Origin of the sequence: uncultured Rummeliibacillus sp. (assembly GCF_934216135.1) — a bacterium.
GTDB lineage: Bacteria > Bacillota > Bacilli > Bacillales_A > Planococcaceae > Rummeliibacillus.
In genome coordinates, this window is sequence record NZ_CAKQBI010000011.1 from 57,672 (window position 1) to 115,342 (window position 57,671).

A 57,671-nucleotide genomic window follows, 5' to 3' on the forward strand; every position below is an offset into this window, starting at 1 on the left:
TTCGGAGTACCTACTCAGAAGTGGAACTTACCGTTGAAATCACTGATTTACACCAACCATCAGCTCGCTGTGGGATTTTCAAATCGTTAAGTATGTCTTCGTCGTCGTATTTTTTCGTCGTATTGAATTTAATCCAATATTAAAACCATTAACATCGAATGTCAACATTATTTTTGAAATTTCTTAAAATTATTGTTTTGAAACATTGATTAATGAGCCTTAACACGAACAATAAAAATGTTTTATATATTTATCGTACGTCTTTTTAGAAAAGACAATATTATATGACATAAAGAAAAAACAACATTACTTATAAATATTTTAGAATAATAAATACAACCCATAGGAAAGTTTTTATCCGGAAAATAAAAAAGTTGATAATTCAATAAAACATTATCAATAGCACATATATATAACACCCTGAAATTAAGTACATAATGATAACGAAATAATATATTTGAAAGAAATTTGTATATTTAAGTGAAATGATAATTATAAAAGGTGACAAATATAATTTTATTTAAATACTTTTTTAAAATAGTTAAATATTCCGCTATTCATTAAAATACATAGTCAGAAAATAGAATTTTTATGATGTTTTGATTTTTGTAAATCTACTCAAATAATAAAATAATATTAGAATTTTCAAAATAAAGGTTTTTATAATAAAACATAGAATATCTTTAAGTAAGGTAGCATTATGTAATTTATTATGAACACAGAGGGGTGCACCAAAATGGGATATGAAACAATTACTATTGAAAGAAACGGTAGATTAGCGATTGTTAGTTTAAATCAACCGCAAAAAATGAATGCGATGGATGATGTAATGCTCCATGAGTTAGCAAATTGTTTTGAAGCATTGCATAAAGATCCTACGATACAAGTGTTGATATTAAAAGGTGAGGGAAAAGTATTCTCCGCCGGTGGAGATATTAAAGCGATGTTAACTGAGAGCTTTGATATTGCTGATGTTATGATAGATATCTCTAGATTGGTGAAGGCATTTTACACCTTACCTATGGTAACTATTGCAGCAGTTCATGGTGCAGCTGCTGGACTTGGTTTTAGTTTAGCATTAGCAGCGGATATTATAATTGGGGAAGAAGATAGTAAATTTGCGATGAATTTTATAGGAATTGGTCTTATCCCTGATGGAGCAGGGCATTTCTTTATGAAAGAAAGATTAGGTGTTCCAAAAGCTCAGCAAATGATTTGGGCTGGAGATGTTTTAAATGGTTTTGCGGCGAAAAAAGTAGGATTAGTCGACGAAGTTGTAGAAAATGGAACAGCAATCGAACAAGCAGGACAATTAGCGCAAAAATTGCTACATTCTCCACTATTATCTATGATTGAGACGAAAAAAATATTGCATGCACAGAAAGTTGCTGAACTGAATAGTATTTTAGAAATGGAGTCAGTGGGGCAGACAACAATGCGTAGTACAAAAGATCATCTAGAAGGTATTAAAGCATTTGTAGAAAAAAGAACGCCGAATTTTGAAGGAAAATAAATCAAATCTAATAAATGTCAATAAAAGGAGTTGTCCAAAATTACAGGACAACTCCTTTTTACTCACACATGAAATAATATTAATTTACCGCTTGAGTTAACAAGACGATGAGTCTCTTCGGATAAACCAAGTTGTTCAATTTTTTCTGCCCCTTGTTTTTTTGCTGTATCTTCATCTGAGAATTCCCATGCTTCATCTTTAATGATTTCACCAGATTTTTTAAAAGCTGTAAAACGAAACGTTAGCATCATCCTCACCCCTTATAATGAATGTACATTCATTATACTAAAATGGATTAAATCTTGTACATTAAAATGTGTAAGACTTAAGTAGAAAACGCTATAAATAATTGGAAGTTCATGTTAAAATAAGAACAAATATTCGCTTTACTGAAAGAGGGATAGTATGTCTTCGATTCGATTTTTCCACACTGCTGACTTGCATTTGGATAGCCCATTTAAAGGAATGTCTAATTTACCTGAGCAGGCATTTGAACAGCTACGTAACAGTACATTCGATGCTTTTTCAAATTTAATAGAAAAGGCGATTAAAGAAAAACCTGATTTTATCCTGATTGTAGGTGATATTTATGATGGGGAAGATCGCAGTTTAAGGGCACAACAAATTTTTCAAAAAGGTATGGAGAAGTTATCGGAATATCAAATTCCCATTATTATTAGTTATGGAAATCATGATCATTTGAAGGGGAAATGGACACGCTTTTCATTGCCGGAAAATGTTTATGTAATGCCAAAAGAGACGACTAAATTGACATTGAATGTTCGTGATTCCCAGGTGAATCTATATGGATTTAGCTATCCAGAACGGCATGTACTAAAATCTATGATTGACACATACCCAATTGCCACAGAACAAGATGCCGTACATATTGGGATGTTACATGGAAGTTTACAGGGGAATACAACGCATGATGTTTATGCACCGTTTACAATTGAAGAATTGCTTTCCAAAAATTATGATTATTGGGCTCTTGGACATATCCATAAGCGTCAAGTTTTGCATACTGATCCACCCATTATTTATCCGGGGAATATACAAAGTAGACATCGAAAGGAACAAGGCGTAAAAGGGTTTTATGATGTTACAATTACAAATTTCGCTTCAGATTGTACATTTATTCCGACTTCCGCTATTGTGTATGACAAAATAGAAATCGATTGTGCCAACTTAATACATGCCAATGAAGTTCTTAGGGCTTGTGGACAAGCTTTGGAAAACTTCAGAGAACAATTTGGGGCTGGAGTTGTCTGGCTTTATCTAAAAAATATAGATGAACAAGGAAAGTCTCTATTTGAAGAGACGCCACTTGCAGATTGGCTCGAAGTGATTCGTGATCAAGAGGAAGAAAAGACCCCATTTGTATGGATACAATCATTAGAAATAGACGATTCTGCTGTTAATAGATATGAGCCAACATTAGCATCTGAATCAGTCTTAAAAGTGTTAAGTGAATGGGATGAAAAGCATTTAAAAGAGGTTATAAAGGATCTGTATCAACATCCAAAAGGAAGTCGCTACTTAGAAACGTTAACATCAGAAGATTTAGAATCTCTTGTATCTGAGGCAAAACAACAATTTCTAAAGAACATTAGTATGACCAAAGGGTAGGGGGAGAGTAGATGTGCATTTAAAAAAGCTATTGATATATGGATTTGGACAACATGAAGATATTACAGTTGAATTATCAAAAGGTATCAATGTTTTTTATGGGTTAAATGAAGCAGGCAAAACGACAATTCAACAATTTATCTTGCAAATTCTCTTCGGATTTCCTCAAAAAAACCACCAACAACTACGATATGAACCTAAAAAAGGTGGTAAGTTTGGTGGACAAGTGCATCTATACGATCATGAATATGGTGAGTGTATTATAGAGCGAGTGAAAGGAAAAGCAAGTGGAGATGTTACAGTATATCTTGCTAATGGTGAAAAAGGGCATGAAGAGTTATTAGCTAAGATTATGAGAGGGTATAACCGACATAGTTTTGAAGCAGTATTTTCCTTTTCAGTGCATCAATTACAACAGATGGAGAATTTATCTGAGGAAGAGTTAAGTGGTGTATTATTAGCCTCAGGTACGACTGGTGCAGATCAACTTGCCAATGTAAAACAAGAATTAGAAAAAAGGCAACAGGAATTGTTCAAAAAATCAGGAAGAGTGCCTCTTTTAAATCAGAATATTATCGATTTAGTAAAACAAGATCAAAAGATTAAAGAAGAACGAAAAAGAATAGATGAATATGAGCCTTCTATGAAAAGGATAGAAGCGATTCAAAAAGAGATGAAAGATCTCGATAAGCAAGAACAACTGATTAAACAAGATATACAAAACTTAAATGAGTTACGGCAAGTTTCACCATTATTAGAAGAAAAACAAAGATTAGAATCCGTAATAGCTGGTCTTGAATATACCTCATTTCCAAACAACGGTATCAATCGATTTGAGCAATTGCGAGAACTTCAGTTAACAAACAAAGCTTCTTTAAATAAAGTACAACAAAATTACGATTTCTTAATAGAACAGTTACAGGAAGAGTTTGATATTGAACAATTACATTCATTAAAAGAACTTGTCGATCGTGATAGTGAATGGAGGGAATGGCAAACTCAACTTCGCCAGTTTGAAAGGGATATTCAAACAGTGAAACAAGAGATGAATAGTCAATTTCAACTTTTAGGTATTACGAGTTCTGAACAACAACAAGCAGTATTACAATCAGAAGTTTCTATACAACAGGAAGATCAATTTCAACGTTTGATCCGACAAATGGAAGAACAAGATGAGCAATTACGATTTCAACAGAGAATATCAAATCGTTTAGAAGAGGAAATCCGAACTCTATCGCAAAAACTGGACGAATTGTATGAAAGTATGCCAACTGAGGATGAAAAGGAACGTTTAAAAAAGTGGCAGAAAGAAAAAGAAGAAGCTACTGAAGCAAAAGTATTACTACAACATCATGGATCATCAAAAACCGAACAGTTAGTAAAGGTATTAAGTATTTTTCTAGCAGTTATCTCGATTATCTTGGGTATCGCTCAAGAGAAAATGATTTTAGGTATAGTTGGGGTAGTGTTGGCAATTGCAATTTATGTATTATTCAATCATAAGGCAAATACTTCAAACCAAGACAAACAGTTGGAACAATCTATAAGAAAATTAGATAAAGTCCGCAAAATGACACAAGAGATGGAACAACTTGAACAATCAATCCGGCTCTATAATGATCGTGTTTCTTTAGTTGAGCAACAATTAGAAGATAAAGAAATAGAACAAAAACAAGTTTTAAAAACATTAAGTAAGTTAACTATTCTTGCAGAACAAAACAAAGAACAACTGAAATTATTTTTAGCTAAATTCCAAATTACAGGGGATATTCAGCCTAAATTAGTTAACGAGTTATTTAGAAATGTTCGTCAATTACAGTTATCGAATAATCGTTTGATGATGATGAATGATCAGAAAGAACAATTGATAAGATTAACAGAACAAAGGTTACAACAAGCTTCAATTATTTGTAATACTACTTGTACTGTTGAAAATTTATCCACAGTTGTGCACAGTAGTTATCAACAAATGCTTGAATTACAACATTCTATAGAGAGCTCACTTGAAAAGAAAAAGGAGCTACAACAGCAATTAGAAGAGTTAAGCATGTTGCATGATACGTATGAAGAAGAGATTCTCAAATTATTGCAGGATGCAAATGTTACAACAGTAGACGAATATTATAAAGCTGCAGAGCAATACCATCAGTTTGAGAAAATGCAATTTTCACTTCAACAAACTGAGGCACAGCTTCAAATGTTCGATAAAACAATACAGACAACAGATTTATCTATAGAAGACATCAATCATCGTATCACGCAGTATAATGAGCATGAAAAACAGCTTCAGTTACAAAAGAGCCTCTTATTGAAAGAACAGGCTACTCTCAATGCACAAGCTGAACATTTGTTAGAGGATCGTCAATATGGTAACCACCTCCAACAGTTTGAACAACATAAGGCAGCATTCAATACCAACGCAAAAGAATGGGTAGTATCTAAACTTATATCTACAGCTATTCAAGAAACTTTACATCAGTTAAAAGAAGAAAAGCTCCCTGCAGTTTTACAACATGCAGAGCAGTACTTTAAATTATTAACCAATAATCGATATGAATCACTTTATCTGAATACTGAGGGAAAATTTGAAGTATTATCAGTGGAAGGGATTCGTTACTCAGTTGCAGAGTTATCACAAGCAACCAAAGAACAAGCATATATCGCACTGCGATTTGCTCTTGCTGGTTCACTTAAACAATCAGCACCATTTCCGATTATTATGGATGATCCGTTTGTCCATTTTGATCGTTTAAGAATAATTTACATGGTACAATTAATACAAAGAATTTCAAGTGAACATCAGATTCTTTACTTTACATGTCATGATGGAATGCTGGAACAATGGGAGAAAGCTAATATCATCCAAGTAGCAAATCTTAATAATGAAAGGGGATTGACTTCGGTATGAATGGAGTAGCAACATTACAAGCAGGAGCACCAGTCGATCAATATTTACTTATTAAACAAGCAACAAAAGGTGTTACAACAATGGGAAAACCATTTATGACACTTATTTTACAAGATAAAAGTGGAAGCATAGAAGCAAAGCTTTGGGATACTGGAGAAGATCAAGAAAAATTGTATCAGGCGGGTGGAATTGTTCGAATCGGTGGAGAAATTCACGATTATCGTGGAAAACTACAATTGCGTATTAAAACGATTCGTCCTATAAATGAGGATGAGAATATTTCAGTAACTGATTTAGTTCAATCAGCAGAAACTCCTAAAGAAGAATTATTCGATCAGCTTATGAATTTTTTCTTTGAGATAAAGAACCCTAACATTTCTCGTCTTACAAGATACTTAATCATGGAAAATCAACAATCTCTAATGACTTTTCCTGCAGCCACAAAAAATCATCATGATTATGCATCCGGATTATTAGATCATGTTGTATCTATGCTAAAGCTAGGGAAAGCTATAGCAGATTTGTATCCAACTTTAAATAGAGATCTACTTTATGCGGGAATAATCTTACATGATATTGGTAAGGTAGTAGAATTATCAGGACCAATTTCAACAAGCTATACAGTCACTGGGAATATGTTAGGACATATCTCTATTATGGTAAGTGAAATTGCTCTTGCTGCAAATGAGTTAAATATTGAAGGAGAAGAAGTAATGCTTCTTCAACATATGGTTTTATCACATCACGGTAAAGAAGAATGGGGAAGTCCTAAAAAGCCAATGCTTCAAGAAGCTGAGATACTGCACTATATTGATAATATTGATGCGAAGATGAATACATTAAAACGTGCTTTAGGCAAGACAAGACCTGGTGAATTTACTGAGCGCCTATTCCCGTTGGATAACCGTTCATTCTATAAACCAACAATCGAATAATAATTAATGGGCAAAGCAAAAAGACTGTCAGCTTAAGAAGATACTGAAAGTCTATTGCGAGTATGAGAATGACCCATTCGTTCTCATATTCGCTTTTTTTATTTGAAATTGACTTACATAAAGAAACAGGCGACTTTCTGTTCGATTTAACGGAAAGTCGCCTGTTTTTTTGAAAACTGACTTATTCATTGTCCTAGCTTGTCCTGGACTTTAGAAAGATTATTTAGATGAGCTTTTGAATTGAGCTAATGCATCTTTTAAATCGTCATCTTTAATTTTTACGTCTGCATCTTTGATCAATTTGGATACTTTTGTTAGTAATTGAGATTGATCAGCTTCTTGAAGTTGTAATTTTTTCTTGATTTCAGCTTTATTATCTTCGTATGAACCTTTTACTTTTGCGTCACGTTCATCTTCTAATTTGATGATATGGTAACCGTAAGAAGATTTTACAGGTTCGCTAATTTCACCTTTTTTAAGTGCATATGCAGCTTTTGTGAATTCAGGAACCATTTTATCTGGACCAAACCAACCAAGTTCTCCACCTTGAGCTTGTGAACCTGTATCAGTTGAATATTTTTTAGCTAATTTAGCGAAATCTTCGCCTTTATCTAATTTAGCTTTCACTTCTTTAGCTGTTTTTTCATCAGCCACAAGAATATGACTAGCTTTTACTTCTTTTTTCATTTCTTCATAATAAGCTTTCATGTCAGCTTCAGATACTTTAACACCATCAGCTAATGCAGCTTCTTGTAAAAGATTTAGTTTAACACTACGTTTAAATGATTTTTCAGTCATATTTTGAGCTGCTAAAGCTTGTTTAAAGTCTTGACCTTGGCTTTCCATTTGTTCTTTTTGCTTTTTGTATTCAGCACTTACTGCTTTATCAGATACTTTATATTTATCGCTCAATACTTTTTCGATGATGATTAGTTGTAATGCAGAGTCACCAACTGAGTCTTTCATTTCTTTGTAAAGTTGATCTTTTGTTACGTCGCCAACCTTTGAAGTAGCAACTTTTTCGTCACTCGCGTTACCACAAGCTGACAATGCAAGTACGGATGCTGCAAGTGTTAATGATAAAACTGTTTTTTTCATCTTCCTTATCTCTCCCAACTTAAGTCACTTGAATATATGCAAATGTAACTATACCATAGAACGAAAAAAAATGGAAAAGGTTGCTGTAAAAAGTGCCTAGAAATGAAATAAACAAATGCATAGGATAGGTAAGAAAGGGGGTGACAAACATGAGTGGAGGTTACCAAAATAACTACGGTTCTAACTCCTTTGCCCTTGTGGTGGTACTATTCATCTTGTTGATCATTGTAGGTGCAGCATTTTTGGGTTACGGAGGTTACTAATCAATAAAAGACCATTTACGAAAGTAAATGGTCTTTTCTATAGTTTCACAGGGCACGAGAAGCATCATGACCATGCGTAGCCTATTCTATATAGTAAACATCATTTCTAAGTAAAATGAAATTAATAAAATGGTAATAAGCACATTAATGGTGCGATAAATTTTAGGTTGCTTTTCCTCGGGAATTTCTTTCTGTGCGCATAAAGCGTACGTCATCCGATTAATTTGGAATAGATAGAACACCGAGAATAGGACGACAATGGCAATGATCAAGTCTTTTCCTCCCCTCTATATACCCTTTTAGCATATCAAAAAAAAGACAGAAAATACAAGTTTGGTATCATTAGTTATTTGTAGGTGAAATTAGAATTTCAAAACCTTTATCTGTCTCTTCTATTAACGCTTGTTTGGGTGAACGTATTAAATGTTTTACATAAAGCAAATCCATTACACATAATCCGCAATGATAAGCTAATAAAATAGCAAAGTAATGTCTGAATGTCGGGAAAATAATTGCCCCAACTATGAGTATACTATTTAATGCCATGAACGGTACTATTAAAGCGACAATATACCGTGATTTTAAAATAGGCTCATGAATGCGCATAGCTAATACAGGAATAATATTAAAATGTTTTTCTATAGAAAAGCGTAATCTTGAACGAAAACGCATCAATGGCAAAAAATGCAAAAGCTTATGAATCGGGTAGATCATTAAAAACACTAAAACAAATAGTGGAAATAATTGATCAGAGACTGGATTGTCTTTATAAGCCGTTATTAAAATGTAAAAAACAGAAAAGACCATCATTACAAATATCGCTGATATTAAGAAAATACGATGATGTCCGTATTGTTTTTGTACATTAATGGTTTTCCAACAATGCAACTTGTAGCATCTCCAATTTTTTTAATTTAATCAAATCATCGATACATAACATTAAAGCTTTTTAGAAGGAAAATCAAGCTAAATTTTTTAAACAAGTTGCTATCTTTACAAAGAACTAAGCTTAATTTAATATCTAATACTTGTTCTGAATGCACAAACAAATAATCGGTAAAAAAAACCAACATCAAATTTTAAATGCACATTTATTGATGTTGGAACGATTATTTAATCTTCTATATTTTTTAAAGAATCTTCAAATATATCCATAAAGTCATCCCCATAAATGTTACGGATAAGGGCGACTAATTCTAAAAATTGCGGAAATTTACCGTACATTCCTTTTAAAGGAAGAGAACCTTCAATAACACTATGTCTAGAATGATTGAAGTTTTCGTATAGCTCTAAAAGCAATGATTGACCTTTCTCGGTGAGCTCAACATATGTATTTCTTTTATCATCATCACGTTTAGAGAATGATAGCAAGCCACGTTCTTCTAAATTTTTTGAAAAATTAAAAGCTGTCGATACATGCATTACACCGAATTTAGCAATATCAGATATGGAAGCACCTTTCAAATTGTTAGCAATAAGTAATACATGGTGTTCATTAATATTCAAATCATAAGGTTTGATCCATGCTTGCCAATCTTTTTCTACGGCTTTCCAAAGGGCTTTTGATAATTGTGCAACACGTTGTGAGTAGAGCATGGCTTCTTTAGCCGTAAGTAATTCTTCAGACATAGCTATCACCACTTTCGTAATTTCTTAATATTATATCATTCTCTTACAAAAATATACAATAGAATAAAGAAATGTTATGCGAAGAAAATTTATCGTTATAATATTTTGTTTATTATTTAGCTAATTATTACTCTCTTTTTTGGCTTTTCTATTTTGAAACGCATTTATTTGCTGTTGAATTTCTTCAACAGAGCTTTGCAATGAAGAAATTTCTTGTTGAAGATGTTGTTGAATAGGAGCAGTTTCTTCTTGCCATACAGAAATAGATGATTTCGTATCCTCTAAAACAGCTGGAACAGCAACTTTTACTTCACTTTTAATATTATTAATGGAATTTTTGATATTCGTAACATGATGGCTTAAATCTTTTACTTGTTCATTTACAATATTTTTACCCGTTTTTAAAGTAGAGCGTAATTCTTTTCCGGATTGTGGTGTAGTTAGTAATACCGCTGCAGCACTACCCAATAGACCAGTTGTAAGTCCGAATAAAAAAGTTGAGGCTTTCATAAAATTCAGTCTCCTTTTTTCTTATAGTTATTTCCTCTTAATACTATATTAAAACAAGATATTAAAAAAATAAAATGGGGATAACTCGTGAGCTAAGTAAATACTTAAGAGTTATCCCATTTATCATATAAATAGAAGGAGTTGACCTATATAATACTGAAGGTCAACTCCTTCTTTTTGTTAGGCTTGATGTAAAGCTGTTGTAAATTTTGAACGTTTTACGAGATTCATAATAATTGGGTAAATTATTACGAAAGCTACAATATTAATAGCTACAGCGGGTAAGACCACTGTTAAGAATAGTGCTCCAAAAGGAATGTTAGCACCAGTAACTACAATTGCAGAACCTAAAAATACACTACCTGAGATAATTGTACCAATACCGGCAAGAATAGCTGATACAACAATTTTTTGAGCCATTTTTTTCAACAAAACAACAATGACATAAAAGATAAATGCTGTAACAAATTTGTCGATTATATTTGGTACAAATCCACCTGGGAATGTAGAAAATAGTCCTGAAATAATGCCGGTAGTCACAGCAAGAAGAAATACCTCTTTTACTCTAGGGAATAGTAGAATTCCGATGAACATCATTGTTAACATGAAGTCAGGTTTCATCCCACCATTAAACCCAGGAATAACAACATATAATGCTGCTCCCACACCAACGAGTAGTGCCATTAATACTAAATTTTTTGTATTCATTTCTCATCTCTCCTATTCAGTTGCCTAAGCTAAGCTAATGTTCTCCTTCCGTATCCTCTTGTTCGAAAGCGAAAACTTATAATGATTTTACAATTTAATTGTTTGAAAGGCAATAGCGTATTCGGGTCATAAAGCAGAAAAAGCACAGAACAATTTCTGTGCTTTTAATACTCTCTATTCAATAGATAGAATTCTATTATTTGTTCAAGTTAGCTTTAATTTCTTCAGCTAGTTTTTGTAGGATTTCAGGAGTATATTCGTCTTCTTTTGTATTCCACGTAGGTTTAAAACCATCAGTTGCATCATATCTTGGTATAAAGTGTAAATGGAAGTGGAATACGCTTTGACCAGCGGGAGCACCATTATTATTTAATAGATTCATGCCAGCTGGCTTGAAAGTATCTTTAATCGCATTTGCGATACGAGGTGCAACCTTGAAAAGATTAGCAGCTGTTTCTTCGGACATTTCAAAAACGTTTGCCACATGCTCTTTTGGAATTAGTAAAGTATGTCCTTTTGTTAATGGACCGATATCCATAAACGCATAGACATACTCATCTTCATAGATTTTAGTACTTGGAATAGACCCATCGATAATTTTGCAAAATAAACAATCGCTCATGTAAAAACACACCTTTCACTATTTTGCTATTCATTTTACCACATAGGAACTGCTAGAAAGAGGAATTTTTGATAAACTGTAAATAAGAATGGGAGTGACTTTGAATGACGGTATTAGAATTACAATCTGTAACAGGTGGTTATACACGAAAACCTGTTATTCATGACTTGTCTTTTACTATTGAACCAGGGGAGCTGGTAGGATTAATAGGCTTAAACGGTGCTGGTAAAAGTACTACGATCAAACATATTATTGGCATAATGACACCACAAAAAGGAGAAATTTTGTTAAACGGTGTATCCATTAAAGACAATATGGATCAATATCGTTCTTCTTTCTCTTATATTCCAGAAACCCCGGTTCTTTACGATGAACTGACATTAAAAGAGCATCTTGAGTTGACTGCTATGGCTTATGGAATTGAATTAGAAACTATGGAAGAAAGAGTAGCACCCTTACTAAAAGAATTTAGAATGGAAAAAAGATTGAATTGGTTTCCTTCTCATTTCTCTAAAGGGATGCGCCAAAAAGTAATGATTATGTGTGCCTTTTTAGTCAATCCTTCTTTATATATTATTGATGAGCCATTTTTAGGTCTAGATCCATTAGCAATCCAATCATTATTAGACCAAATGGATGAAAAGAAAAAAGAAGGGGCATCTATTTTAATGTCAACGCATGTATTGGCTACCGCAGAAAAGCATTGCGATAAAATCCTATTATTGCATAACGGTCGTTTGCGTGCATTTGGTACAATGGATGACTTACGCCAAACATTCAATATGCCGAACGCAACATTAGATGATTTATATATCGCGATGACAAAGGAGCAAGATGATGAATAGCTTGCATGATGTTTGGCGTGCGCGGTTTACCCATTATATGGGGGAAGTTCAAAAGTATTTGCGATTCGTCTTTACTGGTCATTTAGCTATTGTTATTATGTTCGTTCTTGGAGCAGCGGGCTATAAATACAGTGAATGGCTAAAAACAGCATCCAGTGATTTTCCTTCAATATTATTAGCGACAGTAATTCTGGGAATTGTATTGGGAATTAGTAGACCTATTACGTTAATTCGAAAACCAGACGAGGTATATTTACTCCCTCTGGAGACAAAATTACCTCTATATTTTAGCAAGGCTTTAAGATATACATTTGGCTCACAAATTATCCTTGTTGCTCTTCTTTATATTGTGACATGGCCGATGCTTCGACAAGTTGCGGGTCTAGAACCGTTAACGATATTCATCGGATTAGTTGTAGCACTTCTATTGAAGTGGTGGAATATTTATAGTGAGTTCAGTTACAGATGGGCTTATAAGGGTCACAATGTTTGGATGGATCGGATTGTTCGGATGGTGTGCTCATTTGCCATGCTTTTCTCTGTTTTGAACGTTCAATTTATTCCGATGATTGTTCTGATCTTAATCATCGTATCTTATCCGATGTCATGGAAAAAGAAAGTTCAACAAACACCATTCCCATATGAACATTTTGTTAGATTAGAAGAAAATCGTATGATGGGGATTTACCGATTTGCAAATTATTTTACAGATGTACCTAATATACATGGAAGTATAAGACGTCGTGCATGGTTAGATGGAGTTTATAAACTTATACCATATGCAAAACAAAATACGCAGGAATATTTAATATTCCGTTCATTTATACGGACAGATGATCATTTCTTTTTATGGCTTCGTTTAACGGTGATTTCTGCATTAGCTGCAGCCTTTGTTAACATTCCTATTGCCATTGGCGTAGTCGTGGCAGCATTATCATTTGCAACTGCTATTCAGTTGAAACAAGCATTAATAACATCAAATGATTTCAGAATGGACATGTTGTATCCTTTACCAAAGAATGCGCGTGAAAAAGCAGCGGTTAAAATAGTGCGGTATACTATTATTGTACAAGCAATTGTTGTGTTACTTGCAGGATTAGGAATACCATATTTCTATGTACAAGGATTAATCGTACTAGTAGTTGGTGAACTTACACTTCGTTTAAGTAAATAACGAATTATAAAAGGGTGCCCTTAAGGAGTTTTTATTCTTTAAAGAGCATCCTTTTTTATGATTGTTCTCAAATGATATATATTGATTGTGAGAGATTAAAGTTTAACCTCATGAAAGGGGATTGAAATAAGTGACGGAAAAGCAAAAGAAATTAAAGGATATTGAGCTTTCTGTGTTAGATTTAGTATCTGTATTAAAAGATCATGATGCATCATATTCTTTCCAACATAGTTTGGAGTTAGCGCAAAATGTAGAAAAGTTAGGGTACAAACGTTATTGGTTTGCAGAACATCATAATAGTCCGAGTATCGCTAGTTCCGCAACATCATTGTTAATCGGTTATGTTGCACAAGGAACGAAAACAATTCGAGTGGGATCAGGAGGTATAATGCTTCCTAATCATGTCCCTTTAGTAATTGCAGAACAATTCGGTACGTTAGATGCATTATATCCAGACCGCATTGACTTAGGTCTAGGAAGAGCACCAGGTACAGATCCAATAACAGCTCAAGCACTTCGTAGGAATTTGCAAAGTTCGGGTGAAGATTTCCCAGAGAATGTACTAGAATTACAACGTTATTTAAGCAATAATCCAGATGGTCATGTACATGCATATCCTGGTGAAGGTTCAAACGTACCATTATATTTACTAGGATCAAGCCTTTTCAGTGCACGCCTTGCTGGAATGTTAGGATTGCCATATGCATTTGCTAGCCATTTTGCACCGACATATTTAATGGAAGCACTTCGAATGTATAGAGAATCATTCCAACCATCCGAGCAATTAAAAGAACCATACACGATTGCTTGTGTCAATGTAATTGCGGCCGATACAAATGAGGAAGCAAGAAAAATGTCGACGAGTCTATATTTGCATTTTTTGAACATTGTTCGTAATACAAAAAATAAATTACTACCACCAGTAGATGATATGGAAAATTATTGGTCAGAATCCGAAAAGAATATGGTTATGCAGTCATTGTATTATTCATTTATCGGAGACCAAGAAACGATTGAACATGATCTTGGAGCTTTTGTTGAAAGAACAGGCGTGGATGAAATAATGGCTGTTTCACATATTTATGATCCAGCCTCACGTATACGTTCATATGAAATATTAGCTTCGGCAGTAAAAGAGTAGAAATAACAATATCTATGGGTAAGTTGAGAGCCTCCTAACGTGAAGGAGGCTCTTTTCATCCGTATAAAGAGTGATTCAGTAGTGAAAATCAACCACAAATTCGGAGAAGATAAATTCCTTTTAGCCGAGCGAATCACTCAACTTTTAATGATTTATAGCTCCTCTTCATCAGGGCGCTTTGTCACATATATTTTTACATAAGGAGCACTTGTGAAAATATTTCCACGATCTACTCCATTTACATCTTCATGGGTTTCTTTATAGGAACTGGATGCCTTCCATGCTTCAAATGAATGTGGACCAGTCCATTCAGTAAGAGAAATATATGTTTCGTCATGCAAAGGTCTTAGTAAACGAAATGCGATTAAACCGGGTTCGTTTTCAATCGCTTTAATCGTGTCTAAGAAACGATCTTCAAATATTTTTCGACTTTCACTTTTAACAGGAATATGGTTCATAACAAAATAGCCATGTTCGTCTAAGGTATTGATATTACCTATAACTTCATAGCTTCTCGGGGTAGCAAACACACTTTTTTTATCAGATTCATGAAGTAGAACTGTATTTCCTTCACCATATAAAACAATCATATCTTCTTTCGAAAACTTCTTTTTTAGACTTTCCATAAATTCTGGTGTTCCAGAAGTTAAATATAAATACATAGAAATTCCACCTTTGTAAGCTAATTTGAATTCTTGCAACAGTACAAGAAAATTTAATACATTATATTAGAGAAGTATGAACGAGTAATCCTATCAAGAAAAATCAATGTCTATCTCGGAAATCATCCCTCTAAATCGACAAAAAATGGTATAAACATTATGAAAGAAAGTTAATAATAGTATATCCTTTAAATTAGAAAATATCATAAGTAGACACTTTGTCAAAAAGATGTCATCAATTTATACATTTTTTTGACAATCAGCTCGTTGAACTATACAACGCTTGAAGAAACGTCTATTATGAACAATGGATATGAATGTCGAATTAAATAATTACTGAATTGATGAAAGGACGGTTTACTGTTCATGGGAACATTTAATGATACGCTTTTACGCGCAGCACGAGGTGAAAGGACAGCCTATACACCAGTTTGGTACATGCGACAAGCAGGTCGTTCACAACCTGAATATCGCAAGATTAAAGAAAAATATTCACTAGAAGAAATAACGCACCAACCAGAATTATGTGCTTATGTAACGCACTTACCAGTACAAAATTATGATGTGGATGCAGCGATTTTATACAAAGACATCGTTACTCCTTTACCTGGTATGGGAATAGATGTGAAGATTAAAGGCGGAGTAGGCCCTGTTATTTCCAATCCTATTCGCTCGGCGCAAGATGTAAAGAATCTTAGAGAATTTAATCCTGAGGAGCATGTTCCGTTCGTCCTTGATACGATAAAGTTATTGACTAAAGAACAACTTAATGTACCTTTAATCGGCTTTGCCGGAGCACCATTTACATTGGCAAGTTATTTAATAGAAGGCGGTCCCTCTAAAAACTATGCGTTGACAAAATCATTTATGGTGTCACAACCAGAAGCATGGTTCCTTTTGATGGAGAAACTTGGAGATATGGTGATTACAGATTTAAAAGCACAGATTAAAGCAGGTGCTAAAGCATTCCAAATCTTCGACTCATGGGTGGGTGCTTTAAGTCATCGAGACTATAGCATTTTCATCAAACCGGTTATGGAACGTATTTTTAATGAGCTAAAAGCCGAAGGTGTACCGATGATCTTATTTGGTGTAGGTGCAAGTCACTTAGCACTAGATTGGCAAGATCTACCGTTAGATGTAGTTGGATTAGATTGGCGTTTACCTATTAGAGAAGCGCGTGAAATGGGTATTACAAAACCTGTTCAAGGAAATCTTGATCCAACATTATTATTAGCTGATTGGTCAATTCTTGAAGCTCGTACAAAAGAGATTATTGATCAAGGGTTAGAAGTACCAGGTCATATCTTCAATTTGGGCCATGGAGTATTTCCATCAGTAAATCCAGATGTTTTAAAACGATTAACAACTTTAATACATGAATATAGTGCGCAAAAAATAAAAGCGCATTCATTATAATCTTGAGGTGATTAGAAATGAAAAAACAAATCGGACTATTAGTAATGGCTTATGGAACGCCAAAAAACGATGATGATTTAATTCCTTATTATACACATATTCGCCACGGACACCGTCCTAGTGATGAACATATTGAAGATTTACGCAGCCGTTATAAAGCAATCGGTGGAATTTCACCACTTGCTGAAACAACTGAAAAACAAGGAAAAGCATTAGAAAAACGTTTAAATGAAGTACAAGATGAAGTTGAGTACAAATTATATATTGGCTTAAAACATATTGCGCCTTTTATCGAAGATGCAGTTGAAAAAATGCATAATGATGGTATTACTGAAGCAGTCTCACTAGTTTTAGCACCACATTTTTCTTCATTCTCAACAAAATCATATAATACTCGTGCAACAGATAAAGCAAAGGAACTTGGCAATTTAACTATTTATACTATTGATAGCTGGTATAAAGAAGAAAAATATCTTCAATATTGGACAGAAAAAATCAATGCAGAATTTGCTGCAATGTCTGATGAAGAACGTGAAAAGGCTTGCTTAATCGTTTGTGCTCATTCTCTACCAGAAAAAATTATCGCTATGGGTGATCCATATGCAGATCAACTACATGAAACAGCAGAAATTCTTCAACAACGTACAGGCGTGAAAAATATGGAATTTGGTTGGCAATCTGCCGGTCAAACAAAAGATCCATGGCTTGGACCAGATGTACAAGATTTAACACGTGAGTTATATAACAAGAAAGGCTATCGTTCATTTGTATATACACCAGTTGGTTTTGTAGCTGAGCACTTAGAAGTTCTTTATGATAATGACTATGAATGTAAAACTGTTTGTGAAGAACTAGGAGCAAACTACCATCGTCCAGCAATGCCAAATGACAATCCATTATTTATAGATGCATTAGTTGATGTAGTACAAAAAACATTAGTAGCTCATGCTTAATAGAAAGTGATGATTGATGTGACTGAACAAAAGCGAAGGGTTGCCGTTATCGGAGGGGGGATTACGGGCTTAACAGCTGCGTTCTTTTTGCAACAAGAAGCAAGAAAACAGAAGCTACCGCTTGAGATTGTCCTTATAGAAGCAAGTCACAGATTAGGTGGCAGTATTCAAACAGTAAAAAAGGATGACTTTATCATTGAAAGAGGTCCAGATTCTTTTTTTGAGAAAGATCAAGTAGTTGTAGATTTATCAAAACAGTTAGGGATTGAAGACCAGCTAATCAGTAATTCCCCGGGAAAATCTTATGTAGCTATCAATAATCAACTTTCCCCCATTCCAAAAGGTTCTATTTTAGGAATACCAACTGAAATTTTGCCCTTTGCTAAGTCTGATGCGATTTCTTGGAGTGGAAAGTTAAGGACGGCTTGTGATTTATTATTACCTCCATCTGACATAAGTCAAGATCAATCATTAGGTAAGTTTTTACGTAAACGATTTGGAGAAGAGACTGTTGAAAATTTAATCGAACCTATATTATCGGGAGCGTATTCGGGTGATATCGATTTATTGAGTTTACATGAAACACTTCCGAATTTATCTAATGCTTGTAGAAAACATCGCAGTGTGATTAAAGGTATTCAAAAGGAAACATCTAAACTAAAAGAAGGTGCAAATGGATACTCTTATCTAACGTTAAAGGACGGTTTGGAGAGTTTAATCGATGCTTTAGAGCAAGCGTTAGAAATGGCTATTATTTATAAAAGTGTTCGGGTTCAAAGTATTACAAAATCGAAGGATAAAATAATACTGTCACTAAATAATCAGCATTCTATCTTTGTAGATGGTGTGATTGTTGCGACTTCACATCAAATGGCAACAAAGTTATTTGAGCGAGAAGGTATTTTGAAAAGTTTACTCGATATTCCAGTGAATTCATTTGCGACGGTTTCAATGATTTTTCCACACAACACCATCAAGAAAGCGTTTGATGGATATGGCTTTTTTGTCTCTAGAAGTAGTGAATATTCTATCACTGCATGTTCTCTTACTCATCGCAAATGGCCACACAAAGTCCCTGGAGATTATGAAGTGATTAAGAGCTATGTAGGACGAGCAGGTGATGAATCTATCGTTGAACTGTCTGATTCAGAAATTGAAAAAATTGTCTTACAAGATTTAAAAAGCACCCTTAAAGTTGCTGGAAAACCAATTCATACAGTAGTATCCCGTTTTAAAAAGGCAATGCCGATTTATACAATAGGACATCAAAAAAGAGTTGAACAGGCGAAAAAAGAATTGCATGAGTCATACCCGACTATTCGTCTTGCTGGAAATGCTTATGAAGGCTTCAGTTTAACCGATTGTATTTTACAAGGGGAAAATGCGGCAAAAGAAGTTATAGCATCAATATTCCAAAAAGAACTCTGTCTCTAGTAAGAGATGGAGTTCTTTTGTTTTAATAGTTACATTTAGCTTTGCGAACGTTATTATTTCTTCAAAAAATAGCTAAGAAGACTTCATTTATATTTCACATTTACAAAGTAAAATAGTATATAGAGGTGATGCTTGTGATTTGGAGAAAAATGTGGATTCTATGGATCGTCAGTTTTGCACTAATTCTTAGTGGATGCGGTGAGACTACATACCCTGCAATATCTAAAACAAAAAATTTTGTAGCATCTGTAAATTTACAAGCACCATCAATCAGTTTTATAAACGATAAAGGAAAAGTATTTACAACATGGAAACTAGATGAAGGATATACTGGTGCAACATTAATAGATCATGATTATATTTTGCTGTATGGATATCAGTTAAAAAAAGCAACTGTCTATAACTTGAGCACGGGTAAACAAGAATACACCATTGCTACTGGAATTGGTATAACAAATGCTATTTATGATAAAAAACATCAAAAAGTGTATCTAGCAAACGGGAAAACCAACCGTATTTCGGCATATTTTAGTAATGGAAAATTAGCCAAAACTCAAAAGGTAGGAAATTACCCTATGTCCATGATCATCCATGATCAGCAACTTTATATAGTAAATTACAAAGATACTACTTTATCAATATTGCAGACAAATACTTTAAAACCTTTAAAAGAGTGGACTATTGAGAAGTCATCAAATGGTATGCAGATTGTTAAGAATAAGGAATTATGGATTGGTGGTCATGGTGAGGGGATTAAACCAAACTCAACGGCCGATATTTATGACTTACAAACAGGTGAAAGAATATCACAGATTAAACTACCTTTAATGCCTGTTGGTTTTGCAAAGAGTCAAGATCGCGTCTATGTTATTAGTCATGGTGATAGTGCACTTTCTGAAGTGGATTTCAATGGTAAGGTAATTCGTAAAATGGAAGTTGGGGCGAATCCCTTTACTGTAACAATCTTTAAAGACAACATAGTGGTAGCTGGATATGATGATCATCACGTCTATTTTTTACAAAATGGGAAAATTGCTAAAACAATCAATGTAGGTAAAGGACCTTTCCAATTGCTTGTCAGGGGGAACGAAGAATGACGACAATATTAATTGTAGATGATGAACAAGATATGAGAAATTTAGTTGAAGTAATGTTAAGCCAGTCTGGTTTTCAATCTCTTCAAGCGAATGGAGGACAAGAAGCGTTTAAGCTGCTAAAAGAACATCATATAGACTTAGTTATTTTAGATGTAATGATGCCAGAGATGGACGGCTTTTCTGTTTGTGCTGAAATAAGAAAGGAATCTGATGTCCCCATTATTTTCTTGACAGCAAAGGATGCGAATGAGGATAAAGTAAAAGGACTAACAATTGGTGCTGATGATTATGTAGTAAAACCGTTTTCTGCATCAGAGCTAATAGCTAGGATACAAGCCGTATTAAGAAGAACTGAAGGAGAAGTTGTTGAAGATACCAATCATCTAATTGTTAAGGGAGAAATAGAATTAGATGATGTGTCAAGAAAAGTTAGTGTGAGTGGTAAAGTTGTTCCATTAACATTAAAGGAATTCGAAATCCTGCATTTGTTTATGAATAACGAAAGTGTAGTCTATACACGAGAACAACTTTTAGAAATTATATGGGATGCACATTATAGCGGTGGTACTAGAACGGTTGATACACATATTAAAACATTAAGATTAAAACTAGGAGCAAAGACCGGAAAATATATACAAACTGTATGGGGATTGGGGTATCGATTCGAGGTTGCAAAATGAAAAAATTATCCACGAAAATTTGGACAGTCATTGTAGCTTTTTTAGCCATTACAATATTATTTATGTATGTTCTTACGGATTTCTTATATGAAGGCCTTTATGTAAAAGACGCAGAAGATTCAATGGTTGAAGTTGGAGAAAAATTGTCAACAATCTATAATGGTGGAAAAGTAACTGATGAATTTATCCAAAAGATTGATGAATATAATGATTACTCGAATATAAATGTGTTTGCAGTTCGGAATCCTAGAGAACTAAGTGCATGTGTACCATTTGATATCGATTATGATACTTTAATCGGTGCAGATGAACGACAGCAGCTTCTTGAGGGGAAAACAATCACAAAAAAAGGCTATGAAAAGCGTTTTGATCGCCAAGTAATTTCAGCCATTATTCCATTAACTGATCAAAAACGTTTAGAGGGGATTATCTATATATACTTCCCGCTTGCTAAAATAACAGAAATGGCTTCAAAAGAAGTCTTTATCTTACTTGGCAGTGCAGCTATCTTTATAGTCTTAATTGGATTTGGTGTGTTTAAAGGTATCAAGCATATTATGAAACCATTAAAAGAGTTGCAAAATGCAGCTGAAAAGATGGCCGTGGGTAATTATGAAACTCGAGTTGAAGTAAAATCTAAAGATGAAATAGGAGAACTTGCACAAACCTTCAACAAAATGGCCACATCAATACAACGCGAGGATGAAGCTCAAAAGCAATTTCTAGCAACAGTTTCCCATGAATTGCGGACACCCATTAGTTATGTAAAAGGATATGGAGAAGCATTGCAGAATGGATATATAGAGGAATCACAAAGACAAGAGACGCTTTCTCTTATTGTTCGGGAAGCAAATCGCTTAGAAAAACTGACAAATGAATTATTGCAATTATCAAGAGCTGTTAACCAAACAGAATCCGGACCCTTATATCCTTTGCCGCTGGCGGAAACTTTACGTGAAGTTGTAACAATTACGGAGCAAAAAGCTTACTTAAAATCAATTAGTTTGAGAACAGACATTGATGAAGATATCATTATTAATGCAAACGAGGAAAAAATTAAGCAAATAATGATTAATCTTATAGAAAATGGACTGCGATATTCTAAAGAAGGAACAGAGATTATTCTAAGTTCAAAGAGAAAAGAGAATATGGCAATTATAACTGTACAAGATCATGGTATTGGAATACCTGCTGAAGACTTACCACATATAACTGAACGCTTTTATCGAGTCAATAAAGCACGAAGCAGAAGTGATGGAGGTAGTGGATTAGGTCTTTCTATTGTAGATCAGCTTGTAAAATATCATAAAGGAACTTGGCATATAGATAGTGAATTAGGTAATGGTACAAAAGTGACTATACAAATACCATTAATAAAGGAGATTTAAATGATGAAAAAACTACTAATAAGTTTAGCTGTAATAGCTGGTGTACTTGCTGGCTGTAACAATGCAAATAGTTCAAAGACAGATGATTCTACATCACATAACGAAGGAACAACAGTAGAAGTAAAAGTAGCTATTCAAACACCTGAAAAAGTAAAAGTTGGAAAGGATGTTGAATTAGCCGCTCATGTTACTCAAGGTGGAGAAAATGTAGACGATGCTGATGAAGTGAAATTTGAAGTTTGGGAATCAGGTAATAGAGATAATGGACAAATGCTTGAAGGTAAATTAGATAAAGACGGCATATACAAAGCAACGACAAAATTCGATCATGATGGTGTCTATTATATGTATGCTCACACCACAGCTCGCGGTTTACACACAATGCCTAAACAAAAAATTGTAGCTGGCAATCCTGATATGAGTAAAGTAAAAGAGGATAATGACGATGGAAGTATGAATATGGATATGAATGATTCTTCAAGCGAAGACCATTAATCTATATTCGAGGAAGATTTAGTATTTATTAAAATGTCTTGCAACTAAAAATTAATAAGTGTAAAATTAATGACCAGATGACCGAAAATGTTTTCTGGTCATTTTATGTAAGCAGAAAGTAGGTAAGAAACCATATGGATAGGAGACAAGAGATTCTTGAAGCAGCATCCAAATCCTTTTCACTATTTGGATATAAAGCAACAACCATGGATCAAGTGGCGAAAATTGCGAATGTAGGAAAAGGTACGATTTATACTTTTTTCGAAAATAAAGAAATACTTTTTCAAGAGATTGTAGTAAAACTAATTTTGGAGATGAAATTAGCGGCCGAACAGGAAATTGAAACAAGCCGTCCATTTCAAGAAAATGCACATAATGTTTTAATGAAAATCTTGCAATTTAGAGAAGTACATCAACTATATGCAAAGTTAGTAGAAGAAGAAAAAGAGCTTCGAACTCCAACTGTTCAAACAATGCTAATTCGTATCGAAAAAGAAATTGTCTCCTACATTTCGGAAAAGATAAATATTGCTGTAGATAAAAAAGAATTGTGTCCATGTGATTCGGAACTTGTAGCCTTTCTATTATTTAAATCTTATATTGGTCTAGTCGCAGATTGGGGCGAAACACATGATTCGGAATTATCCGAAGAAAGAATCGCAGCATTGTTTCGAGATACTATCTTTAAAGGTCTCTTACCATGAGATTCTTTTTGCAATAAAATGACCAAATGAGAATATTGGTCAGTCAGTTTTAGGAGGAGTAAATTGTGATTAAAGCAGAATGGAGTAAAATTTTTCATTCTAGAAAAGTTTTAGTTGCTATAATTGCTGTTTTATTTGTCCCTGTTCTATATGCTGGTATGTTCTTATGGGCATTTTGGGATCCATATGCAAATTTAGAGGATTTACCAGTTGCTATCGTAAATAATGATGAAGGTGCAACAATTGATGGCAAGACAAAGCATCTAGGAAATGACCTTACAGAAAATTTAATTGATAGTAAAAAGTTTAAGTTCACGGAGACTACCCAAGAACATGGGAATAAGGGATTAAAAAATCGCGATTATTATATGGAAGTTGTTATTCCAAAAGACTTTTCAAAGAATGCAGGTTCAATCTTAGAGGATGATCCTGAACAAATGAAAATAATATATAAGCCAAATGAAGGCTATAACTTCTTAGGCGGACAAATTGGTAATACGGCTTTAGAATTAGTTCGTAAAGAGGTAAATAAGCAAGTCTCAGCAACTTATGCGAAAACGTTGTTTGCGAATATCAAAAAAATGGGTAACGGTTTCGGAGAAGCTGCAGATGGAGCAGGTAAATTAGAAAATGGAGCGGGCAAATTAAATAAAGGCGCCAACCAATTAAATGATGGGCTTCAAACTGCAAAAGATGGAGCAACTCAGTTAGCCGATGGAGCAAAGTCTGCAGCGAATGGATCGAGTGACTTGAAAAATGGAATTGATTCAGCAGCAAATGGAGCAACCCAATTAAATGATGGAACAAAATCTGCAGCAAAAGGCTCTAATGATTTAAAGAATGGAATTGATTCAGCAGCAAATGGAGCAACCCAATTAAATAATGGGGCAAAATCCGCAGCAAAAGGATCAAATGAATTAAATAATGGTATCACCTCAGCAAAAGATGGATCAGGTCAATTACAAACAGGTTCATCTGATTTGAAAAAAGGAACCGAAACTTTAGTTTCAGGTCTAGAAGGCAATACAGCTAATATCAATGCTTTAAATGATGGAGCACAACAAGTGAATACAGGTATTGGTACATTGAGTACTGGATTAGCTAAATTAGCTCCAGGTGCCAGCAATGTATCAAATGGCGTATCACAGTTAGTGACAGGCTTAGGAGAAATGCCTACACAAGTTGCCTCTTTAAAAACAGGTGTATCAGATTTAAATAGTGGAGCAGCTAATTTAGCAACAGGTACAGCCGAATTAGAAGCAGGTACAGAAAAACTAATCCAACAGATTAATTCTTTAGGATTAACTGATGAGCAAAAGAACCAATTATTAGCTACAGCAAATACTCTTAAAGCGGGAGCAACTACAGCAAAAACAGGTGCAAGTAATCTAAGTGCAGGAACGACTGCACTAAACGATAAAGTTTCGAAAATGAATGCACCAACTACAGGAGATTTAACTGCATTAAAAGAAGGTGCTGCACAAGTTTCAGCTGGTTTAGACCAGATGAATGAGAAAGTAAGCAAAGAGTTAGCGCCAGGTACAAAACAATTAGCAGCAGGAACAGATAAGCTCGCTTCAAATTGGAGTAGTTCAGTAGAAGGTGCTAAAAAATTAGATGCAGGAGCTGGCCAACTAAATACAGGGATAGCTTCACTTAATAATGGACTTGGTCAATTACAAACAGGCTCAGGAAAACTAACTGCTGGTTTGGGCACATTAAGTAACGGAACACAATCGCTTACTGATGGACTTGGTCAATTACAAACAGGCTCAGGAAAATTAACTGCTGGTTTGGGTACATTAAGTAATGGTACACAATCATTAGTAAATGGAATGGGTCAACTACAAGCCGGCTCAGGTAAATTAGCAAACGGTTTAAATACATTAAGTAATGGAACACAATCTTTAGTAAGTGGTGCAGGAAAACTTTCTGACGGATCGCAACAACTTGCAGATGGTACCACTAAATTAAAAGATGGGGCAGGAACACTACAAGATAAACTTGCTGATGCTCATCAAACTGCTTCAAGTGTTCATGCATCTCAAAAAACATATGATATGGTTGGCGAACCAGTTGATGTAGATAAACAAGAAGTAAATAAAGTTCCAAACTATGGAACAGGTTTTGCCCCTTACTTTATTTCACTAGGATTATTTGTTGGTGCATTACTAATTTCAATTGTTTTCCCATTAGTAGAACCAGCTATCAAACCAAAAAATGGCTTCTCATGGTTTGCTAGTAAAACAGTTATTTTAGCTGTAGTTGGTTTCTTCCAATCTATAATCGTAGTATTAATATCATTATTTGTATTAAAAATTGAAATGGCCAATATTGGTGCGTTTATCTTGTTATCTTTAATAACAAGTTATGTTTTCTTAGCTTTAATACAAATGCTTGTTACTATTTTAGGAGATCCTGGACGATTCTTAGCAATTATTGTCCTTATTCTTCAACTTACAACAAGTGCTGGTACATTCCCGTTAGAATTAGTACCAAAAGCGTTGCATGTATTTAACAAAATCTTACCGATGACATATACAGTTCAAGGCTTCAAGGCGGCTATTTCAACTGGAGATATGGGCTTTTTCGGATTTAATATCGCGATTTTGTTAACATATTTGGTTGCTTTCTTAGCAATTACGTTTGGATTTTTTGCATTATTATTTGCAAAACGCCATTCAAAAGAAGCTACTGCAGAATAGATCAATATAAAAGGCCAGGGAATAGTCCTTGGCCTTTTTAAAATATGAATATATCAAAGATTAATAAAAAAGCGTAAAGAGGGGTTCGGGCTCTTTACGCTTTTTTCGTAAGCGGTTTACTTATAAGTTCATCATCTGCGGTTCAGACAGTGATGAGGAGTGAGCGATTACTAAACGAATCTTGGGAGACGTTTAGTCTAGTAAGTAATATAAACTATTAAAGGTTATTGCAATGTTCACAAGTGTTAGTATAGCACTCGCTTTGTTCTTCAATTTTTTCTCCACATTCTGCACAATGTTTATCAGGTAAGTTTTTGAAAAATTCAACAACATTTTCTAACATTGAAAGTCCCCTCCTTCACAATACTGTTATATTACTGTTTTGTTATTAAGTATTGTATTATAACAGAGGAGTAAATGTCAATACAAAATTCCAAATTTAAGTTAAAATAATTTATGAATATATTGAGGGAGTGACATACATGTATTTTATCGATAATAAAGGAATCAACGATCCACGTATTAACTTAGCAATAGAAGAGTATGCATTAAAAACAATGGATGTAGAAAAGGATTCATTTTTACTGTTTTATATTAACCAACCATCAATTATTATTGGAAGAAATCAAAATACAATTGAAGAGATTAACACAGATTACGTTGAAGAAAATGATATTATTGTAGTTCGTCGATTATCTGGTGGTGGGGCCGTGTATCATGATCTTGGTAATTTGAATTTTAGTTTTTTAACAAAAGATGACGGAGAATCATTCCAAAACTTTAAAAAGTTTACGCAGCCAGTTGTTGATGCTATGAAAAAACTAGGTATTGACTCTGAACTTTCTGGTCGCAACGATATCCTGGCAGAAGGGCGTAAAATTTCAGGAAATGCCATGTTCTCAACAAAGGGTCGTATGTTTAGTCATGGTACTTTAATGTACAATACAAATATTGATCATGTTGTATCTGCACTAAAAGTTAAAAAGGAAAAAATCGAATCAAAAGGTATTAAATCTGTTCGTTCACGTGTTGCGAACATTGCTGATTTTATGGAAAATCCAATAACAATCGAAGAATTTAGAATGGAAATACTAAAATCGATTTTCGGTGGAGAAGAAAATATTCAATATTACGAACTAACAAAAGAAGATTGGGATAATATTTATAAATTATCAGAAGAGCGTTATCAACAATGGGATTGGAATTATGGACAATCGCCTAAGTTTAATATTCAACGAAATAAGAAATTCGCTTCTGGTTTTATCGATTTACGTTTACAAGTAAAAAAAGGTATTATGGAACAAGTGCATATCTTTGGTGATTTCTTTGGTGTCGGTGAAATGAAAGACATAGAAGAAGTTCTGAACGGCAAAAAATATGAACCTCATGAGATTTCAAAAGCTCTTGAAAATATAGATATACCTAAGTATTTTGGAGGAGTTTCAAAAGAAGAATTTTTGAAACTAATCTATTAATTTTACGGATATGACGAATAAGATGGAGGGGAGAATAATGAGTACACATCGAATTTTAATCGTGGAAGATGATGTGAAAATTGCATCATTATTAGCGGATACATTACGCAAGTATCACTATGATGTAACTACCGTGGAATCTTTTGATAACATTCTAGATGATTTTAAAGCGTTCGATCCACATCTTGTTTTGCTTGATATAAACTTACCTTCATTTGATGGTTATTACTGGTGTCGCCAGCTTAGACAGTTAACGACCTGCCCAATAATATTCATTTCAGCAAGATCTGGGGAAATGGATCAAATCTTTGCATTAGAGAACGGTGGCGATGATTTTATCACAAAGCCATTTAACTATGAAATTGTGTTAGCAAAGATTAAAAGTCATTTACGAAGATCGTATGGAGAATATGCGATGAAGCAAGAGGAAAGAACGATAAAGCTTGGTCAATTACAACTATTTTTGGAACGTATGGAGTTGCATACAAAGAATGCACAAATTCCACTTCAAAAAAAAGAATGTGTCATTTTAGAATTGTTAATGGGACAAGCCCCAAAGGTAGTCTCTAGAGAAAAATTATTAGAAGAATTATGGGATGATCAAGCTTTTGTTGATGAAAATACTTTGAACGTTAATATGACAAGGGTGAGAAAAAAGCTTTCGGATTATCATGTGCTATCTACTATTGAAACAGTGCGTGGTGCAGGTTATCGATTTGTTTTATGTGAAGAGGAGCAATAATCATGGATTCTATAAAACTTTTTCTAAAGGAGCATGTTGGCTATGTCATATTTGATATATTGCTGGTGTTATTTATCCTACTATTATATTGGTTAGATGGTTTTCGTAATATTGATACAGCTATTTATTCTATCATTATCTCGTTAATCTTAACCGTAACTTTTTTATGTACAAGGTATATTATGCGCCGCTCTTTCTATAATAAGATCCTTCAACTACCTCATTCTATGGAAGACGCATTACAAAAAAACGCAAAAACCCCAGCAAATATTGCTGCAGAAGAATATATTCATGAACTATACAAAATTTATGAATTAGAAGCACAAGCTTTATATGCTCAACAAAATCGTCATCTTCAATTTATGAATCAGTGGGTACATCAGATGAAAACACCAATTAGTGTTTTGGAACTACTTTTGCAAGAAGATGGAGAGTTAGATAAGGTTAGTGTTCAAGAGGAAGTAGATAGACTAAAACATGGTCTGGAAACCGTTTTGATGAATGCACGTCTAGATACTTTTGAAGAGGATATGAAAATTGAGCAGGTTGCTCTTCGCCCATTGGTAAGCTCAATCGTAAATGAAAATAAAAGATTATTTATCACAAATCATGTATACCCTAATATTGATATCGCTGAGGATTGTATCGTCCCAACTGATCCGAAATGGATGAAGTTTATCATCGGCCAATTTATCACCAACGCAGTAAAATATACTTTTGAAGATGGAAAAAAGCTGTATTTATCTGCAGAAGTTAATGACACACAAATTATTTTAACCATTAGAGATGAGGGTATTGGAATACCACCTTCAGATTTAAAACGTGTAACGAAAGCATTCTTTACTGGTGAAAATGGTCGGAAAACAGCCGAATCTACGGGGATGGGTCTATATTTGGCAAAAGAGGTTTGTGATAAGTTAGGGCATCAACTAGAAATAGATTCAGAGGTAGGAAGAGGTACAACCATACGTGTTCACTTCCAGCATTCATAATAGAATTGAGGTAAACGTATATGTCAATTTTAAAAATTCAGGATGTAACGAAAGTATATGAAGGTAAAGTTACACATCGCGCGGTCAATCAACTTAGCTTCGAAGTGGAAAATGGTGAATTTCTAGCAGTGATGGGACCATCGGGAAGTGGAAAAACAACGCTTCTAAATATGATTTCTACTATTGATACACCAACATCAGGTGAGATTATCGTCAATGACATAAAACCTCATAAGTTGAAGAAAAATGATTTAGCTTATTTTAGAAGACGCCAACTAGGGTTTGTTTTTCAAGATTTTAATTTACTTCAGATGTTAACCGTAGAAGAAAATATTGTATTACCGTTAACGCTTGATGATCAAAATCTTGAAACAATGGAAACGAGACTTCAATATGTTACAGAACAATTAGGACTTGAAAAGATACTCGAAAAGCGTCCAAATGAAATTTCGGGTGGTCAAGCACAAAAGACAGCTATTGGGAGAGCCATTATTCATAAGCCATCACTTCTATTAGCAGATGAGCCAACAGGAAATTTAGATTCTAAGTCTTCAAAAGATGTATTAGAATTACTTAGACGTATTAACAAGCACGAAAACACAACAATCGTGATGGTGACTCATGATCCTATTGCAGCAAGTTATTGTGACCGGGTTCTTTTTATCAAAGATGGAGAGTATTTTAATGAAATATATAAAGATAACCATCGCCAAACTTTTTTTCAAGCTATTTTAAATGTGTTGAGCTTATTAGGGGGTCATGTCGGTGACTTTTCGACAGTTCGCCTTCCGTAATGTAATAAGAAATCAGCGTGTTTATGCAGCTTTCTTTCTATCAAGTGTTTCATCGGTTATGGTATTTTTTATCTATTCCATGTTAATGTTTCATCCAAAAGTTGAAGATGAATTTCTCCGGGAAATTGCCTTTCAAGGGATGTTCGGTGCAGAAGTTATTTTAGTGCTGTTCACATTGTTTTTCTTGTTTTATTCTATGCGGGCTTTTTTAGAAGCTCGTTCAAAAGAGTTTGGGATATTACTACAATTAGGGATTGAGAAAAGAAAACTCAATAAGCTAATTCTATTTGAAACAATGATTATTGGAATTGCTGCTATCATTGTTGGAATAGTTTTTGGTTATGCTTTTTCTAAATTTTTCTTTATGATTGTCAGAGAAATTTTGCAAATTGATAGTTTACCATTGTATTTTTCTTGGAAGCCCTTTGCGTTAACAATTGGTACATTCACAAGTCTATTTGTGATTATTTCATCTTTTAGTGTTATGTTCATCAAGGATAATAATTTGGTGAATCTTTTGAGAGGATATTGGCGTAATGAACAGATTGCAAAGTATTCCGTTTGGAGAGGGATTGCAGGCTTATTGTTATTAACTATGGCGTATGTAATGGCAGCCAATATTAATAAAGCCTATCTTATTGTATTTGTTTCTTTAACACCTCCCTTTGCAATGATTGGTACATATCTATTCTTTACAGATTCTGTACCTTTTATATTGTCACGAATACGTAGACATCGAAAATGGTATTGGCATAAATATCGGATTATCTCATTGGCCAAAATTTCGTCGATTATGCGAGAAAATTCGAGAATGTTCTTTATCTCATGTATGGTTTCTACACTAGCTTTTTTGGCAGTCGGCTCCTTAAGTTCAATGTCCACATTTACACACCAGTATCATCAATTAAATCCATTGGGAATGGTGTATTCTAGCAAAATAGATAACCCATATGAAAAAACGCATGTATCTGGATTAATCGAGGAATTAGAGGATAAGGGGTTAAGTTATCACCTCAATAAATTCGATGTAAAAAGACAAACATCGTCAAATACTCAAAAGACCGTAAAAATATTGACGCAATCAGATATTAATAGACTAGCTCTTTTATATAGTTATCCGGTCGTTAACTTAAAACCAGGTGAAGCGATGTTCCTACCTTATTCAATGGATTCTATTGATATGTTAAAAAAGAAAAATGTTGAAACAGTTTTACAAGAAAATAGTATTCCTTTAACGATAAATAAGGTGTATCCAAAAGTATTATTCTCACCTACAGAGCTTGGAACAAATGTCATCGTAGTTAGCGATGAAGATTTTCGTTTAATCAAAGAACCAATGGTAGGTGCAAATGCAAACCAATCCACGAATCATATTTTTGTTTTTTCAGTACCTGAATGGACAGAAACAAAAGATATCGGTCAAAACCTAGACGCCTTAATGACAGAAGCATATATGACTAATCATGAAAATGACTTGCCTTTCTATTTTGAAAACTCAGGGTTGGATTATTCTTTTATACGCTCAACGTTTGCGTTATTGTTGTTTATCGGATTATTAGCGGCTACAGTATTTTTCCTAGCATCAGGGAGCTTTATATACTTTAAACTTTATACGGGCTTAGAAGAAGATAAAAAGCAATTTGACGCATTACGTAGAATGGGCATTACCGATAAAGAGTTACGTAAAATAGTAAATAGTCAACTGATTCCACAGTTCTTTATGCCATGGGGATTAGCGATGTTTCATAGCACATTTGCATTTATGGCATTACAAGTATTCTGGAAAGGAATTGCGGATTTATCGATTATAAGAGAGATATTCCTCGTGCTAGCAGGCATCTCATGTATGCAATTATGTTATTTTTATCTAATTCGATGGCGATATTTGTCGCATATAAGAGCTATTTAATTTAGAGAATTCACTCTATATAAGGGCTTTAAGATAAATATGTTAAAAACAAAATAACATCAAAAAATAGAAAAATACTAACAACAGTTAGCGAAAAATAGAATGTCTGTTGTTTTATTTTTTCAACTTCTATATAATAGATATGGATGGGGAATGAATTACCGTTCATTTTATTCTTACAAAGGGGTTGAGAATATGAATTTAGTTTCAGCGGTTTATAAGACATCTATAGAACAAGCAGACAAAGTAGCTTATCATTTTGGGGGAAAAGATACTACTTACTCAGAATTTGAAAATTCTGTTTCAAAAATGGCAACTGCATTAAAAGAATTAGGGGTTGATAAGGGCGATCATGTTGCTTTCTTATTAGGTAATACACCTCATTTTATAATTTCTTTATATGCAACAATGCGAATTGGTGCAACAGCTATTCCGATTAATCCGCTTTATACACCAGATGAAATTACATATATTATTCAAAATGGTGATGTTAAAGCCGTGATTGCCTTAGATGCGTTGTTACCTTTAGTAGAAGCTGGTGTTCAATTATTTCCTAGTGTAAAAGCGTATGTAATATGCGAAACGAAACCAGATATATTCGAGAAAATGGAAACGCTATCACCAATTGTGAAAGAAAAAGTTCATCTTTTTACGCAATTATTAGCTCAATCAGAGCCAGTGGTAAAACCAGTAGAGATTGATGATGATGAGACAGCTATTATATTGTATACTTCAGGTACAACAGGGCATCCAAAAGGAGCTATGTTAACACATAAGAATCTATATTCAAATGCTAGAGATATATCTGATTATTTACAATTCAATGAGAATGATCGTATTATAACTACTTTACCTATTTTTCATGTTTTTGCTTTAACGGTTGTTGTCAATGCGCCTTTATTAACTTCAGCGCAATTAATCATTGTGCCTAAATTTAGTCCAAAAGAAATTTTTAGAATTGGTAGAGAACTTCAACCAACTGTTTTTGCTGGGGTTCCAACGATGTTCAATTTCTTGTATCAATTCCCGGAAGGAAATGCAGATGATTTAAAATCATTACGTTTAGCCATTTCGGGGGGATCTTCCTTGCCAGTTGCTTTACTTCATAATTTTGAGGATAAGTTTAATGTTAGAATATCAGAAGGATATGGTCTATCTGAGGCTTCACCAGTTACTTGTTTTAACCCACTGGACCGTGAACGAAAACCTGGCTCAATTGGTACGAATATTGTAAATGTAGAAAACAAAGTTTTTAATGAGTTAGGTGAAGAAGTACCGGTCGGTGAAGTCGGTGAACTTGTTGTAAGAGGACCTAATGTTATGAAGGGGTATTATAAAATGCCTGAGGAGACAGCTATGGTAATTCGTGGTGGTTGGCTTTATACGGGCGATTTAGCAAGAATGGATGAAGATGGTTATTTCTATATTGTTGATCGAAAAAAGGATTTGATTATTGTAGGTGGCTTCAACGTTTACCCACGAGAGGTAGAAGAAGTCTTTTATAAAAATCCAGGAGTATTAGAAGCGGCTGTTGTTGGTATACCAGATCCAAATCTAGGTGAAGAAGTACTAGCATACGTAGTACTGAAGGACAAATCTATTACAGTTGATGAATTAGATGCATTCTGTAAAGAACATTTAGTAAAATATAAATGTCCAAAAGAAATTATTATATTAGATGAATTACCAAAGAATACTACTGGGAAAATATTACGTCGTAATTTAAAAGACCAAGCTCTTTCTCGCGTTTAGTGAGATTTAAACAGAATATGAGAGTGCTTAAAGAGACACTCTAAATATACAAAAAACTCGTCAATCACTTTTGATTGACGGGTTTTTCATAATACAAATAGACTTATATTTAAGCTTTTTTATATTTTGTATAATAGAAAATAATTAAAAGGAGGATCCAAACTGGACCAACTTCAAGTGCAATTCTTGTATCTGGAAATACGCCCATTAGAACAATAACTAAAAGTAGGAACGCAATAGCGAAGTAAGAGCCAAATGGATACATATATGCTTTATAAGAAAGTTTTGAAACCTGTGTTTTCGATAAAGTTTTACGGAATTTCATTTGACTGATTAAAATAATAATCCAAGTCCAGATAGCACCAAAAGTTGAAATGCTGGTTACCCACATAAATACTTTTTCCGCTACAAAATAATTTAAAATGACACCAATTAAAAGAACAAACGATGAAGCAATAATAGCTGCTGTTGGAAGACCATTATGGCTTACCTTTTTAAGAAAAGCAGGTGCTTGATTTTGTTCAGCAAGGTTAAACAACATTCGTCCAGTGCTAAATATACCACTGTTGCAGCTTGATAATGCAGCTGTTAATACAACAAAGTTAATAATACCTGCTGCATATCTTAGTCCAATTTGATCAAACATTAAAACAAATGGACTATTGTTTGTATTGATTTCATTCCATGGATAAATAGACATTATTACAGTTAAAGCACCAATATAAAATATTAATATCCGCCAAAGTACTGTATCAATTGCATGAGGAATAACCTTTTTAGGATTTTTGGCTTCACCAGCAGTAATACCAATCATTTCAATTCCAAGATATGCGAACATTACAATTGGTAATGACATGAAGATACCCTTTATACCATTTGGCATAAATCCACCATGACTCCATAAATTACTAAAGCCAATAGCTATACCACCATTACCTATCCCGAATAAAATAATCCCTAATCCAACTATAATCATTGCGATTATTGCAAAAACTTTTATGAAGGCAAACCAAAATTCAAATTCGCCAAATGTTTTGACTGCGATTAAATTGACTATTGTCATAATTACAAGTGCAGCAAGTGCCCATATCCATTTTGGTGAACCTGGGAACCATAATTGCATGTAAATCCCGACTGCGGTTATTTCCGCCATACATGTCACAATCCATAAAAACCAATAGTTCCATCCAGTTATAAATCCTGCGAGTGGTCCTAAATAGTCTTTAGCATAGCGACTAAAGGATCCGGCGACAGGGTTTTCAACCGCCATTTCACCAAGTGCACGCATAATAATGAAAATTACGATACCACCAAGGGCATAAGCGATTAAAATTGCAGGACCAGCTAATTGAATAGCGCCTGCAGAACCTAGAAATAACCCGACTCCTATGGCAGCACCGAGCGACATTAGCGTGATATGTCGCGACTCCAAACCTCGTTGGAGCTGTGGTTTCTTGTTCATAGATAAAAACTCCTTCGATGCTATAAAATTAAATTGTAACTTCATTATGGTAACACAAAATAGAGATAATAAAAACGAATTTATGCCACTAAAAATATAAATATTCTGAATGATTAAATCCTAGATTTGGAATATCATTATAAGTTATGTATATGCGGTGGTGTTTGTAAATCTTCCATTTTAGAAAATTAAAAAGAATACAGATTTGTTTTCGAAGAAGGATTACTATTTTTAATGATATGTTCATCTGACTTGTCATAAATTTTGCAACATTCATCTAGCATTTAACGTTACAATTAGAGTGTTACGTATTTATACCGTGACAGAAGATAACATAAACAGTATCATGAATAAGAATATGTATAGAATGTGAGTGGAAGTAATGATAGACCTTATAAAAGGATTATTTGATTTTATCATGCATATTGATGTGCACTTAACTGAAATTGTTTCCCAATATCATGCTTGGGTTTACGGAATTGTCTTCCTTATTGTGTTTATTGAAACAGGCGTCGTTATTATGCCGTTCTTACCTGGTGATTCACTGCTATTCGCAAGTGGAGCACTTGCATCGCTAGGAGCCTTAAACTTATGGGTTTCTTTGCTTGTGTTTTTTGTGGCTGCCGTTTTAGGAGATTCCTTGAATTATGAGATAGGTCATAAATTAGGTAAATCAATTCCTGAAGATAGCTTTTTAGGGCGCATGGTGAATAAAGAACGAATGCAAAAAGCACAAGACTTCTTCAACAAACATGGTGGTAAGACGATCGTCATCGCACGTTTTATGCCGGTGATTCGGACTTTCATCCCGTTTATAGCCGGTGCAAGTAAAATGCGTTATAATTACTTCATTATGTATAATGTCACTGGGGCTTTACTATGGGTATTGGTTGGAGTATTTAGTGGTTACTTCTTCGGTAATATCCCAGTTGTAAAAAATAACTTTTCTACTGTTATTTTAGCCATTGTATTTGTTTCCATTTTACCGGCGATTATTGGAATTTTACGTTCCAAATTTAAAAAGTAATATAAACTCATCTCTTGTTAATATACAAAAATAATTTGATATTAGCAGAGGTGTTTTTTAACGAAAGTATTCTAAAAATTTAAAATAATGATAAAATAAAATTATATGAACATAAAAGGAGTTTTGCCTAATGGAAAAATTGAACGTGGAGAGTTTCAACCTTGATCATACGAAAGTTCAAGCACCTTTTGTACGTCTTGCAGGCATTAAAAAAGGTATCAACGGGGATGAAGTGTATAAATATGACATCCGCTTCAAACAACCAAACAAAGAGCATATGAATATGCCCGCATTACATTCTATTGAACATTTAATGGCTGAAAATATACGTAACCATACAGATCAAGTAGTCGATTTAAGTCCAATGGGATGTCAAACCGGTTTTTACTTATCGCTTATCAATCATACAGATTATGATGAAGTTCTAGATATAATTGAAAAAACATTTAACGATGTTCTTGAGGCAACAGAAGTTCCTGCTTGCAACGAAGTTCAATGTGGTTGGGCTGCAAGTCATAGCTTAGATGGAGCGAAAGAATTGGCAAAAGAAATGCTTGCTAAACGTGATGAGTGGAGCACAATTTTTGCAGAAGAAAAATAATATTGATTCATTTGGGTGTTACAAAGAGAATGTCTTTGTAACACCTTTTTTAAGTTTCAACGCCCTTTAAAATTAGGCTTTCTTTTTTTTGCAAATGCATCCAATGCTTCTAGACGATCTTCTGTTGGAATAGTGATTTCATATGATTTCCGTTCAATTTGAAGACCAGTTTCTAAATCTGTATTCATCCCATTTTTGATAGCAAATTTTGCTTGTTGAATGGCTATCGGTCCGTTTGAAAGTATTTGATGGGCAAAATTTAAAACTTTATCTGATAATTGAGACCGGCTGAAACAATCAGTAAGTAGCCCAATTTGTGTAGCTTCTTGAGACGTTATCCTCTTTGCTGTTAAAATGAGTTCTAATGCTTTTGCTTCTCCTACTATTCTAGGAAGTCTTTGTGTGCCACCCGCTCCAGGGATAATTGCTAGACTTGTTTCGGTTAGTCCCATTTGAATATCATCAGCAGCAAAACGAAAATCACAAGCAAGAGCAAGCTCAGTTCCTCCACCAAAAGCATAACCATTTAGCATAGCGATAGTAGGTTGTGGTAATTTTTCTATAGCTGTAAATAATGCACCAATCTTATTGAGATTTCGTTTGACGTCCCTTTCTGGTAAGTTTCTCCTCTCCTTTAAATCTGCACCCACACTAAAGGACTTATCACCTGCACCTGTGAAAATAACAAGATATAAATCTTCATCTGTACGAATAGATTCCACAACTTCATGTAGCTCAACAAGCAAATCGTAGTTAAATGCGTTCAATGCTTCTGGTCTATTCAATGTGATGGTCGCAATATGATTGGACTTTTCGAAAATTATACTGTTCAATAGTTAGCCCCCTAAATTACTTGATATAAAGTTAATCGTAGTAACTATAGCAATATACTCCAATATACAGTATTTTATAATTCCATTTTTTGTTGAAAGAATGAGTATTTTAGAGTATCTTTCTAGTGGGGCATTTTAGTTATCTAAGTATGAGTTGGGTGTTGATAAATCTGACTAGTTTTATAAAATAAATCATTATTAAGCACTATTTATTTGGAGAAAAATGATACAATATAGGTAAATGTGTATTGAAGGAGAAAGAAAATGGAGATCTTTATTGGAAGACAACCAATCTTTAATACTAATGAACAAGTCTATTCGTATGAATTATTATATAGAAATGGAATTGAAAACAATGCATTTCCTGATATTGATTCGGATATCGCTACGGTTGAGTTAATTATCAATTCCTTTTTATCAATTGGTTTTGAAGAATTATCAAATGGTAAACCTTGCTTTATCAATTTTACTGAAAATCTATTGATGAATGACATTATGGAACAGTTGAATCCATCACAAGTAGTTATTGAGATTCTAGAAGATGTCCCTATAACTAAAGGATTGATAAAGCGTGTAAAGGAACTGAAAGCAAAAGGTTATCGCATTGCTCTCGATGATTTTATAATGCAAGAAGATTCTAGCATTTATAACGATTTATTTCCTTATATAGATATTATAAAAGTTGACTTTATAATATCTTCAGTAGATGAAAGAGAAAAAATTGAGAATCGTATAAAAAAGCTATTTCCTCATATCATTTTACTGGCGGAAAAAGTCGAAACGATGGAACAATATATTGATGCGATTCAAAGAGGGTATAAATTATTTCAAGGTTATTTTTTTACTAAGCCACAGATCATTCGTGCAAATGACATTCCCGCAAACTTATTACAATATTATCGTGTTATCGCTTTACTCCGTGTAGAAGAACCAGATATTGATGAGATTACTGAAGGTATAGAGCATGATATCGCATTATCATATAAACTTATGAAGCTGATCAATTCCTCATCTAAACGGTCAAAATTTAAAATCCGTTCCATTAAGCAAGCAATCTTACATTTAGGACTAGAAGATTTGAAAAGATGGATATACATATTAACATATCGTGAATCTCAAAAATATAATCCTAGTGGCGCATATGATGAGCTTATGAAAACTTCATTGTGTAGAGCCAAAATGTGTGAACTATTAGCGAAATATAATAACAAGAGAAATACATCCGAATACTTTTTAATTGGTATGTTCTCACTAATTGACGCACTTTTACGTAGACCGATAAAAAGCATCTTAATGCAATTACCACTATCTGATGAAATAGTAGAAACAATATCAGGGAGTGATACATCTATGCAACCATACCTTCAATTAACAGTTGCTGTTGAAAAAATGGATTTTGAAGTTATAAATAAAATTGCAAATGATTTAAGTATAAATATAGAAGAAGTATTTGAAATTTTTAAAGCTGCAAATAAATGGTCAAACCGAATTTCATAGTGAAATAGAACCGATATTTATATGGTATTTAATGGGTGATTATTTAATTTTGTTTAAATAATAAACTACCATTAATACTGACATTTAAATTTTGAATTTTAAGAAAATATATAGATTGGTCTTTTGGAGTAGTCTATTTGGCGCAAAATGGTCACAAATTTTATGTTTTACTCAGGTTTAATTTAGTATTGAATTTGGTATACTTACTACGTAAGTTATTATTTAAATTTATAGGAGGGTCTATTATGCAAAAAGCTCTACTTGCATTGTTACTCGGTTCAGCTTTAGTTTTAGGTGCTTGCGGTAATAACGATGACAATAACTCAGCATCCGAAGACACTAAAACAACTGAAAACACTGATAACACAGCAAACGATACAACAACTGATGACAAAGCCACAACTGCTAATGCCGATGGTGAAAAAATTGCAAAAGAAAAATGTATTTCTTGCCACGGTAATGATTTGACAGGTGCTATGGGTCCTGATTTAACAAAAATCGGTTCTACTTTATCTGAAGATGAAATTAAAAATATTTTAAATAAGGGTCAAGGTCAAATGCCTGCAAAACCAGCTAATGGTTTACAAAGTGATGACGAAGTAAATGCTGTTGCTAAATGGCTTTCTGAACAAAAATAATAATTTTTGGACTAGCTTTCATTGAGGGGGAAGCTAGTTTTTTTTATAATTGAAAATTAATAAACTTTCAAATCAAGTATGGAATATCTTACTTGGTTTTTATTTTCTTATAGACATTATTTACTTAGTTTCTAATCGTACCCTTCAACGTACATAATGCTTTTCTATTTTTCAGGTTTTTCAAGCATCTTCAAACAAAGTTTTATGCTAAAATATGTTATATTGTTTATCTTGTATAAAGTGCGGTCAGTACTATCATAAAGACTGAACTAATTGCAAATGAAGAGTAGAGGATTTACTCCCTGAGCGGAAACAGGTTTCGTATCTGAAGATTTATTTTATCTTATGGTTATTTGGAAGGTGGTATAACAATGCCTTTGGATCAAGTTTGCACCAAAGATGTTATGGAAGTTTTAAATCTGAAACTTATAAGCGGTGAGGAAGGAATCGGTAGACATATTTTAACGAGTGATATTTCTAGACCTGGTCTTGAGATGGCAGGTTACTTTACACATTATCCTGCTAAACGTGTGCAACTTTTAGGGAAAACAGAACTATCCTTTTTTGAAATGTTGTCTCGTGAAGTTCAATTTGATCGGATGAATAAGTTATGTTCTCAAGAAACTCCAGCTATTATTATCTCGCATGACATGGAAGTTCCTGAAGCTTTAATAGTTGCTTCTGAAGAACATCATGTGCCTGTTTTAACAACAAAGCTACCAACAACTCGTTTCTCAAGTCTATTAACGAATTATCTTGAAAGTCGTTTAGCACCAACGACAGCTGTCCATGGTGTATTAATGGATATCTATGGGATAGGTGTTTTAATAACTGGTAAAAGTGGTGTAGGTAAAAGTGAAACAGCCCTAGAACTTGTTAAAAAAGGACATAGATTAGTCGCAGATGATTGTGTCGAAATTCGACAGGAAGGTGAAAGTACACTTGTTGGCAATGCGCCTCCTTTAATAGCACATTTACTTGAAATACGAGGAATTGGTATTATTGATATTATGACATTATTTGGCGCAAGTGCTGTACGAAAACATAAACGTATCTCAATTGTTATGGATCTAGAAACATGGGATTCAGATAAAACTTATGACCGCTTGGGTTTAGATTCGGAGACGATGAAAATCATTGATACAGAGCTACCAAAGTTAACGATTCCAGTAAGACCAGGACGAAATCTATCTGTTATTATTGAAGTAGCTGCGATGAATCATCGTTTGAAAAATCTAGGCGTTAATGCAGCAGAAGAATTTTCACGTCGCTTAGATAATGTAATTGAAGGAAATGACGAATTCTAGTAGAAGAATTTAAAGATGATAGTAGTGAAGGGAGCTTACTATGGATTCAATTTTAATGGCAATAGACCCAGTAGCATTTAACCTTGGACCAATTTCGGTTCGTTGGTATGGAATAATTATCGCTTGTGGGATTATTATTGCTTATTTTATAGGTCAAAGAGAAATGGTGAAAAGAGGTTTTGGTGATGATCTCTTAACAGATTTACTTATTTGGGCAGTGCCTATTTCAATTGTTTGTGCCAGAATTTATTATGTTACATTTGAATGGCCATATTATGCGGCACATCCAGGAGAAATCATTCAGATTTGGCATGGTGGTATTGCCATCCATGGTGCGCTAATAGGAGCATTTGTGACAGCGATTATTTTCTCTAAAAAAAGAGGCATTAGTTTTTGGAAATTAGCAGATATTCTGGCGCCATCGATTATTATTGGACAAATTGTTGGGCGTTGGGGAAATTTCATGAACCAAGAAGCTTATGGGAGAATAGTTGAACGTTCATTCCTAGAAAATTTACATCTGCCAGATTGGATTATCGAACAAATGAATGTCCAAGGTTTCTATCATCATCCAACATTCTTATACGAATCTTTATGGAATTTAGTTGGTTTACTAATTCTTTTATTGCTTCGAAAAGTAAACTTACGCCGAGGAGAAATCTTCTTAACTTATATTATTTGGTACTCATTCGGTCGATTCTTTATCGAAGGATTGCGTACAGATAGCTTGTTGATTGGTAATTTACGTATGGCACAAATTGTATCACTAGTTGGACTTGTTGTAGGTGTTGCTTTAATCATCTACCGTCGACTAAAAGTAAAACCAGTTGTTCACTATAAAGATGAGTAGGGGATATTTTCATTCATTACAAAATCATTTTTTATTGAAAAATATATAAAATTATTCGCCGATATTATTTTGGTCAAATATTAAATTCCTAAACTAGGGATTTAAAGAGCCATTATAATACGGCGATTCCTTTATATTAGATGTTCTTAGTTCTATCTAATGTAGGTGGATTGCTGAAAATGACAATATGATAAAATGGTATTATTATTCTATCAAAACTTTAACGGAGAATCTAAAGGAGTAATTTCAGAATGACAACAAGTAAATTTAAAGGGCTGCTATTTGACTTTGATGGCACATTATTAGATACAAACGAATTAATAATTCAAACATTTTTGCATGTACTTGAACCTGAATTTCCTGGGAAATTTACAAAGGACGACATGGTTCCTTTTATAGGACCTTCATTAATCGAATCCTTTTCGACAATTGATGCTTCAAAAGCTGAGGAATGGGTGCGTCAATATCGTCTGTGGAACAGTGAACACCATGATGAACTAGCTAGAGAATTTGATGGAGTTAAGTCTACTTTACAAGAACTAAAAAACAAGGGGATTCGATTAGCGATTGTGTCAACAAAGCGATATGATTCTTTGATCAAAGGTATCCGTCTACTAGATATTGAGGATTTAGTAGAAGTTATTATTAGTATGGATGATGTAAAAAATGTTAAACCTGATCCTGAGCCTATCCTTTTAGCTCTTGAGAAGATGCATTTAAGAAAAGAAGATGTAATCATGATTGGGGATAATTCTCACGATATATTAGGTGGCAAAAATGCAGGTGTAAAAACAGCTGGAGTTGCTTGGTCTTTAAAGGGAGAAAAATTTTTAATGCAATTCAAACCAGATTATATGCTGCACGATATGAAAGATTTATTGACTATAGTAGAGGAGCATGCAAATGCGTAGGACGGAAAGATATTCGGTATCTGGTTCGACATCACTTTGGCAAATTTATAAAACAGTTTCTTTCTGGAAAGTAGTGAAATGTTTTGTTGTTATAGAAATTGCACGATATACGCCTTTTCTCTCTGTGAAGAATTGGCTTTATCGTACATTTTTAAAGATGAAAGTTGGGGAGAAAACATCTTTTGCATTGAAAGTAACCCCGGATACGATGTTTCCAGAACGGATTAAAGTAGGGAAAGACACAATTATAGGTTTTAATACAACAATACTTGCGCACGAATATTTAGTAAATGAGTATAGATTAGGAGATGTTGTAATTGGCGATCGTGTAATGATTGGTGCCAATTCAACGATTTTACCTGGTGTTGAAATAGGTGATGATGCGATTATTTCTGCCATGACATTGGTGAACAAAGATGTCCCAGCTGGTGCATTTGCTGGTGGTAATCCGATGAAGATTATTTATACAAAAGAAGAGATGGATAAAAAGAATTCAGTTAATTCTAAAGAGTTGTAACATACAAATAAATTTGTCTGGAACTATTGACTTAAAGTGGTTGTTATTATAAAATACTTTCATACATCATCACTCTAACACTCTAGCGAACTAAAGTATATAGATTAGGAAGTGTAATAATGTCACCGATTCGAAAGTTTGAAAAACCATTAGGAATGCGCGATACATTTCCAAAGATTTTTGGAAAGAAAGAAGTGATTCGACAAACAGGTATGGAGTTTCTTCGTTTGAGAGGTTTTGATTTTATCCAAACACCTACTCTTGAATATTACGATACAGTAGGTAAAGCTTCTGCTATTGTCGATTCTTCACTTTTTAAATTAGTTGATAGTCAAGGGAATACATTAGTTCTTCGTCCAGATATGACGACACCTATAGCGCGTGTCGCAACTTCAAAATTATTAAAAGAAAAAATACCACTTCGGCTAGCTTATTTTGCAAATGTTTTTCGTGCACAACAACTTGAAGGTGGCCGACCAGCAGAATTTGAACAAATGGGTATCGAAATCATTGGAGATTCTTCTGTGTATGCAGATGCAGAAACTATTTTAACAGCAATACGTTTATTAAAAACATTGGGTATTGAAGATTTTAAAATTACAATTGGAAATGCTGGAATCTTAGAGGCAATTATTAAAAAGAACGTCCAAGATCAACAACAATTTGAGGAACTACATAACTTATTAGTACAAAAAAATATCGTTGGATTTGAGGAAGCTGTTATTTCGTATAATTTAGCGATTGAAAAAGAGCAAACTTTGTTATCCTTTGTGGAAGATGCAACGGAGATGAAAAGTATTCGAGAAATTGCAAAATATCTATATGAAAAAGATGCATTTATCTATATGGAACAACTAGCATCTATTTTAGAGATTGCAGACGCTACATCTTACATTGCGTTCGACTTTACATTAGCAAGTCATATGAATTATTACACAGGGATGTTATTTGAAGTATTTGCAACTGGTTCAGGTTTTCCAATTGGAAATGGTGGACGATATGACGGATTACTTGATGAATTTGGTATTGAAGTTGGCGCCATTGGTTTTGGCTTTCGAATTGACCATCTATTAGAAGTTATTCCACAACAATCAGAAACAAATGATGAAGTTCTGGTACTATTTGTAGCACCACAGTTAGCAGAAGCGCTTGAAACTGCCGAAAAACTTCGAGCACAAGGAAAACGTACTACGTTACAATCGATGGAAGGTTTAGATAATTTAGCAGCATTTGAAAAACACTTCGCAGAAATTGTACGAATTGGACAAGGAGGTAACGTTCATGAATGAGTTAACGATTGCCATGCCAAAAGGTCGTATTTTCGAAGAAGCTTATGAGATGTTAATCGAGGCAGGCTTCGAATTGCCAGAAAATGTTGAAATGTCACGCAAATTAATGATTGAAATCCCACAAGAAAAGATTCGATTCATTTTAGCTAAACCGATGGATGTCCCTACTTATGTTGAACATGGTGTAGCTGATATCGGCATTGCTGGTAAAGATGTTTTACTTGAACAAAGACGCGAAGTTCATGAATTACTTGATTTAAATATTAGTAAATGTCATATAGCTTCTGCTGGATTGCCAAATACAACTTTGAACGAAATAGCTCCTCGTATTGCAACAAAATATCCAACAGTTGCTTCAGATTATTATCGTGAAAAAGGGGAACAGGTAGAAATTATTGGACTGAACGGTTCAATCGAATTGGCACCAATGATTGGGCTAGCGGATCGTATCGTTGATATTGTCTCTACTGGTCAAACATTAAAGGAAAATGGTCTTGTAGAATATGAATTTATCACAGATGTGTCATCAAGACTTATTGCTAATCCTGCAAGTTATCGGATGAAAAGTGAACGTATTTTAGATTTAGTAAAACGCCTTAAAAAATGTGTGAAATGAGAGAAGGATTTGCGATGAAGATTAAAGTGTTAACAGATGAAATTTCTTTAAAAAGACCTTTGGAAGGTGGCAATGAGGAACAGCTTAAAACAGTTCGCCAAGTGCTTGCTGATGTTCGAGAAAAAGGCGATGAAGCTGTAAAAGCTTATAGTCGGAAATGGGATGGTTATGCGCCGGAAAACTTACGTGTAACCGAACAAGAAATAGAAGAAGCTGTTAAATCGTTAGATCCTCAATTAGTACAAGATTTAAAAGAAGCAGCATCTAATATTCGCTTATATCACGAACAGCAAAAACGTGAAGGTTACAAACTTCAAATAGCAGATGGCTCTTGGCTAGGCCAACGTATTTTGCCAATATCTTCTGTAGGCTTATATGTTCCAGGTGGTTCTGCTGCTTATCCATCATCTGTTTTAATGAATGTTATTCCTGCTCAAGTTGCGGGTGTTAAGCGAATTGTATTAGCGTCACCAAGTGATAAAAGCGGTAAACTTCCGGCCGCAGTATTAACTGCAGCATCTATCTTAGGTATTGATGAGATTTATAAAATGGGTGGTGCACAAGCAATCGGGGCACTTGCTTTTGGTACAGAAACAATTCAAGGGGTAGATAAAATTACCGGACCAGGTAATATCTTCGTAGCACTTGCAAAACGTGAAGTTTTTGGTGAGGTAGCAATTGATATGATCGCAGGACCAAGTGAAATTGCGATTATTGCGGATGATTCGGCTTATCCAGATGAGATTGCCGCAGACTTACTGTCACAAGCCGAACACGATCCTATGGCATGCCCTATCCTTATTACAACAAGTAAATTGTTAGCTGAAAATGTACAGGTACAAGTAGAAAAACAATTACAAACCCTTCCTAGAGAAGCAATTGCAAGAAAATCAGTAGAAAACTTTGGATGTATATATATTGCTGAATCGATGCAACAAGCTACAAAAGCTATCAATCAATTAGCACCTGAGCATTTAGAAATTGTAACAGAAGATGCACTGAAAGTTAGTGAAGCCATTGACAATGCTGGAGCTATTTTTATCGGACGTTATAGTTCAGAGCCAGTAGGTGACTATTTTGCTGGAACAAATCACGTGTTACCAACAAATAGTACAGCACGTTTTGCTAGTGGATTAAATGTTGATGATTTCTTAAAGAAAACAAATGTTGTCTATTATACAGAAAAAACTTGGTCTGAAAATGCACCTAAAATTGCTCGCTTAGCAAGATTAGAAGGATTAGAAGGGCATGCGAGAGCAGTTGAGTCAAGAGGCTGGAACAAAGGAGAGGAATAATTTGGCACGTTATTCAAAAATAGAACGTAAGACAAATGAAACGCAAATTGCTGTAGAAATCGATTTGGATGGAGAAGGGAAAGCAACAGTTGATACAGGTGTACCATTTATGGATCATATGCTTGATCTTTTCATGAAGCATGGCCTGTTCAATGGGAAGATTACTGCAAATGGTGACACAGATATCGATGACCATCACACAACAGAAGATTTGGGAATTGTACTCGGTCAAGCGATTAAAGAAGCGCTTGGTGATAAAAAAGGTATTAAACGTTACGGAAATGCGTTTGTCCCAATGGATGATGCACTAGCCCAAGTGGTTATTGACTGTTCAAATCGACCACATCTAGAATTTCGTGCTGAAATCCCGTCCCAAAAAGTCGGAACATTTGATACAGAATTAGTACACGAATTTTTGTGGAAATTTGCATTAGAAGCACGTATGAATGTTCATGTTATTGTTCCTTATGGTCATAATACACACCATATTATAGAAGCCATCTTTAAAGCTTTAGCTAGAGCGATTGATGATGCAGTACAAATTGATCCTCGAATGAAAGGTAAAGTTCCGTCTACGAAAGGGTTGTTAACATGAAAATTGGCGTAATCGATTATGGAATGGGAAATCTCTTTAGTGTTGAACAAGCGATTAAACGTTTAGGTTGTGAAGTGCTAATTTCATCAGATCAAAAAAGTTTGTTAACATGTGATGCTCTAATATTACCTGGTGTCGGTGCATTTGAGGATGCTATGAAAAAACTTAATGATACAGGGCTAGTTACATTTATCGATAAGATTGTAGCGGTTAATAAGCCTCTCTTAGGTATTTGCCTAGGTATGCAACTTCTGTTTGAAGAAAGTGAAGAAAATGGCTATTGGAAAGGTTTAGGAATTTTCAAAGGGGTAGTTAAACAATTTTCGGGTAAGGATCTTTCAGGAAAGTCTTATCGTGTTCCACATATGGGGTGGAATGATTTAATATTTGCTAAATCGCCAACATGGTTAGAACAATTACCAACAGATAATTTTGTCTATTTTGTACACTCTTATTTAGCAACGGATATGGATGAGGAAAATCTTATCGCTTATGCAGAGTATGGTGATATGAAAGTTCCTGGAATTGTACAAAAAGGAAATGTAACAGGTATGCAATTTCATCCCGAAAAATCAGGAGAATGTGGCGTTTATTTACTACAACAGTGGCTGCGTGCAGTTGCGAAAGGAGTTGCTGTTTCATGAGTTTAATTCAAATATTTCCAGCTATCGATATGAGAGGTGGGAAATGTGTTCGTCTATTAAAGGGCGACTATGAAAAGGAAACTGTTTATGCAGATTCTCCATTTGAGATGGCGAAGCGTTTTGCAAAAGCAGGTGCAAGCTATGTACATATGGTCGATTTAGATGGAGCAAAAGATGGAGAACGTAGACATGCGAAGGAAGTTATCCGTGTAGCAAAAGAGTTACCATTGAAAGTTCAAATTGGTGGGGGAATACGTTCCGAAGAAGATGTTCGATTTTATCTAGAAAATGGCGTTGATCGTGTCATCATTGGTAGCCTTGCTATTCGTGAACCTCAACTTGTGAAAAATTTCATCAAGGAATTCGGAGCTGAGAAAATTGTAATAGGATTAGATGCAAAAGATGGAATGGTTGCAACACATGGATGGATTGAAACATCCGATCAATCAGCTATTGAAGTAGGAAAAGATTTTGCGAAAGCAGGTGCAAAATATTTCATCTTCACAGATATTGCAACAGATGGTACTTTATCTGGCCCGAATATAGAAGCTAATATTCAATTAGCAAAAGCAACTGGAGCGAATATTATTGTTTCAGGAGGTATTAGTGCATTAGAGGATATTTCAAAAGTGAAAGATGCTGCAAAGAATTCCTCAGTTAGTGGTGTGATTATTGGTAAAGCTTTGTATGCAGAACGGTTCACATTACAAGAGGCATTAAAGGAGGCGGAATAATGTTAACAAAGCGAATTATTCCATGTCTAGATGTCAAAGAAGGCCGGGTAGTTAAAGGTGTTCAATTTGTATCTCTTCGCGATGCTGGAGATCCGGTCGAATTAGCAAAGTTTTATAACGAACAAGGTGCAGATGAACTTGTTTTTCTTGATATTTCGGCTTCACATGAAGGTCGTGAAACAATGGTTGATGTTGTTCGTAAAACAGCAGCAGCACTAGCTATTCCATTTACAGTTGGCGGTGGCATTCGGACACTAGATGATATGAAACGTCTGTTACGTGCCGGAGCAGATAAAGTGTCGATCAATTCTTCTGCTATTAACCGTCCAGAGTTGATAAAAGAGGGTTCTGATTATTTTGGCGCACAATGTATTGTTGTTGCAATCGACGCAAAGTGGAGTGAAGAAGATCAAACTTGGATGGTATATACCCATGGTGGCCGAAACAAAACAGATAAAAAGGCAGTGGATTGGGCGAAAGAAGCAGTCGCACTTGGTGCCGGAGAATTACTTGTAACAAGTATGGACCAAGATGGTGAGAAGAACGGCTTTGACTTGCCGTTAACAAAAGCTATTCGAGATGCTGTCAATGTACCAATTATTGCAAGTGGTGGCGCAGGTAAAGCGGAGGATTTTTATGAAGTATTACATAATATTGATGCAGATGCAGCATTAGCAGCCTCAATTTTCCATTATAAAGAGACAAGTGTTTCAGAAGTAAAAGCAAGTTTAAAACAACAAGGAGTGCCAATACGATGATTGAAAATCTTAAATTTGATGAAAAAGGTTTAATAACAACAGTTGTTCAAGATGCACAAACAAAAGAAGTGCTAACAGTCGCATATATGAATAAGGAATCTTTAAAGAAAACAATTGAAACAGGTGAAACATGGTTCTTCAGTCGTTCAAGACAAGAGCTTTGGCATAAAGGTGAAACGAGTGGTAATACGCAAAAGGTTGTAGCGATGCGTGCAGATTGCGACCAGGATGCATTAGTAGTGGAAGTGTTGCCAAAAGGACCTGCCTGCCATAAAGGATCTGTTTCATGCTTTACAGAAGTTCTAACAGAGAAAGAAACTTCAATCGGTTCTCTTGATATTTTAGAAACATTGAAAAATGTGATTAAAGGAAGAGAAGAAGAGATGCCTGAAGGTGCTTATACTACATATCTATTTAATGAAGGTGTAGATAAGATTTGTAAAAAGGTTGGAGAAGAGGCAACTGAAGTCGTTATTGCTTCGAAAAATCGTGATCATGAAGAACTAAAATGGGAAGCAGCTGATTTAATTTACCATTTGTTAGTACTTTTGCAAGAACAAAAATTAGATTTATATGAAGTTTTAGGAGTTCTGCAAAAACGTCATGAGCAACACTAATTTATGATATAATATAGGATACGATGCTTAAGGAACGTAAAAATGCGTTCCTTATTATTTTGGAGGAAAACTGTAGGATATGAATAGTGAACAAAATACTCGAGAAAATGTTGTGTCCTTTATTCCAAATGGTGATTTTTATTATAAAAAAGCAGTACAAGCATTAGATCATGATCAAGTTGAAAAAGCGCTAAAATATTTAAGAAGAGCAACTGAGTTAAGTCCAGAGGATTCATTAATATTACTACAGTATGCTATTGTTGAAATGGAAGCCGGACGTATCGATCACGCATTAGAATTATTGAAAAAGGCAAATGAAATAGATCCAGAAGAACCTGAAATTTTATTGTTCCTAGCAGAAGCATGTGCACAAGCAGGATTTACTGATGATGCAAAGTATTATGCTGAGGAATATTTGCGCCTTGATGAAATGGGAGAATATGCTGATGAAGCAATTGATATTATCGATTTTGCTAAATCGATGGAAAAGCATATTGCTCCTGAAACCTCTGTAGATAGAGAAGTAGTATATTTACAAGAAAAGGCAAGAAAGTTCATGGAAGAAGGCAAACTTGAAGAAGCCATTACGCTTTTAGAAGATATCATTACGGATCATCCAGATTATTGGGCAGCATATAATAATTTGTCACTTGCGTATTTTTATAAAGGTGATTCAGAACAAGCTAGAACATTATTATATCAAGTGTTACAAGGAAACTATGGTAATTTACATGCACTCTGTAATTTGACTGTTATGGCCTACTATGAAAAAGAGGAAGAGGAGTTACAAGAGTTAACAGAATTACTTGTAAAGCTTTGCCCTTACTCATTTGAACAACGATACAAACTTGGTGCAACCCTTGCATTAATCGGCTGTTACGAAGAAGCGTATAAGTGGTTAAAGAGTCTAAAAAATCATGGCTTTGAAGGAGATTCTGGCTATTATTTTTGGTTATCTCATTCTGCATATTTTTCCGGATTTGAAAAGGAAGCTAGATTGTTTTGGAAACAATTGCTTGAAATCGATCCTGACAAAGTTGGATATGAGCCATGGACATTTGAGCAAGATCAACTTCAGGCCGATTCAATTGAAAGAAATAGAAGTTTTATCATTGAAAAACTAGAAAGTGAGTATAGAAGTGAACGATTGTTAGGCATATTTTTATTGGGGAAATCGCCTTATCAACAAGAAATCGTAGCTCATCCTAATTGGATTAAACTTGAAAATTACACACCACTTGAAAAATTGTATCTAGCTTATTCTTTGGATCATAAATTTCTAGATGATGATCGTACTTTAAAATCATTTTTACATTCAGCAGAGGTTGCTGAGATTTTATATGAAGAAATGAAACCTTTAGATATGAATGATACTTTCTTATTTCAAATGTGGTTTGTTCTATATGAACGTGCTTTTGAAAACGATTATGCGTTTAAAAATCCTAAGGCGCTTGCTGCTGCAACTGAATATATGTATAAATCATCTCGAGTGAAGAATATTACTAAAAAAGAAATAGCTGAATTTTATGGGATTTCCCCAGCCACCCTGACAAAATATGTGAACGAATTGATACAATATTTGCCGCTATTTGACAAATAACGTACTAGTTATAAGCAGATATCTTGTCATACTGAAAGGCAATCCTCTAAGATAAAGAAAAATAGAATAGCCACAACTTAGGAGGAGCAGATATGTCAGAAGAAAAAATTTATGATGTTGTCATTATCGGTGCTGGTCCTGCAGGAATGACTGCAGCAGTTTATACTTCACGAGGAAATCTTTCAACTTTAATGCTAGAAAGAGGAATTCCTGGTGGACAAATGGCTAATACAGAAGAAGTTGAAAATTATCCAGGCTTTGAGTCAATATTAGGCCCTGAATTATCTACAAAAATGTTCGAACATGCGAAAAAATTTGGAGCAGAATATGCTTACGGCGATGTTACTGAAATTGTAGATGGCGAAGAGTATAAAACGATTAAAGCTGGTACAAAAGAATATAAAACACGTGCAATCATTATTAGTACTGGTGCAGAATATAAAAAAATGGGTGTGCCAGGTGAAAAAGAACTTGGTGGCCGAGGCGTAAGCTATTGTGCTGTTTGTGACGGTGCATTCTTTAAAAACAAAAATTTAATCGTTGTTGGTGGAGGAGACTCTGCAGTCGAAGAAGGTATGTACTTAACTCGTTTTGCAGATAAAGTAACAATTGTACACCGTCGCGATAAATTACGTGCTCAAAAAATTATTCAAGACCGTGCTTTTGCAAATGAAAAAATCGATTTTATCTGGAATAATACAGTAAAAGAAATTCATGAAAAAGATGGCAAAGTAGGTAGCGTAACACTTGTTTCTACAGTCGATGGTACTGAACAAGAAGTACAAGCAGACGGAGTATTTATCTACATTGGTATGTTGCCACTTACAGCTCCTTTTGAAAATCTAGGTATTCTAAGCGAAACTGGCTATATTAAAACTAATGCAGAAATGGAAACTTCTGTACCTGGTATTTACGCTGCAGGTGATGTTCGCGATAAAACATTGCGTCAAATCGTTACAGCAACTGGTGATGGTAGTATTGCAGCACAAGCTGTTCAACACTATGTTGAAGAACTAAAAGAAAAATTCGCAGTAAAATAACTAGCAATATAAAGGGGTCAATATGACATACTAGTGCCAAATGTTGCAGTAGGATGTGTTTTTACTTTCCAAAACATTGATGGGTAGTTGAACCGATAGGGATTTTACAAGGAGTTGTTATTTCTCAAACTAACTTTTCCACTTAAGTTCTTAGTGCCCTCATTAAAGTTGGATAAATTAATTTTACTTTAATATGGTTGTCATCAAGTTGCAATAATAATTGTGTATAGTATGAATTGTAATAACCCCTTTTATAATATTGAACATTGGTATGGCTGTTTCCTTCGGATCACTTGACCGTATGGAGCAGCCTCTTTTTTATAAAATTTCATGTTAAGTATCAGTGTTATAATCAGTTAATCTATCCATTTCATACAACTGGATAGCTGAATTTCTATATTTTGATTATTCTTTTTTACTCAAGCAGTTGAAAACGGTATAATAATTATTATAAGAATTGTTAGAAATGAGGTGTCGTGTGTGCAAAGAATCGCCAATTTGTTAGTTAAAAAAGACGACCAAGTTCTATTATTAAAAAAGCCACGACGCGGTTGGTATGTTGCGCCCGGAGGAAAAATTGAAAGTGGAGAGTCTATTTTCGAAGCAGCAAGCCGTGAATTCCAAGAGGAAACAGGTGCTAAAGCTGTCAAACCACATCTTAAAGGCGTTTATACAATGGTGATAAGACGTGGAGAAGAAGTGGTCAATGAATGGATGCTCTTTACTTTCTTAGCTGAAGATTTGGAAGGAACACCCTATAAAGAAAATCGCGAAGGTTTACTTGAATGGCATCCAGTAGAAGACTTAAATCTTTTGCCTATGGCAGAAGGTGATCGTACAAATCTGTTATTTGCAGTTGAACAAGAAGGTACTCAATACGGAACTTTTACATATACAGAGGATTTCCAATTGTTAGATGAAAAAATTCAGATGTCTTGTGAAGGGGATGAAAGAAATGCCTAATCCACAGTCAGTAAACGAGTTAATAATTATTACAGGAATGTCTGGAGCAGGTAAAACTTTGGCTATTCAAAGTTTTGAGGATCTGGGGTTTTACTGTATCGATAATTTACCGCCAGCATTGTTGCCAACTTTTTTAAATTTAATGAAACAATCAAAAAAAGAAATTTCTCGTATTGCTGCTGTAATGGACCTTCGTGGAGGAGATTTTTTCTCTTCTTTGATCGATGCATTAGATCGAATTGAAAGAGAAGATCTTGTTGCAACTAAAATTTTATTTTTAGATGCAGATGATGAAACGTTAGTTAGACGCTATAAAGAAACTCGTCGTTCTCATCCGTTAGCAGAAAATGGGTTGCCTTTAATGGGCATTAAGTATGAACGAGAATTATTAGCAGAAGTCAAAGAACGTGCGCAATTTATCTATAATACATCAAGTATGAAACCGAGAGAGTTACGCCAGCGGATTATTGCTCAATTTTCTGATGTGGATTCTCGAACATTTACAGTAAATGTTATGTCGTTCGGATTTAAGCACGGTATGCCTATTGATGCAGATTTGGTATTTGACGTTCGTTTTTTACCAAATCCATATTATGTTGAGTCACTTCGTTCTAAAACTGGATTAGATGAGGATGTTTCGTCATATGTATTAAAGTATGATGAAACGAAAGCATTAATCGAAAAGTTAATGGATTTATTTGAATACATGATTCCGCTTTATCAAAAAGAAGGAAAAACACAGTTGGTGATTGCTTTTGGATGTACTGGGGGTCAACATCGTTCAGTTACTTTAGCAGAGTACTTCGGTAATCATCTTGATCAGTTTGCTCCAACTGTAATTACCCATCGTGATATTGCGAAGAGAAAGGGATAGCTGAATGCCAAAACGTCAGTCGCGAATAGTCATTATTGGCGGCGGTACAGGGCTTTCTACTCTATTAAGGGGCTTGAAAAAATGCCCAGTAGATTTGACAGCTATTGTAACCGTTGCCGATGATGGCGGAAGCTCAGGTAGAATCCGTGATGACTTTGCAATTCCACCACCAGGGGATATTCGAAATGTTATTGCGGCACTTTCAGAAGTAGAACCATTAGTAGAAGAAATGTTTCAGTATCGTTTTAAGGGAAAAGAAGAATTGGGAGGTCACTCTCTCGGAAACTTGATGTTAACAGCATTAACAGAAATAACAGGCGATTTTTCACATGCAATACGAGAGATGAGTCGTGTATTAAATGTTCATGGTAAAGTTTTGCCTGCTGCCAATCAGCGAATTACATTACTTGCTGAGTTGGAAGATGGCACCATTGTTCAAGGCGAATCAAAAATACCTACATTTGGGACTCGTATTAAACGAGTTTTTCTGTCACCACCAGATGTCAAACCGTTGCAAGAAGCGGTGAATGCTATATTACATGCAGATATTATTATCATTGGCCCGGGAAGTTTATATACTAGTATTTTGCCGAACTTATTAGTAGAAGGTATAAAAGAGGCAGTATTAAAAGCAAAAGGACATAAAATATATATATGCAATTTAATGACGCAAGCTGGCGAAACTTCTGGCTATACTGCTGGGGATCATGTGAGAGCGCTTTATGATCATGTTGGTGAAGATTTTATACAAACAATTTTGATCAATAAAGAAGAGGTACCAAAAGCAATACGAGAAGCATATATCAAAGAATCATCAGAACCTGTCCAATTCGATATTGAGCGTTTAGAAAATATGGGTCTCGAAGTTGTAAAAAAAGATATTGCCACGATCCATAATGGTGTTGTACGTCACGAAACCAATAGCGTTGCTGCATGGATTGTAGAATATGCAACAATCTATCAACAAAAGAAGCAATCATTGTCGAATTAGCGTAAAATAGATAATTGAAAGAGAGGGGGAATCTAAATGTCATTTGCTTCGGAAACTAAAAAAGAGCTTACTCAAGTTGAAGCAGAAGATACTAGTTTAAAAGCAGAACTCTCTGCCATTATCCGAATGAACGGTTCTCTGTCTTTTGCTAATCGTCAGTTAAGTCTTGATGTGCAAACTGAAAACGCAGCCATTGCTCGAAGAATGTACACCATTTTGAAAAAATTCTATAATTACCGTATTGAACTTTTAGTACGGAAAAAAATGAGACTGAAAAAAAACAACGTATATATATGTCGGGTTCGTGATGGAGCAAAAGAATTATTAGAAGAGCTACATATTCTCTCAGGTAATTTTCTATTTAATCATACAATTTCAGAAGAGTTGATTAGATTTGAGGCAGATAAAAGGGCATACTTACGAGGAGCCTTTCTAGCTGGAGGCTCTGTTAACAATCCTGAAACTTCCTCCTATCATTTAGAAATATATTCTTTATATAAAGAACATGGAGAAGCTTTGATGGACCTTATGAACCACTTTGATCTTAACGCTAAGACGATTGAAAGAAAAAAAGGGTTTGTAACGTACCTAAAAGAAGCGGAGAAGATTTCAAATTTCCTTAGTCTTGTTGGTGCACATCAAGCTATGCTAAAATTTGAAGATGTACGAATTGTCCGGGATATGCGAAATAGTGTTAATCGACTAGTAAATTGTGAAACAGCTAATTTAAACAAAACAATTGGTGCTGCTATTCGTCAGGTTGAAAATATCCGCTTTATCGACAACATGATTGGTATCGAGCAACTACCCGAGAAATTGCGTGAAATTGCACGATTAAGGGTAGAATATCAAGAAGTAACCTTAAAGGAACTTGGTGAAATGGTATCAACAGGTGTCGTTAGTAAATCGGGTATTAATCACCGCCTTCGAAAAATCGACGAAATTGCCGATGCCCTTCGAAGAGGCGAAAAATTTAAAGAATAGTATCTAACACATATAAACATAAGATAAAAATCTTTTTTATGTAATTTATCATTCCAAAAAGTATAAGAGTTTTTGACTTTGTACTTATTATTAAAGGGGGAGTAATTGTGGTAGAAAAACAAGTAGAAGTAAAACTAAAATCAGGCTTGCAAGCAAGACAAGCAGCATTATTCGTGCAAGAAGCAAATCGTCACACAGCTGATGTATTTCTTCAAAAGGAAAATAAAAAAGTAAACGCTAAAAGTATTATGGGTATTATGAGTTTAGCAATTGCTAGAGGTACTACCGTCACTCTAAGTGCAGAAGGAAATGACGAAGAACAAGCACTAGAAAAATTAGTGAAAATTATTGAAAACGAAGACTAATTAATACAAAAAGGCACTCCGGAGCAATGTCACGATTGTTACGGAGTGCTTTTTTAGTTGTGATAAAGGAAGCTATGTTTAGTTGTGATAAAGAGAGCGCAAGTTGTGACAAAGAGAGTCTGAGTTGTGATAAAAGGGGCCTGAGTTGTGATAAAGAGAGTGCGAGTTGTGATAAAAGGGGCCTGAGTTGTGACAAAGAGAGTGCGAGTTGTGATAAAAGGGGCTCGAGTTGTGATAAAGAAACCGAGTTGTGATAAAGAGAGTGCGAGTTGTGATAAAAGGGGCCTGAGTTGTGATAAAGAGAGTCTGAGTTGTGATAAAAGGGGCTCGAGTTGTGATAAAGAAACCGAGTTGTGATAAAGAGAGTGCGAGTTGTGATAAAGAGAGTGCGAGTTGTGATAAAGAGAGTGCGAGTTGTGATAAAAGGGGCCTGAGTTGTGATAAAGAAACCGAGTTGTAATAAAGAGAGCGCAAGTTGCGATAAAAA

At 34.5% G+C, this 57,671-nt stretch carries 58 protein-coding genes and 1 other annotated feature (1 of these 59 only partly in view); of the genes, 46 read left to right on the forward strand and 12 right to left on the reverse strand.

Annotated features, from left to right (window positions below; genetic code table 11):
* Nucleotides 1–114, reverse strand: a binding site (T-box leader) (it extends 122 nt beyond the left edge of the window).
* A 622-nt stretch (nt 115–736) separates the two neighbouring features.
* Nucleotides 737–1,513 (forward strand): enoyl-CoA hydratase, encoded by a 777-nt coding sequence (locus Q0977_RS09180; protein ID WP_299512900.1) that lies wholly within the window; start codon nt 737–739, stop codon nt 1,511–1,513.
* A gap of 62 nt (nt 1,514–1,575) precedes the next feature.
* Here the strand turns inward: Q0977_RS09180 and Q0977_RS09185 are convergent, their stop codons facing one another.
* On the reverse strand, nt 1,576–1,761 hold the full coding sequence (locus Q0977_RS09185; RefSeq protein ID WP_119414559.1) for a YhzD family protein: 186 nt from the start codon (nt 1,759–1,761) through the stop codon (nt 1,576–1,578).
* A 157-nt stretch (nt 1,762–1,918) separates the two neighbouring features.
* On the opposite strand from Q0977_RS09185, the gene Q0977_RS09190 reads away from it, so the two are divergent.
* The 3 genes from Q0977_RS09190 to yhaM are packed head-to-tail and all read left to right on the forward strand — an operon-like array spanning nt 1,919 to nt 6,985.
* On the forward strand, nt 1,919–3,142 hold the full coding sequence (locus tag Q0977_RS09190; RefSeq protein ID WP_299512909.1) for a DNA repair exonuclease: 1,224 nt from the start codon (nt 1,919–1,921) through the stop codon (nt 3,140–3,142).
* Nucleotides 3,143–3,155: 13 nt separating this feature from the next.
* Nucleotides 3,156–6,050, forward strand: coding sequence for an AAA family ATPase (locus Q0977_RS09195; protein WP_299512912.1), 2,895 nt, complete (start codon nt 3,156–3,158; stop codon nt 6,048–6,050).
* Entirely contained in the window at nt 6,047–6,985 is a 939-nt protein-coding gene (gene yhaM / locus Q0977_RS09200) for a 3'-5' exoribonuclease YhaM (protein ID WP_124217937.1), read from the forward strand. The genes Q0977_RS09195 and yhaM overlap by 4 nt, the downstream gene beginning before the upstream one ends.
* Nucleotides 6,986–7,204: 219 nt before the next feature.
* Here yhaM and Q0977_RS09205 read toward each other — a convergent pair whose 3' ends face one another.
* Nucleotides 7,205–8,083 (reverse strand): peptidylprolyl isomerase, encoded by an 879-nt coding sequence (locus Q0977_RS09205; protein WP_299512918.1) that lies wholly within the window; start codon nt 8,081–8,083, stop codon nt 7,205–7,207.
* A gap of 149 nt (nt 8,084–8,232) precedes the next feature.
* Here Q0977_RS09205 and Q0977_RS09210 point away from each other — a divergent pair, with 149 nt between their 5' ends.
* On the forward strand, nt 8,233–8,346 hold the full coding sequence (locus Q0977_RS09210) for a YjcZ family sporulation protein (protein ID WP_299512920.1): 114 nt from the start codon (nt 8,233–8,235) through the stop codon (nt 8,344–8,346).
* Nucleotides 8,347–8,432: 86 nt separating this feature from the next.
* On the opposite strand, the gene Q0977_RS09215 is transcribed toward Q0977_RS09210, so the two are convergent.
* The 6 genes from Q0977_RS09215 to Q0977_RS09240 form a co-directional block, all read right to left on the reverse strand.
* The gene (locus Q0977_RS09215; RefSeq protein WP_146547517.1) at nt 8,433–8,618 is read right to left on the reverse strand and encodes a hypothetical protein; all 186 of its coding nucleotides are present in this window, start codon (nt 8,616–8,618) and stop codon (nt 8,433–8,435) included.
* A gap of 70 nt (nt 8,619–8,688) precedes the next feature.
* A complete protein-coding gene (locus Q0977_RS09220; RefSeq protein WP_299512928.1) occupies nt 8,689–9,234 on the reverse strand; it encodes a DUF3267 domain-containing protein in 546 nt (181 codons plus the stop codon).
* A 225-nt stretch (nt 9,235–9,459) separates the two neighbouring features.
* On the reverse strand, nt 9,460–9,981 hold the full coding sequence (locus Q0977_RS09225; RefSeq protein ID WP_299513028.1) for an HTH-type transcriptional regulator Hpr: 522 nt from the start codon (nt 9,979–9,981) through the stop codon (nt 9,460–9,462).
* Between the two features lie 114 nt (nt 9,982–10,095).
* Nucleotides 10,096–10,485: a YtxH domain-containing protein gene (locus Q0977_RS09230; RefSeq protein WP_119414567.1), complete on the reverse strand. Its 390-nt coding sequence runs from the start codon at nt 10,483–10,485 to the stop codon at nt 10,096–10,098.
* A 180-nt stretch (nt 10,486–10,665) separates the two neighbouring features.
* Nucleotides 10,666–11,193: a tryptophan transporter gene (locus Q0977_RS09235; protein ID WP_119414568.1), complete on the reverse strand. Its 528-nt coding sequence runs from the start codon at nt 11,191–11,193 to the stop codon at nt 10,666–10,668.
* A gap of 196 nt (nt 11,194–11,389) precedes the next feature.
* Nucleotides 11,390–11,815: an HIT family protein gene (locus Q0977_RS09240; RefSeq protein WP_119414569.1), complete on the reverse strand. Its 426-nt coding sequence runs from the start codon at nt 11,813–11,815 to the stop codon at nt 11,390–11,392.
* A 104-nt stretch (nt 11,816–11,919) separates the two neighbouring features.
* Between Q0977_RS09240 and Q0977_RS09245 the strand changes: the two genes are divergently transcribed.
* The 3 genes from Q0977_RS09245 to Q0977_RS09255 all read left to right on the forward strand — a co-directional run bounded on the left by Q0977_RS09245 (nt 11,920) and on the right by Q0977_RS09255 (nt 14,975).
* Nucleotides 11,920–12,660 (forward strand): ABC transporter ATP-binding protein, encoded by a 741-nt coding sequence (locus tag Q0977_RS09245; protein ID WP_299512935.1) that lies wholly within the window; start codon nt 11,920–11,922, stop codon nt 12,658–12,660.
* Nucleotides 12,653–13,834: an ABC transporter permease gene (locus Q0977_RS09250; protein WP_124217786.1), complete on the forward strand. Its 1,182-nt coding sequence runs from the start codon at nt 12,653–12,655 to the stop codon at nt 13,832–13,834. The genes Q0977_RS09245 and Q0977_RS09250 overlap by 8 nt, the downstream gene beginning before the upstream one ends.
* Nucleotides 13,835–13,964: 130 nt before the next feature.
* The gene (locus Q0977_RS09255) at nt 13,965–14,975 is read left to right on the forward strand and encodes an LLM class flavin-dependent oxidoreductase (protein ID WP_119414572.1); all 1,011 of its coding nucleotides are present in this window, start codon (nt 13,965–13,967) and stop codon (nt 14,973–14,975) included.
* Between the two features lie 152 nt (nt 14,976–15,127).
* On the opposite strand, the gene Q0977_RS09260 is transcribed toward Q0977_RS09255, so the two are convergent.
* A complete protein-coding gene (locus Q0977_RS09260; protein WP_119414573.1) occupies nt 15,128–15,637 on the reverse strand; it encodes an antibiotic biosynthesis monooxygenase in 510 nt (169 codons plus the stop codon).
* Between the two features lie 366 nt (nt 15,638–16,003).
* Between Q0977_RS09260 and hemE the strand changes: the two genes are divergently transcribed.
* The 9 genes from hemE (at nt 16,004) to Q0977_RS09305 (ending at nt 26,512) form a co-directional block, all read left to right on the forward strand.
* Nucleotides 16,004–17,056, forward strand: a complete 1,053-nt coding sequence (gene hemE, locus Q0977_RS09265; protein ID WP_299512943.1) for a uroporphyrinogen decarboxylase — start codon at nt 16,004–16,006, stop codon at nt 17,054–17,056.
* A gap of 17 nt (nt 17,057–17,073) precedes the next feature.
* Nucleotides 17,074–18,009, forward strand: coding sequence for a ferrochelatase (hemH, locus tag Q0977_RS09270; RefSeq protein ID WP_119414575.1), 936 nt, complete (start codon nt 17,074–17,076; stop codon nt 18,007–18,009).
* Between the two features lie 9 nt (nt 18,010–18,018).
* Nucleotides 18,019–19,443 (forward strand): protoporphyrinogen oxidase, encoded by a 1,425-nt coding sequence (gene hemY, locus Q0977_RS09275; protein ID WP_367269465.1) that lies wholly within the window; start codon nt 18,019–18,021, stop codon nt 19,441–19,443.
* A 134-nt stretch (nt 19,444–19,577) separates the two neighbouring features.
* On the forward strand, nt 19,578–20,540 hold the full coding sequence (locus Q0977_RS09280; RefSeq protein ID WP_124217789.1) for a YncE family protein: 963 nt from the start codon (nt 19,578–19,580) through the stop codon (nt 20,538–20,540).
* A complete protein-coding gene (locus Q0977_RS09285) occupies nt 20,537–21,220 on the forward strand; it encodes a response regulator transcription factor (protein ID WP_124217790.1) in 684 nt (227 codons plus the stop codon). Before Q0977_RS09280 ends, Q0977_RS09285 begins: the two co-directional genes overlap by 4 nt.
* Nucleotides 21,217–22,608 (forward strand): cell wall metabolism sensor histidine kinase WalK, encoded by a 1,392-nt coding sequence (locus Q0977_RS09290; RefSeq protein ID WP_119414579.1) that lies wholly within the window; start codon nt 21,217–21,219, stop codon nt 22,606–22,608. The genes Q0977_RS09285 and Q0977_RS09290 overlap by 4 nt, the downstream gene beginning before the upstream one ends.
* A gap of 3 nt (nt 22,609–22,611) precedes the next feature.
* Nucleotides 22,612–23,103, forward strand: coding sequence for a FixH family protein (locus tag Q0977_RS09295; protein ID WP_299512962.1), 492 nt, complete (start codon nt 22,612–22,614; stop codon nt 23,101–23,103).
* Nucleotides 23,104–23,237: 134 nt separating this feature from the next.
* Nucleotides 23,238–23,807 carry a TetR/AcrR family transcriptional regulator gene (locus Q0977_RS09300; protein WP_119414580.1) on the forward strand — a complete coding sequence of 190 codons (570 nt, stop codon included), beginning with the start codon at nt 23,238–23,240 and terminating at the stop codon, nt 23,805–23,807.
* 65 nt (nt 23,808–23,872) lie between these two features.
* Nucleotides 23,873–26,512, forward strand: coding sequence for a YhgE/Pip domain-containing protein (locus Q0977_RS09305; protein ID WP_299512965.1), 2,640 nt, complete (start codon nt 23,873–23,875; stop codon nt 26,510–26,512).
* A 217-nt stretch (nt 26,513–26,729) separates the two neighbouring features.
* Here the strand turns inward: Q0977_RS09305 and yhfH are convergent, their stop codons facing one another.
* A complete protein-coding gene (gene yhfH, locus Q0977_RS09310; RefSeq protein ID WP_119414582.1) occupies nt 26,730–26,855 on the reverse strand; it encodes a protein YhfH in 126 nt (41 codons plus the stop codon).
* A 139-nt stretch (nt 26,856–26,994) separates the two neighbouring features.
* On the opposite strand from yhfH, the gene Q0977_RS09315 reads away from it, so the two are divergent.
* From Q0977_RS09315 to Q0977_RS09340, 6 genes are all read left to right on the forward strand, one after another.
* Nucleotides 26,995–27,987 carry a lipoate--protein ligase gene (locus tag Q0977_RS09315; RefSeq protein ID WP_299512969.1) on the forward strand — a complete coding sequence of 331 codons (993 nt, stop codon included), beginning with the start codon at nt 26,995–26,997 and terminating at the stop codon, nt 27,985–27,987.
* A 37-nt stretch (nt 27,988–28,024) separates the two neighbouring features.
* On the forward strand, nt 28,025–28,729 hold the full coding sequence (locus tag Q0977_RS09320) for a response regulator transcription factor (protein ID WP_299512972.1): 705 nt from the start codon (nt 28,025–28,027) through the stop codon (nt 28,727–28,729).
* A gap of 2 nt (nt 28,730–28,731) precedes the next feature.
* Nucleotides 28,732–29,721, forward strand: a complete 990-nt coding sequence (locus Q0977_RS09325) for a HAMP domain-containing sensor histidine kinase (RefSeq protein WP_119414585.1) — start codon at nt 28,732–28,734, stop codon at nt 29,719–29,721.
* A gap of 20 nt (nt 29,722–29,741) precedes the next feature.
* Nucleotides 29,742–30,515 carry an ABC transporter ATP-binding protein gene (locus tag Q0977_RS09330; protein WP_119414586.1) on the forward strand — a complete coding sequence of 258 codons (774 nt, stop codon included), beginning with the start codon at nt 29,742–29,744 and terminating at the stop codon, nt 30,513–30,515.
* Entirely contained in the window at nt 30,487–32,424 is a 1,938-nt protein-coding gene (locus tag Q0977_RS09335; protein WP_119414587.1) for an ABC transporter permease, read from the forward strand. Before Q0977_RS09330 ends, Q0977_RS09335 begins: the two co-directional genes overlap by 29 nt.
* A 195-nt stretch (nt 32,425–32,619) precedes the next feature.
* The gene (locus Q0977_RS09340; RefSeq protein ID WP_124217797.1) at nt 32,620–34,176 is read left to right on the forward strand and encodes a fatty acid--CoA ligase family protein; all 1,557 of its coding nucleotides are present in this window, start codon (nt 32,620–32,622) and stop codon (nt 34,174–34,176) included.
* A 109-nt stretch (nt 34,177–34,285) separates the two neighbouring features.
* On the opposite strand, the gene Q0977_RS09345 is transcribed toward Q0977_RS09340, so the two are convergent.
* Nucleotides 34,286–35,638, reverse strand: coding sequence for an amino acid permease (locus Q0977_RS09345; protein WP_119414589.1), 1,353 nt, complete (start codon nt 35,636–35,638; stop codon nt 34,286–34,288).
* Between the two features lie 385 nt (nt 35,639–36,023).
* Here Q0977_RS09345 and Q0977_RS09350 point away from each other — a divergent pair, with 385 nt between their 5' ends.
* Both Q0977_RS09350 and Q0977_RS09355 read left to right on the forward strand, forming a co-directional pair.
* Complete coding sequence (locus tag Q0977_RS09350) at nt 36,024–36,665, forward strand: DedA family protein (protein WP_241155063.1); 642 nt, start codon at nt 36,024–36,026, stop codon at nt 36,663–36,665.
* Nucleotides 36,666–36,795: 130 nt separating this feature from the next.
* Complete coding sequence (locus Q0977_RS09355; RefSeq protein ID WP_119414591.1) at nt 36,796–37,266, forward strand: S-ribosylhomocysteine lyase; 471 nt, start codon at nt 36,796–36,798, stop codon at nt 37,264–37,266.
* Between the two features lie 56 nt (nt 37,267–37,322).
* On the opposite strand, the gene Q0977_RS09360 is transcribed toward Q0977_RS09355, so the two are convergent.
* The gene (locus Q0977_RS09360; protein WP_124217799.1) at nt 37,323–38,099 is read right to left on the reverse strand and encodes an enoyl-CoA hydratase-related protein; all 777 of its coding nucleotides are present in this window, start codon (nt 38,097–38,099) and stop codon (nt 37,323–37,325) included.
* Between the two features lie 264 nt (nt 38,100–38,363).
* On the opposite strand from Q0977_RS09360, the gene Q0977_RS09365 reads away from it, so the two are divergent.
* The 21 genes from Q0977_RS09365 to Q0977_RS09465 all read left to right on the forward strand — a co-directional run bounded on the left by Q0977_RS09365 (nt 38,364) and on the right by Q0977_RS09465 (nt 57,184).
* The gene (locus Q0977_RS09365; RefSeq protein WP_299512989.1) at nt 38,364–39,596 is read left to right on the forward strand and encodes an EAL and HDOD domain-containing protein; all 1,233 of its coding nucleotides are present in this window, start codon (nt 38,364–38,366) and stop codon (nt 39,594–39,596) included.
* A gap of 245 nt (nt 39,597–39,841) precedes the next feature.
* Nucleotides 39,842–40,234 carry a cytochrome c551 gene (cccB, locus tag Q0977_RS09370; protein ID WP_299512990.1) on the forward strand — a complete coding sequence of 131 codons (393 nt, stop codon included), beginning with the start codon at nt 39,842–39,844 and terminating at the stop codon, nt 40,232–40,234.
* Nucleotides 40,235–40,611: 377 nt separating this feature from the next.
* Entirely contained in the window at nt 40,612–41,541 is a 930-nt protein-coding gene (gene hprK / locus Q0977_RS09375; protein ID WP_299513037.1) for an HPr(Ser) kinase/phosphatase, read from the forward strand.
* Nucleotides 41,542–41,581: 40 nt separating this feature from the next.
* Nucleotides 41,582–42,391: a prolipoprotein diacylglyceryl transferase gene (gene lgt, locus Q0977_RS09380; RefSeq protein ID WP_299512992.1), complete on the forward strand. Its 810-nt coding sequence runs from the start codon at nt 41,582–41,584 to the stop codon at nt 42,389–42,391.
* Between the two features lie 251 nt (nt 42,392–42,642).
* Nucleotides 42,643–43,302 (forward strand): pyrophosphatase PpaX, encoded by a 660-nt coding sequence (ppaX, locus tag Q0977_RS09385; protein WP_299513001.1) that lies wholly within the window; start codon nt 42,643–42,645, stop codon nt 43,300–43,302.
* A complete protein-coding gene (locus tag Q0977_RS09390) occupies nt 43,295–43,819 on the forward strand; it encodes a DapH/DapD/GlmU-related protein (RefSeq protein ID WP_299513003.1) in 525 nt (174 codons plus the stop codon). Before ppaX ends, Q0977_RS09390 begins: the two co-directional genes overlap by 8 nt.
* A gap of 119 nt (nt 43,820–43,938) precedes the next feature.
* On the forward strand, nt 43,939–45,108 hold the full coding sequence (locus Q0977_RS09395) for an ATP phosphoribosyltransferase regulatory subunit (RefSeq protein WP_299513006.1): 1,170 nt from the start codon (nt 43,939–43,941) through the stop codon (nt 45,106–45,108).
* Nucleotides 45,101–45,724 carry an ATP phosphoribosyltransferase gene (hisG, locus tag Q0977_RS09400; protein WP_119414599.1) on the forward strand — a complete coding sequence of 208 codons (624 nt, stop codon included), beginning with the start codon at nt 45,101–45,103 and terminating at the stop codon, nt 45,722–45,724. Before Q0977_RS09395 ends, hisG begins: the two co-directional genes overlap by 8 nt.
* 14 nt (nt 45,725–45,738) lie before the next feature.
* Nucleotides 45,739–47,019 (forward strand): histidinol dehydrogenase, encoded by a 1,281-nt coding sequence (hisD, locus tag Q0977_RS09405; protein WP_119414600.1) that lies wholly within the window; start codon nt 45,739–45,741, stop codon nt 47,017–47,019.
* 1 nt (nt 47,020) lies between these two features.
* Nucleotides 47,021–47,614, forward strand: a complete 594-nt coding sequence (gene hisB / locus Q0977_RS09410; protein ID WP_119414601.1) for an imidazoleglycerol-phosphate dehydratase HisB — start codon at nt 47,021–47,023, stop codon at nt 47,612–47,614.
* On the forward strand, nt 47,611–48,258 hold the full coding sequence (gene hisH / locus Q0977_RS09415) for an imidazole glycerol phosphate synthase subunit HisH (protein ID WP_119414602.1): 648 nt from the start codon (nt 47,611–47,613) through the stop codon (nt 48,256–48,258). The genes hisB and hisH overlap by 4 nt, the downstream gene beginning before the upstream one ends.
* Complete coding sequence (gene hisA / locus Q0977_RS09420; RefSeq protein ID WP_299513012.1) at nt 48,255–48,992, forward strand: 1-(5-phosphoribosyl)-5-[(5-phosphoribosylamino)methylideneamino]imidazole-4-carboxamide isomerase; 738 nt, start codon at nt 48,255–48,257, stop codon at nt 48,990–48,992. The genes hisH and hisA overlap by 4 nt, the downstream gene beginning before the upstream one ends.
* The gene (gene hisF / locus Q0977_RS09425; protein WP_119414604.1) at nt 48,992–49,750 is read left to right on the forward strand and encodes an imidazole glycerol phosphate synthase subunit HisF; all 759 of its coding nucleotides are present in this window, start codon (nt 48,992–48,994) and stop codon (nt 49,748–49,750) included. Before hisA ends, hisF begins: the two co-directional genes overlap by 1 nt.
* Nucleotides 49,747–50,367: a bifunctional phosphoribosyl-AMP cyclohydrolase/phosphoribosyl-ATP diphosphatase HisIE gene (hisIE, locus tag Q0977_RS09430; RefSeq protein ID WP_119414605.1), complete on the forward strand. Its 621-nt coding sequence runs from the start codon at nt 49,747–49,749 to the stop codon at nt 50,365–50,367. The genes hisF and hisIE overlap by 4 nt, the downstream gene beginning before the upstream one ends.
* Before the next feature lie 79 nt (nt 50,368–50,446).
* Complete coding sequence (locus tag Q0977_RS09435) at nt 50,447–51,967, forward strand: lipopolysaccharide assembly protein LapB (RefSeq protein WP_124217806.1); 1,521 nt, start codon at nt 50,447–50,449, stop codon at nt 51,965–51,967.
* A 92-nt stretch (nt 51,968–52,059) separates the two neighbouring features.
* The gene (gene trxB / locus Q0977_RS09440) at nt 52,060–53,007 is read left to right on the forward strand and encodes a thioredoxin-disulfide reductase (protein WP_119414607.1); all 948 of its coding nucleotides are present in this window, start codon (nt 52,060–52,062) and stop codon (nt 53,005–53,007) included.
* A gap of 480 nt (nt 53,008–53,487) precedes the next feature.
* Entirely contained in the window at nt 53,488–53,970 is a 483-nt protein-coding gene (locus tag Q0977_RS09445) for an 8-oxo-dGTP diphosphatase (protein WP_119414608.1), read from the forward strand.
* Nucleotides 53,963–54,844: an RNase adapter RapZ gene (gene rapZ, locus Q0977_RS09450; protein WP_119414609.1), complete on the forward strand. Its 882-nt coding sequence runs from the start codon at nt 53,963–53,965 to the stop codon at nt 54,842–54,844. Before Q0977_RS09445 ends, rapZ begins: the two co-directional genes overlap by 8 nt.
* 4 nt (nt 54,845–54,848) lie before the next feature.
* Nucleotides 54,849–55,835: a YvcK family protein gene (gene yvcK, locus Q0977_RS09455; RefSeq protein ID WP_119414610.1), complete on the forward strand. Its 987-nt coding sequence runs from the start codon at nt 54,849–54,851 to the stop codon at nt 55,833–55,835.
* 36 nt (nt 55,836–55,871) lie between these two features.
* Nucleotides 55,872–56,819, forward strand: coding sequence for a DNA-binding protein WhiA (whiA, locus tag Q0977_RS09460; protein ID WP_119414611.1), 948 nt, complete (start codon nt 55,872–55,874; stop codon nt 56,817–56,819).
* A gap of 107 nt (nt 56,820–56,926) precedes the next feature.
* Nucleotides 56,927–57,184, forward strand: a complete 258-nt coding sequence (locus Q0977_RS09465; RefSeq protein ID WP_299513025.1) for an HPr family phosphocarrier protein — start codon at nt 56,927–56,929, stop codon at nt 57,182–57,184.
* Nucleotides 57,185–57,671 lie beyond the last annotated feature (487 nt).

Bases quoted from the DNA above. Each gene is read 5' to 3' on its own strand.
- Q0977_RS09395 (WP_299513006.1), top strand. From the start codon at position 43,939: ATGTCACCGATTCGAAAGTTTGAAAAACCATTAGGAATGCGCGATACA.
- Q0977_RS09235 (WP_119414568.1), bottom strand. From the start codon at position 11,193: ATGAATACAAAAAATTTAGTATTAATGGCACTACTCGTTGGTGTGGGA.
- whiA (WP_119414611.1), top strand. From the start codon at position 55,872: ATGTCATTTGCTTCGGAAACTAAAAAAGAGCTTACTCAAGTTGAAGCA.
- Q0977_RS09320 (WP_299512972.1), top strand. From the start codon at position 28,025: ATGAGTACACATCGAATTTTAATCGTGGAAGATGATGTGAAAATTGCA.
- Q0977_RS09180 (WP_299512900.1), top strand. From the start codon at position 737: ATGGGATATGAAACAATTACTATTGAAAGAAACGGTAGATTAGCGATT.
- Q0977_RS09230 (WP_119414567.1), bottom strand. From the start codon at position 10,485: ATGAAAGCCTCAACTTTTTTATTCGGACTTACAACTGGTCTATTGGGT.
- Q0977_RS09325 (WP_119414585.1), top strand. From the start codon at position 28,732: ATGGATTCTATAAAACTTTTTCTAAAGGAGCATGTTGGCTATGTCATA.
- hemE (WP_299512943.1), top strand. From the start codon at position 16,004: ATGGGAACATTTAATGATACGCTTTTACGCGCAGCACGAGGTGAAAGG.
- ppaX (WP_299513001.1), top strand. From the start codon at position 42,643: ATGACAACAAGTAAATTTAAAGGGCTGCTATTTGACTTTGATGGCACA.
- yvcK (WP_119414610.1), top strand. From the start codon at position 54,849: ATGCCAAAACGTCAGTCGCGAATAGTCATTATTGGCGGCGGTACAGGG.
- Q0977_RS09340 (WP_124217797.1), top strand. From the start codon at position 32,620: ATGAATTTAGTTTCAGCGGTTTATAAGACATCTATAGAACAAGCAGAC.
- Q0977_RS09390 (WP_299513003.1), top strand. From the start codon at position 43,295: ATGCGTAGGACGGAAAGATATTCGGTATCTGGTTCGACATCACTTTGG.
- hisD (WP_119414600.1), top strand. From the start codon at position 45,739: ATGAAGATTAAAGTGTTAACAGATGAAATTTCTTTAAAAAGACCTTTG.
- Q0977_RS09285 (WP_124217790.1), top strand. From the start codon at position 20,537: ATGACGACAATATTAATTGTAGATGATGAACAAGATATGAGAAATTTA.
- Q0977_RS09300 (WP_119414580.1), top strand. From the start codon at position 23,238: ATGGATAGGAGACAAGAGATTCTTGAAGCAGCATCCAAATCCTTTTCA.
- Q0977_RS09205 (WP_299512918.1), bottom strand. From the start codon at position 8,083: ATGAAAAAAACAGTTTTATCATTAACACTTGCAGCATCCGTACTTGCA.
- trxB (WP_119414607.1), top strand. From the start codon at position 52,060: ATGTCAGAAGAAAAAATTTATGATGTTGTCATTATCGGTGCTGGTCCT.
- cccB (WP_299512990.1), top strand. From the start codon at position 39,842: ATGCAAAAAGCTCTACTTGCATTGTTACTCGGTTCAGCTTTAGTTTTA.
- hisA (WP_299513012.1), top strand. From the start codon at position 48,255: ATGAGTTTAATTCAAATATTTCCAGCTATCGATATGAGAGGTGGGAAA.
- hisIE (WP_119414605.1), top strand. From the start codon at position 49,747: ATGATTGAAAATCTTAAATTTGATGAAAAAGGTTTAATAACAACAGTT.
- hisH (WP_119414602.1), top strand. From the start codon at position 47,611: ATGAAAATTGGCGTAATCGATTATGGAATGGGAAATCTCTTTAGTGTT.
- hemY (WP_367269465.1), top strand. From the start codon at position 18,019: ATGATTGATGTGACTGAACAAAAGCGAAGGGTTGCCGTTATCGGAGGG.
- Q0977_RS09295 (WP_299512962.1), top strand. From the start codon at position 22,612: ATGAAAAAACTACTAATAAGTTTAGCTGTAATAGCTGGTGTACTTGCT.
- Q0977_RS09355 (WP_119414591.1), top strand. From the start codon at position 36,796: ATGGAAAAATTGAACGTGGAGAGTTTCAACCTTGATCATACGAAAGTT.
- hemH (WP_119414575.1), top strand. From the start codon at position 17,074: ATGAAAAAACAAATCGGACTATTAGTAATGGCTTATGGAACGCCAAAA.
- yhfH (WP_119414582.1), bottom strand. From the start codon at position 26,855: ATGTTAGAAAATGTTGTTGAATTTTTCAAAAACTTACCTGATAAACAT.
- rapZ (WP_119414609.1), top strand. From the start codon at position 53,963: ATGCCTAATCCACAGTCAGTAAACGAGTTAATAATTATTACAGGAATG.
- Q0977_RS09345 (WP_119414589.1), bottom strand. From the start codon at position 35,638: ATGAACAAGAAACCACAGCTCCAACGAGGTTTGGAGTCGCGACATATC.
- Q0977_RS09190 (WP_299512909.1), top strand. From the start codon at position 1,919: ATGTCTTCGATTCGATTTTTCCACACTGCTGACTTGCATTTGGATAGC.
- Q0977_RS09210 (WP_299512920.1), top strand. From the start codon at position 8,233: ATGAGTGGAGGTTACCAAAATAACTACGGTTCTAACTCCTTTGCCCTT.
- Q0977_RS09185 (WP_119414559.1), bottom strand. From the start codon at position 1,761: ATGCTAACGTTTCGTTTTACAGCTTTTAAAAAATCTGGTGAAATCATT.
- lgt (WP_299512992.1), top strand. From the start codon at position 41,582: ATGGATTCAATTTTAATGGCAATAGACCCAGTAGCATTTAACCTTGGA.
- Q0977_RS09315 (WP_299512969.1), top strand. From the start codon at position 26,995: ATGTATTTTATCGATAATAAAGGAATCAACGATCCACGTATTAACTTA.
- hisF (WP_119414604.1), top strand. From the start codon at position 48,992: ATGTTAACAAAGCGAATTATTCCATGTCTAGATGTCAAAGAAGGCCGG.
- Q0977_RS09240 (WP_119414569.1), bottom strand. From the start codon at position 11,815: ATGAGCGATTGTTTATTTTGCAAAATTATCGATGGGTCTATTCCAAGT.
- Q0977_RS09435 (WP_124217806.1), top strand. From the start codon at position 50,447: ATGAATAGTGAACAAAATACTCGAGAAAATGTTGTGTCCTTTATTCCA.
- Q0977_RS09330 (WP_119414586.1), top strand. From the start codon at position 29,742: ATGTCAATTTTAAAAATTCAGGATGTAACGAAAGTATATGAAGGTAAA.
- Q0977_RS09250 (WP_124217786.1), top strand. From the start codon at position 12,653: ATGAATAGCTTGCATGATGTTTGGCGTGCGCGGTTTACCCATTATATG.
- hisG (WP_119414599.1), top strand. From the start codon at position 45,101: ATGAATGAGTTAACGATTGCCATGCCAAAAGGTCGTATTTTCGAAGAA.
- Q0977_RS09365 (WP_299512989.1), top strand. From the start codon at position 38,364: ATGGAGATCTTTATTGGAAGACAACCAATCTTTAATACTAATGAACAA.
- Q0977_RS09260 (WP_119414573.1), bottom strand. From the start codon at position 15,637: ATGTATTTATATTTAACTTCTGGAACACCAGAATTTATGGAAAGTCTA.
- yhaM (WP_124217937.1), top strand. From the start codon at position 6,047: ATGAATGGAGTAGCAACATTACAAGCAGGAGCACCAGTCGATCAATAT.
- Q0977_RS09245 (WP_299512935.1), top strand. From the start codon at position 11,920: ATGACGGTATTAGAATTACAATCTGTAACAGGTGGTTATACACGAAAA.
- Q0977_RS09290 (WP_119414579.1), top strand. From the start codon at position 21,217: ATGAAAAAATTATCCACGAAAATTTGGACAGTCATTGTAGCTTTTTTA.